The 53,210-nt window shown below is 73.2% G+C and carries 56 protein-coding genes (2 of these 56 running past the window's edge); 31 read left to right on the forward strand and 25 right to left on the reverse strand.

The annotated features are described in order from the left end of the window. Positions 1–411, reverse strand: partial view of an alpha/beta fold hydrolase gene (locus ACQP10_RS16930; RefSeq protein WP_346019784.1) — the 5' portion only. It extends 351 nt beyond the left edge of the window; the window shows 411 of its 762 coding nt (coding positions 1–411); its start codon is at positions 409–411; its stop codon lies off the left edge, out of view. Positions 412–489: 78 nt separating this feature from the next. Here ACQP10_RS16930 and ACQP10_RS16935 point away from each other — a divergent pair, with 78 nt between their 5' ends. From ACQP10_RS16935 to ACQP10_RS16945, 3 genes are all read left to right on the forward strand, one after another. Continuing rightward, positions 490–1,410, forward strand: coding sequence for a helix-turn-helix transcriptional regulator (locus ACQP10_RS16935; RefSeq protein WP_433541693.1), 921 nt, complete (start codon positions 490–492; stop codon positions 1,408–1,410). Continuing rightward, entirely contained in the window at positions 1,401–1,544 is a 144-nt protein-coding gene (locus ACQP10_RS16940) for a hypothetical protein (protein WP_433541694.1), read from the forward strand. The genes ACQP10_RS16935 and ACQP10_RS16940 overlap by 10 nt, the downstream gene beginning before the upstream one ends. 93 nt (positions 1,545–1,637) lie before the next feature. Beyond that, positions 1,638–1,904, forward strand: coding sequence for a DUF3040 domain-containing protein (locus tag ACQP10_RS16945; RefSeq protein ID WP_179823741.1), 267 nt, complete (start codon positions 1,638–1,640; stop codon positions 1,902–1,904). A gap of 153 nt (positions 1,905–2,057) precedes the next feature. Here ACQP10_RS16945 and ACQP10_RS16950 read toward each other — a convergent pair whose 3' ends face one another. Next, the gene (locus tag ACQP10_RS16950) at positions 2,058–3,269 is read right to left on the reverse strand and encodes a cytochrome P450 (protein ID WP_433541695.1); all 1,212 of its coding nucleotides are present in this window, start codon (positions 3,267–3,269) and stop codon (positions 2,058–2,060) included. Between the two features lie 103 nt (positions 3,270–3,372). On the opposite strand from ACQP10_RS16950, the gene ACQP10_RS16955 reads away from it, so the two are divergent. Next, positions 3,373–3,996 (forward strand): TetR/AcrR family transcriptional regulator, encoded by a 624-nt coding sequence (locus ACQP10_RS16955; RefSeq protein WP_346019915.1) that lies wholly within the window; start codon positions 3,373–3,375, stop codon positions 3,994–3,996. An 84-nt stretch (positions 3,997–4,080) separates the two neighbouring features. Here ACQP10_RS16955 and ACQP10_RS16960 read toward each other — a convergent pair whose 3' ends face one another. Further along, the gene (locus tag ACQP10_RS16960) at positions 4,081–4,683 is read right to left on the reverse strand and encodes a TetR/AcrR family transcriptional regulator (RefSeq protein WP_346019781.1); all 603 of its coding nucleotides are present in this window, start codon (positions 4,681–4,683) and stop codon (positions 4,081–4,083) included. 149 nt (positions 4,684–4,832) lie between these two features. Between ACQP10_RS16960 and ACQP10_RS16965 the strand changes: the two genes are divergently transcribed. Then, on the forward strand, positions 4,833–6,380 hold the full coding sequence (locus ACQP10_RS16965) for an MDR family MFS transporter (protein WP_399500817.1): 1,548 nt from the start codon (positions 4,833–4,835) through the stop codon (positions 6,378–6,380). Positions 6,381–6,800: 420 nt separating this feature from the next. Here ACQP10_RS16965 and ACQP10_RS16970 read toward each other — a convergent pair whose 3' ends face one another. Further along, positions 6,801–7,205 carry a MerR family transcriptional regulator gene (locus tag ACQP10_RS16970; protein WP_433541696.1) on the reverse strand — a complete coding sequence of 135 codons (405 nt, stop codon included), beginning with the start codon at positions 7,203–7,205 and terminating at the stop codon, positions 6,801–6,803. Between the two features lie 76 nt (positions 7,206–7,281). On the opposite strand from ACQP10_RS16970, the gene ACQP10_RS16975 reads away from it, so the two are divergent. Beyond that, positions 7,282–8,016, forward strand: coding sequence for a methyltransferase domain-containing protein (locus ACQP10_RS16975; RefSeq protein ID WP_346019779.1), 735 nt, complete (start codon positions 7,282–7,284; stop codon positions 8,014–8,016). A gap of 21 nt (positions 8,017–8,037) precedes the next feature. Here the strand turns inward: ACQP10_RS16975 and ACQP10_RS16980 are convergent, their stop codons facing one another. From ACQP10_RS16980 to ACQP10_RS16995, 4 genes are all read right to left on the reverse strand, one after another. After that, entirely contained in the window at positions 8,038–9,669 is a 1,632-nt protein-coding gene (locus tag ACQP10_RS16980) for a penicillin-binding transpeptidase domain-containing protein (protein WP_433541697.1), read from the reverse strand. A 171-nt stretch (positions 9,670–9,840) separates the two neighbouring features. Then, positions 9,841–10,488 carry a lysophospholipid acyltransferase family protein gene (locus tag ACQP10_RS16985; RefSeq protein ID WP_346019777.1) on the reverse strand — a complete coding sequence of 216 codons (648 nt, stop codon included), beginning with the start codon at positions 10,486–10,488 and terminating at the stop codon, positions 9,841–9,843. 273 nt (positions 10,489–10,761) lie between these two features. Beyond that, positions 10,762–11,286 carry a GNAT family N-acetyltransferase gene (locus tag ACQP10_RS16990; RefSeq protein ID WP_399500635.1) on the reverse strand — a complete coding sequence of 175 codons (525 nt, stop codon included), beginning with the start codon at positions 11,284–11,286 and terminating at the stop codon, positions 10,762–10,764. A 114-nt stretch (positions 11,287–11,400) separates the two neighbouring features. Continuing rightward, positions 11,401–11,982 (reverse strand): hypothetical protein, encoded by a 582-nt coding sequence (locus ACQP10_RS16995; protein ID WP_433541910.1) that lies wholly within the window; start codon positions 11,980–11,982, stop codon positions 11,401–11,403. Between the two features lie 511 nt (positions 11,983–12,493). On the opposite strand from ACQP10_RS16995, the gene ACQP10_RS17000 reads away from it, so the two are divergent. The 3 genes from ACQP10_RS17000 to ACQP10_RS17010 all read left to right on the forward strand — a co-directional run bounded on the left by ACQP10_RS17000 (position 12,494) and on the right by ACQP10_RS17010 (position 14,815). Next, positions 12,494–13,027: a GNAT family N-acetyltransferase gene (locus tag ACQP10_RS17000; RefSeq protein WP_433541698.1), complete on the forward strand. Its 534-nt coding sequence runs from the start codon at positions 12,494–12,496 to the stop codon at positions 13,025–13,027. Between the two features lie 76 nt (positions 13,028–13,103). Continuing rightward, positions 13,104–13,649, forward strand: a complete 546-nt coding sequence (locus tag ACQP10_RS17005; RefSeq protein WP_433541699.1) for an MOSC domain-containing protein — start codon at positions 13,104–13,106, stop codon at positions 13,647–13,649. A 71-nt stretch (positions 13,650–13,720) separates the two neighbouring features. Beyond that, complete coding sequence (locus tag ACQP10_RS17010; protein ID WP_433541700.1) at positions 13,721–14,815, forward strand: winged helix DNA-binding domain-containing protein; 1,095 nt, start codon at positions 13,721–13,723, stop codon at positions 14,813–14,815. 76 nt (positions 14,816–14,891) lie between these two features. On the opposite strand, the gene ACQP10_RS17015 is transcribed toward ACQP10_RS17010, so the two are convergent. Further along, positions 14,892–16,061 (reverse strand): NAD(P)/FAD-dependent oxidoreductase, encoded by a 1,170-nt coding sequence (locus ACQP10_RS17015; RefSeq protein WP_346019772.1) that lies wholly within the window; start codon positions 16,059–16,061, stop codon positions 14,892–14,894. Between the two features lie 123 nt (positions 16,062–16,184). On the opposite strand from ACQP10_RS17015, the gene ACQP10_RS17020 reads away from it, so the two are divergent. Next, positions 16,185–16,853 (forward strand): LysE family translocator, encoded by a 669-nt coding sequence (locus tag ACQP10_RS17020; RefSeq protein WP_433541701.1) that lies wholly within the window; start codon positions 16,185–16,187, stop codon positions 16,851–16,853. Positions 16,854–16,968: 115 nt separating this feature from the next. On the opposite strand, the gene ACQP10_RS17025 is transcribed toward ACQP10_RS17020, so the two are convergent. The 6 genes from ACQP10_RS17025 to ACQP10_RS17050 all read right to left on the reverse strand — a co-directional run bounded on the left by ACQP10_RS17025 (position 16,969) and on the right by ACQP10_RS17050 (position 21,597). Continuing rightward, entirely contained in the window at positions 16,969–17,442 is a 474-nt protein-coding gene (locus tag ACQP10_RS17025) for a MarR family winged helix-turn-helix transcriptional regulator (RefSeq protein WP_179823709.1), read from the reverse strand. Between the two features lie 197 nt (positions 17,443–17,639). After that, positions 17,640–18,074 carry a hypothetical protein gene (locus ACQP10_RS17030; RefSeq protein ID WP_433541702.1) on the reverse strand — a complete coding sequence of 145 codons (435 nt, stop codon included), beginning with the start codon at positions 18,072–18,074 and terminating at the stop codon, positions 17,640–17,642. Beyond that, positions 18,071–18,337, reverse strand: a complete 267-nt coding sequence (locus tag ACQP10_RS17035) for a hypothetical protein (RefSeq protein WP_390001598.1) — start codon at positions 18,335–18,337, stop codon at positions 18,071–18,073. The genes ACQP10_RS17030 and ACQP10_RS17035 overlap by 4 nt, the downstream gene beginning before the upstream one ends. Positions 18,338–18,634: 297 nt before the next feature. Further along, entirely contained in the window at positions 18,635–19,813 is a 1,179-nt protein-coding gene (locus ACQP10_RS17040; RefSeq protein WP_433541703.1) for a carboxylate-amine ligase, read from the reverse strand. A 460-nt stretch (positions 19,814–20,273) separates the two neighbouring features. Continuing rightward, the gene (locus ACQP10_RS17045) at positions 20,274–21,047 is read right to left on the reverse strand and encodes an SDR family NAD(P)-dependent oxidoreductase (protein ID WP_346019768.1); all 774 of its coding nucleotides are present in this window, start codon (positions 21,045–21,047) and stop codon (positions 20,274–20,276) included. A 91-nt stretch (positions 21,048–21,138) separates the two neighbouring features. After that, entirely contained in the window at positions 21,139–21,597 is a 459-nt protein-coding gene (locus ACQP10_RS17050) for a MarR family winged helix-turn-helix transcriptional regulator (RefSeq protein ID WP_433541704.1), read from the reverse strand. A gap of 114 nt (positions 21,598–21,711) precedes the next feature. On the opposite strand from ACQP10_RS17050, the gene ACQP10_RS17055 reads away from it, so the two are divergent. The 5 genes from ACQP10_RS17055 (at position 21,712) to ACQP10_RS17075 (ending at position 29,001) form a co-directional block, all read left to right on the forward strand. Next, positions 21,712–24,966, forward strand: a complete 3,255-nt coding sequence (locus tag ACQP10_RS17055) for an efflux RND transporter permease subunit (protein WP_433541705.1) — start codon at positions 21,712–21,714, stop codon at positions 24,964–24,966. A 179-nt stretch (positions 24,967–25,145) separates the two neighbouring features. Further along, a complete protein-coding gene (gene purB, locus ACQP10_RS17060; protein WP_433541706.1) occupies positions 25,146–26,576 on the forward strand; it encodes an adenylosuccinate lyase in 1,431 nt (476 codons plus the stop codon). Positions 26,577–26,703: 127 nt separating this feature from the next. Then, on the forward strand, positions 26,704–27,357 hold the full coding sequence (locus ACQP10_RS17065) for a GNAT family N-acetyltransferase (RefSeq protein WP_433541707.1): 654 nt from the start codon (positions 26,704–26,706) through the stop codon (positions 27,355–27,357). Between the two features lie 66 nt (positions 27,358–27,423). Then, on the forward strand, positions 27,424–28,449 hold the full coding sequence (locus ACQP10_RS17070) for a DUF4037 domain-containing protein (protein ID WP_433541708.1): 1,026 nt from the start codon (positions 27,424–27,426) through the stop codon (positions 28,447–28,449). A gap of 201 nt (positions 28,450–28,650) precedes the next feature. Further along, positions 28,651–29,001, forward strand: coding sequence for a hypothetical protein (locus tag ACQP10_RS17075; protein ID WP_346019763.1), 351 nt, complete (start codon positions 28,651–28,653; stop codon positions 28,999–29,001). On the opposite strand, the gene ACQP10_RS17080 is transcribed toward ACQP10_RS17075, so the two are convergent. After that, positions 28,966–30,096 (reverse strand): tyrosine-type recombinase/integrase, encoded by a 1,131-nt coding sequence (locus ACQP10_RS17080; RefSeq protein WP_433541911.1) that lies wholly within the window; start codon positions 30,094–30,096, stop codon positions 28,966–28,968. The genes ACQP10_RS17075 and ACQP10_RS17080 overlap by 36 nt on opposite strands. Before the next feature lie 288 nt (positions 30,097–30,384). Here ACQP10_RS17080 and ACQP10_RS17085 point away from each other — a divergent pair, with 288 nt between their 5' ends. Then, positions 30,385–30,852 (forward strand): hypothetical protein, encoded by a 468-nt coding sequence (locus tag ACQP10_RS17085; RefSeq protein WP_433541709.1) that lies wholly within the window; start codon positions 30,385–30,387, stop codon positions 30,850–30,852. Positions 30,853–30,924: 72 nt separating this feature from the next. Here ACQP10_RS17085 and ACQP10_RS17090 read toward each other — a convergent pair whose 3' ends face one another. Continuing rightward, entirely contained in the window at positions 30,925–31,413 is a 489-nt protein-coding gene (locus tag ACQP10_RS17090) for a hypothetical protein (RefSeq protein WP_433541710.1), read from the reverse strand. A gap of 364 nt (positions 31,414–31,777) precedes the next feature. On the opposite strand from ACQP10_RS17090, the gene ACQP10_RS17095 reads away from it, so the two are divergent. The 3 genes from ACQP10_RS17095 (at position 31,778) to ACQP10_RS17105 (ending at position 34,935) form a co-directional block, all read left to right on the forward strand. After that, on the forward strand, positions 31,778–32,734 hold the full coding sequence (locus ACQP10_RS17095) for a D-alanine--D-alanine ligase family protein (protein WP_433541711.1): 957 nt from the start codon (positions 31,778–31,780) through the stop codon (positions 32,732–32,734). Further along, a complete protein-coding gene (locus ACQP10_RS17100; protein WP_433541712.1) occupies positions 32,731–34,110 on the forward strand; it encodes a UDP-N-acetylmuramoyl-tripeptide--D-alanyl-D-alanine ligase in 1,380 nt (459 codons plus the stop codon). Before ACQP10_RS17095 ends, ACQP10_RS17100 begins: the two co-directional genes overlap by 4 nt. A 132-nt stretch (positions 34,111–34,242) precedes the next feature. Beyond that, positions 34,243–34,935, forward strand: a complete 693-nt coding sequence (locus ACQP10_RS17105) for an aspartate/glutamate racemase family protein (RefSeq protein ID WP_399500647.1) — start codon at positions 34,243–34,245, stop codon at positions 34,933–34,935. A gap of 94 nt (positions 34,936–35,029) precedes the next feature. Here ACQP10_RS17105 and ACQP10_RS17110 read toward each other — a convergent pair whose 3' ends face one another. From ACQP10_RS17110 to ACQP10_RS17120, 3 genes are read right to left on the reverse strand one after another with little or no spacing between them, the layout of a single operon-like run. Beyond that, positions 35,030–35,524, reverse strand: a complete 495-nt coding sequence (locus tag ACQP10_RS17110) for a hypothetical protein (protein WP_346019756.1) — start codon at positions 35,522–35,524, stop codon at positions 35,030–35,032. Then, positions 35,521–37,005 (reverse strand): ATP-binding protein, encoded by a 1,485-nt coding sequence (locus tag ACQP10_RS17115; RefSeq protein ID WP_433541713.1) that lies wholly within the window; start codon positions 37,003–37,005, stop codon positions 35,521–35,523. Before ACQP10_RS17115 ends, ACQP10_RS17110 begins: the two co-directional genes overlap by 4 nt. A 7-nt stretch (positions 37,006–37,012) precedes the next feature. Continuing rightward, complete coding sequence (locus ACQP10_RS17120) at positions 37,013–37,687, reverse strand: response regulator transcription factor (RefSeq protein ID WP_179823676.1); 675 nt, start codon at positions 37,685–37,687, stop codon at positions 37,013–37,015. 1,068 nt (positions 37,688–38,755) lie between these two features. On the opposite strand from ACQP10_RS17120, the gene ACQP10_RS17125 reads away from it, so the two are divergent. Then, the gene (locus tag ACQP10_RS17125) at positions 38,756–39,775 is read left to right on the forward strand and encodes a tyrosine-type recombinase/integrase (protein ID WP_346019754.1); all 1,020 of its coding nucleotides are present in this window, start codon (positions 38,756–38,758) and stop codon (positions 39,773–39,775) included. 155 nt (positions 39,776–39,930) lie between these two features. Here ACQP10_RS17125 and ACQP10_RS17130 read toward each other — a convergent pair whose 3' ends face one another. Next, positions 39,931–40,212, reverse strand: coding sequence for a hypothetical protein (locus ACQP10_RS17130; RefSeq protein WP_386148766.1), 282 nt, complete (start codon positions 40,210–40,212; stop codon positions 39,931–39,933). A gap of 146 nt (positions 40,213–40,358) precedes the next feature. Between ACQP10_RS17130 and ACQP10_RS17135 the strand changes: the two genes are divergently transcribed. From ACQP10_RS17135 to ACQP10_RS17145, 3 genes are read left to right on the forward strand one after another with little or no spacing between them, the layout of a single operon-like run. Then, complete coding sequence (locus tag ACQP10_RS17135; RefSeq protein ID WP_179826215.1) at positions 40,359–41,273, forward strand: ABC transporter ATP-binding protein; 915 nt, start codon at positions 40,359–40,361, stop codon at positions 41,271–41,273. Between the two features lie 6 nt (positions 41,274–41,279). Continuing rightward, positions 41,280–42,035, forward strand: coding sequence for an ABC transporter permease (locus ACQP10_RS17140; protein WP_346019753.1), 756 nt, complete (start codon positions 41,280–41,282; stop codon positions 42,033–42,035). Between the two features lie 21 nt (positions 42,036–42,056). Beyond that, positions 42,057–42,860: an ABC transporter permease gene (locus tag ACQP10_RS17145; RefSeq protein WP_346019752.1), complete on the forward strand. Its 804-nt coding sequence runs from the start codon at positions 42,057–42,059 to the stop codon at positions 42,858–42,860. A 7-nt stretch (positions 42,861–42,867) separates the two neighbouring features. On the opposite strand, the gene ACQP10_RS17150 is transcribed toward ACQP10_RS17145, so the two are convergent. Both ACQP10_RS17150 and ACQP10_RS17155 read right to left on the reverse strand, forming a co-directional pair. Continuing rightward, on the reverse strand, positions 42,868–43,185 hold the full coding sequence (locus ACQP10_RS17150) for a DUF952 domain-containing protein (RefSeq protein WP_433541714.1): 318 nt from the start codon (positions 43,183–43,185) through the stop codon (positions 42,868–42,870). Beyond that, on the reverse strand, positions 43,182–43,868 hold the full coding sequence (locus ACQP10_RS17155) for a GNAT family N-acetyltransferase (protein ID WP_433541715.1): 687 nt from the start codon (positions 43,866–43,868) through the stop codon (positions 43,182–43,184). The genes ACQP10_RS17150 and ACQP10_RS17155 overlap by 4 nt, the downstream gene beginning before the upstream one ends. Before the next feature lie 126 nt (positions 43,869–43,994). Here ACQP10_RS17155 and ACQP10_RS17160 point away from each other — a divergent pair, with 126 nt between their 5' ends. Together ACQP10_RS17160 and ACQP10_RS17165 are read left to right on the forward strand one after the other, a co-directional pair. Further along, positions 43,995–44,201 carry a hypothetical protein gene (locus ACQP10_RS17160; RefSeq protein ID WP_346019749.1) on the forward strand — a complete coding sequence of 69 codons (207 nt, stop codon included), beginning with the start codon at positions 43,995–43,997 and terminating at the stop codon, positions 44,199–44,201. A 120-nt stretch (positions 44,202–44,321) separates the two neighbouring features. Next, complete coding sequence (locus tag ACQP10_RS17165) at positions 44,322–45,284, forward strand: radical SAM protein (protein ID WP_346019748.1); 963 nt, start codon at positions 44,322–44,324, stop codon at positions 45,282–45,284. 162 nt (positions 45,285–45,446) lie between these two features. On the opposite strand, the gene ACQP10_RS17170 is transcribed toward ACQP10_RS17165, so the two are convergent. Then, on the reverse strand, positions 45,447–46,619 hold the full coding sequence (locus ACQP10_RS17170) for a L,D-transpeptidase (RefSeq protein WP_346019747.1): 1,173 nt from the start codon (positions 46,617–46,619) through the stop codon (positions 45,447–45,449). A gap of 308 nt (positions 46,620–46,927) precedes the next feature. Here ACQP10_RS17170 and ACQP10_RS17175 point away from each other — a divergent pair, with 308 nt between their 5' ends. From ACQP10_RS17175 to ACQP10_RS17185, 3 genes are read left to right on the forward strand one after another with little or no spacing between them, the layout of a single operon-like run. Beyond that, a complete protein-coding gene (locus tag ACQP10_RS17175; protein ID WP_346019746.1) occupies positions 46,928–48,667 on the forward strand; it encodes a PP2C family protein-serine/threonine phosphatase in 1,740 nt (579 codons plus the stop codon). Further along, positions 48,664–49,719, forward strand: coding sequence for a cobalamin B12-binding domain-containing protein (locus tag ACQP10_RS17180; RefSeq protein ID WP_346021725.1), 1,056 nt, complete (start codon positions 48,664–48,666; stop codon positions 49,717–49,719). Before ACQP10_RS17175 ends, ACQP10_RS17180 begins: the two co-directional genes overlap by 4 nt. 6 nt (positions 49,720–49,725) lie before the next feature. Further along, complete coding sequence (locus tag ACQP10_RS17185) at positions 49,726–50,052, forward strand: STAS domain-containing protein (RefSeq protein WP_346021724.1); 327 nt, start codon at positions 49,726–49,728, stop codon at positions 50,050–50,052. A 168-nt stretch (positions 50,053–50,220) separates the two neighbouring features. Here the strand turns inward: ACQP10_RS17185 and ACQP10_RS17190 are convergent, their stop codons facing one another. Continuing rightward, complete coding sequence (locus ACQP10_RS17190; RefSeq protein WP_346021723.1) at positions 50,221–50,976, reverse strand: MerR family transcriptional regulator; 756 nt, start codon at positions 50,974–50,976, stop codon at positions 50,221–50,223. 86 nt (positions 50,977–51,062) lie between these two features. Between ACQP10_RS17190 and ACQP10_RS17195 the strand changes: the two genes are divergently transcribed. The 3 genes from ACQP10_RS17195 to ACQP10_RS17205 all read left to right on the forward strand — a co-directional run. After that, positions 51,063–51,560 carry a DUF6194 family protein gene (locus tag ACQP10_RS17195; protein ID WP_346021722.1) on the forward strand — a complete coding sequence of 166 codons (498 nt, stop codon included), beginning with the start codon at positions 51,063–51,065 and terminating at the stop codon, positions 51,558–51,560. Between the two features lie 205 nt (positions 51,561–51,765). Next, entirely contained in the window at positions 51,766–52,482 is a 717-nt protein-coding gene (locus ACQP10_RS17200; RefSeq protein WP_399500655.1) for a GNAT family N-acetyltransferase, read from the forward strand. A gap of 207 nt (positions 52,483–52,689) precedes the next feature. Further along, positions 52,690–53,210, forward strand: partial view of an ArsR/SmtB family transcription factor gene (locus tag ACQP10_RS17205; RefSeq protein ID WP_433541716.1) — the 5' portion only. 217 nt of this gene lie beyond the right edge of the window; the window shows 521 of its 738 coding nt (coding positions 1–521); its start codon is at positions 52,690–52,692; its stop codon lies off the right edge, out of view.

Consider the following 53,210-nt stretch of genomic DNA (forward strand, 5'->3'; position numbering starts at 1 on the left):
CGGCGGGTAGGCGGTTCCCCCGCAGGCGGCGACGCTGTTTTCGACGAACTCCCGCTGGGCCGGGTCGTAGAGGTCGAGCTGGGTCAGGCCGTCGGCCATCGGCCCGCTGTCGAGGTAGACGACGCGGGAGATCCGCTCGGGGATCCGGTCGGCCGCGCCGGTGACGGGGGCGCCGGCGCCGCTGTGGGCAACCAGGATCACCTCCCGCAGGTCGGCGTAGACGATCGCCTGGACGATGTCGTCGATGTGGGTCTCCAGGTCCACGCCGGGTCCTGCCAGGTGGGAGCGGTCGCCCAGGCCGGTCAGGGTGAGGGGGTGGACGTCGTGGCCGGCCGCGCGCAGCGGCCCGGTGACCTCCTCCCAGGCCCACGCGCCGAGCCAGAATCCGGGTACCAGGACATAGGTGCTCATCGATCTCTCCTTCGTCGGAACGGCTCCACCGTAGGATCGAATCCGGACAGAATCGGTCCTGATCAGTGAGGAGTTTCGATGACGGTCACCCGGGTGCTCGCCCTGCTGGAGCTGCTGCAGGCCGCCCCCGGCCTGACCGGGCCCGAGCTCGCCGCGCGGCTGGAGGTGGACGAGCGGACGGTGCGCCGCTACGCGGTGCGGCTGTCGGAGCTGGGGGTGCCGGTCGAGGCCGCCCGGGGCCGTTACGGCGGCTACCGCCTGCTGCCCGGCTACCGGCTGCCGCCGCTGATGTTCACCGACGACGAGGCCGCCGCCGTGGTGCTGGGGCTGCTGGCCGGGCGGCGGACCGGGCTGTCGGTGGGGGAGACGGCGACCGAGAGCGCGCTCGCCAAGATCCAGCGGGTGCTGCCGCGGGCGCTGCGCGAGCGCGTCGAGGCGGTCCAGGCCACGCTCGGGCACACCCGGGACCCGGCCCCGGCGGAGGCCCGCCCGAAGGCCGGCCCGCTGCTGACCCTGGCCGAGGCGGCCCGGCGCGGGCACACGGTACGGCTGGCCTACCGCTCCTGGCGGCGGGAGTCCTCAGAACGCGACCTCGACCCCTACGGCCTGGTCTTCCACTCCGGCCGCTGGTACGTCACCGGGCTGGACCACGCCAGCGGGCAGGTGCGCACCTTCCGGGTGGACCGGGTCGAGCGCGTGGAGCCGGCCACCGGGCCCGGGGAGCCGGATGGGCGTCCGGGGCCGGTGGAGCGGCCGGGCCGGGCGCGGGGACCCGAGGCGGGGCGGCGGTCCTTCGAGGTGCCCGACGGCTTCGACCCGGTCGCGCACGTGGTCGCCTCGCTGGCGGCCGTGCCGTACCGGCACGAGGTGGAGGTGCTGCTGGAGATGCCGCCGGCGGAGGCGCGCGAGCGGGTGCCGGCGTCGGTGGCGACGCTGACGCCGACACCGCGGGGGTCCTGCTGCGCGCCAGGGCCGAGCGGCTGGACGGTATGGCGCTGATGCTGGCCGGGCTGGGCCGGCCGTTCACCGTCGTCGCCCCCGACGGGTTGCGCGAGGAGGTCCGGGCCCTGGCCGGGCGGCTGGCCCGCTGCGCCGACGCGGTCCCCGCGCCCGGGGACCGCCCGCCGGTGTAAAGAAGCCGTAAATCAACAGCCCCGGGAATGGATAACGATCATCATGATTGGGCAGGAAACCCGCACACGCCTTGCGTTCCGGGGAGGTGCGGCATGGCCTGGTCGCAGGAGGAAGAGCGGATTCTGCTGCGGATCGAACGCCACCTCATCGATGAGGACCCGAGGCTGGCGGCTCGGCTGGAGTCGTTCGACAGGCGGGTGCGGCGCCGCGAGGAGGACGGCCGCAGGCGCGAGCGCCCGTCGCGGCGGCCGGGCCGCTCGACGGTCGTCCTCATGACGAGCTGGCTGCTGATCGCCACGCTGATCGCCACACTGCTCATCCTCGTCCTGCGTCACGAGGCCGCCGCGCTGCCGCTCTGACCCTCCCCGCGCCGCCGTCCCCGGCCCTCTCGTGAGGGCGCGGGCACGCCATGAGGCCGCAGTGCTGCCGCTCTGACCCCCTCGCGCCGTCGTCCCCGGCCCTCTCGCGAGGGGTGCGGGCACGCCACGAGGCGCCGGGTACGGCGCCGCCGGTCACCAGCGGACCGGGACCGTGCGCAGGCCGCCGACGGCCAGCCCCTCCACCCGCTCCAGTTCCGCCGCGGGCACGGCCAGCTCCAGGGCCGGCAGCCTGCGCAGCAGCACCTCCAGCACGACCTGCAGCTCGGTGCGGGCCAGCGCCTGGCCCAGGCAGGAGTGGGAGCCGGAGCCGAAGGCCAGGTGCTGGTTGGGGCTGCGGGTCAGGTCCATCTCGGCGGCGTCGCCGAAGGCGTCCTCGTCGCGGTTGGCGGCGGCCATGCTGCACACCACGGTGGTGCCGCGGGGCAGGACCGCGCCGCCGACCTCGGCCTCCTCGTTCAGGTAGCGGGGCAGGCCGAAGCCGGAGTTGGCGTCCAGTCGCAGACTCTCCTCCACCGCGGTGCGGATCAGCGACGGGTCGGCCAGCAGCCGCTCCCACCGGGAGCGGTCGGCCAGCAGCATGGAGACCATCTTGCCGATCATGTTGGCGGTGGTCTCGTGCCCGGCGACCAGCAGCGCTATGCCGGTGACCACGATCTGGACGTCGGACAGCCCGCCGTCCTCGGGGCCGCCGGCCGCGATCAGCTCGCTCAGCAGGTCGTCGCCCGGCTCGGCGCGCTTGGCCGCGACGTGGTCGGACATGTACTGGAAGAACTCGCCCTGGGCGGCGGCGATCTCGGCCCCGTCGTAGCGGGTGAGGTTGAGCATGGTGTCGGACCAGTACGAGAACCGGTCCCGGTCGGCGGCGGGCACGCCGAGCATGTCGCAGATCACGTACACCGGCAGCGGGAAGCCCAGGGACGCCTTGAGGTCGGCCGGCGCGCCGCGCTTGATCATGTCGTCGACGAGGTCCTCGGCGATCTGCGTCATCGCGGGCCGCAGGGCGGCCATGCGCCTGGCGGTGAACCACTTGATGACCAGGCGGCGCCAGTGCAGGTGCTCCTCGCCGCCATCGGGGATGATCTGCGCCATCTCGCTGCTGAACACCCCGCCGCCCTCGGCGGACAGCCGGGCGGCGTCGGGCGCGGTGAGCCGGCGGGTGAAGCGCGGGTCGGCCAGCACCCGCTTGACGTCCTCGTAGCGGGTCAGCAGCGTCGCCCGGTCGCCGCTGGGCAGCCGGACGGGCGCCACCGGGCACCGGCCGCGCAGCTCGGCCCATTCGGCGGGCGGCTCCAGGGCCGCGTCGGTCGGGATCGGGTAGTTCAGGACCTGCTCCTCGGCGCTCATCCGGCGTCTCCTTCGAGAGATGGTCGGCTACCCCGCCACGTTATCTTACAACTGCAAGATAACTGACAGTTGTAAGCAAGGTTAGACTTACGGCGTGGCCACGATGAAAGACGGCGGCGTCCCCTCCGGTGACCGGCGCGTCCGCCGTACCCGCGCGGCCCTGGCGCGCGCGCTGCTGGAGCTCGCCGAGGAGCGGGACCTGTCGCGGATCAGCGTCTCCGACGTCGCCGAACGCGCCGGGGTGAGCCGCACCGCCTTCTACGACCACTACCGGGACGTCCACGAGCTGGCCGAGATCGCCTGCACCGCGATGATCGACGACCTGATCGGATTCCTGCCCGCCTCGGGGCCCGATCCGGAAGGGGAGGGGCCCGAGACTCTGGCGGCCTTCTTCGCCAGCCTGGCCGGGCACGCCGGGCTCTACCGCGGCCTGCTCGGGCCGCGGGGCAGCGCCCACGTCGCCGACCACGTCCGCCGCCGCCTCGCCGCGGCCGTCCGCGACCGCCTGCGCCGCGACGCCGCCGGCCGGCCGGCCGGGCCCGCCGGCCCGCCGGAGGCGTCGCACGACGTCCTGGCCGCGTTCGTCGCCGGCGCGCTCATCGGCGTGGCCGCCGACTGGCTCCAGCGCGAGTGCCCGCAGTCCCCCGGCCGGATGGCCGACCTGACGTGGCCGCTGCTGAGCGCGCTCGACCCCGGCGGTCGCGGCGACGCCGGCGTGCCCGCCTGAACCGGACCCGGTACGGCGACGCCGGCGTGCCCGCCTGAGCCGTGCCGGGTCCGGCTGAACGGCCTGCCGGGCCGTCCCGGCCGGTCAGCCGAACGGGCGGGACATCTGGTCCAGCGCCCTGCCCATCAGCTCACGCAGCGTCCGGCTCTCCTGCTCGGCGCACCACCACTGCATGGCGATGCGCAGCGCGGCCAGGAACGCGGCGGTGATCACCTCGGGGTCGACGCCGTCCGGCCGCGCCCTTCCGGCCACCGCCCGGCTCAGCTCGCTCTCCAGCCGGACCCTGCTGGCCAGCTGCCTGGCCAGCAGGGAGGGGTGGCGCATGGCCAGGCGGGTGCGCAGGTGCAGCTCCCGGTCGGAGCCGCCGGCCTCGTCGGTCTCGTCTGACTCGTCGTAGAGCTGTTCCAGCGCGTCGCGCAGCGCCTGCCAGGCGGAGCTGGCGGCCGGCTGCTCGTGGACGCGCCGTACCAGGGTGCCCAGGCGTTGCTCGTCGCCGTACAGCAGCGCGTCCTCCTTGCCGTCGAAGTAGTTGGAGAACGTCCGGCGGGAGATGTTGGCGGCGTCGGCGATGGCCTCGACGGTGACGTTGTCCAGGCCGTGCTCGATGGCGAGCCGCAGCGCGGCCTCGTGCACCGCCTGGCGGGTCTCGGCCTTCTTGCGCTCGCGCAGCCCCGGTGTGCTGTCCATGATGCGGACGAGCTTACCCAATGGGAATAAGTTCTCAGTGCGCAAAGTTTCCCATTGGGCATGTATGGTGTCCGGGTTGTATTCCCTTCTCCCTTGATCGGAGGTTGCGCGTGAGCGCACAGCCGGCAGCGCCGCCCGCGGCGGAGCCGATGACCCACCGCGAGGTCCTCGAAGCCCTCAGCGGCCTGTTGCTCGTCCTGTTCGTCGCCATGATCAGCGGCACCATCGTCTCGGTGGCGCTGCCGCAGATCATCGGCGCCCTGGAGGGCAGCCAGTCGCAGTACACCTGGGTCGTCACCGCCTCCCTGCTGGCCTCGACCGCCTCCACCCCCATCTGGGGCAAGCTCGCCGACCTGTTCAACAAGAAACTGCTGCTGCAGATCTCCATCGTGATCTTCATGGTGAGCTCGCTGGCCTGCGGTTTCGCGCAGAACACCGGACAGCTCATCGCCTTCCGCGCGCTGCAGGGCCTGGGCATGGGCGCCCTGCAGATCCTGGCGCAGGTCGTCATCGCCGCGATGATCTCCCCCAAGGAGCGCGGCCGCTACAACGGCTACCTCGGCGCGGTCATGGCCGTGGCCACGGTCGGCGGCCCCCTGCTCGGCGGCGTCATCGCCGACACCTCCTGGCTCGGCTGGCGCTGGTGCTTCTTCATCGCCGTGCCCTTCACCATCGCCGCGTTCGCGCTGCTGGCCAAGACCCTGCACCTGCCGACCGTGCGCCGCGCGGACGTCAGCATCGACTACTGGGGCGCCACCCTGATCGCCGTCGGCGTCAGCGTCCTGCTCATCTGGGTCACCTTCGTCGGCAACTCCTTCGACTGGCTGTCGTGGCAGACCGCGGCCATGGCCGGCGGCGGCGTGCTGGTGCTGATGGTGGCCACCTGGGTGGAGGCGAAGGTCCGCGAGCCGGTCGTGCCGCTGCACGTCCTGCGGCGCGCCACCCCCGCGCTGGCCATCCTGGCCAGCCTCGCGGTCGGCATGGCCATGTTCGGCGGCTCGGTCTTCCTCGGCCAGTACTTCCAGATCGGCCGCGGCTACGGTCCCACCGCCGCCGGCCTGCTGACCATCCCCATGATGCTCGGCGTGCTGCTGTCGTCGACGATCAGCGGCCGGATGGTCTCGGCCAGCGGCCGCACCAAGCCCTACATCCTCGTCGGCCTGGTCGTGCTGCTGGCGGGCTTCGCGGGCCTGGCCACCATCGACCACGAGACCCCGATCCCGCTGATCTCGGTGTACATGCTCGGCGTCGGCGTCGGCGTCGGCATGTCCATGCAGAACCTCGTGCTGGTCGTGCAGAACACCGTCCCGCTGCGGGAGATCGGCGCCGCCAGCGGCGCGATCACCTTCTTCCGCTCCCTCGGCGGCACCGTCGGCGTCTCGGTGCTCGGCGCCGTCCTGGCCAACCGCGTCGCCACCGGCATCACCGAGGGCCTTGCCAAGGCCCACATCCCGGTCAGCGGCGGATCGGCGGCCGGCGGCAGCCTCAACATCGCCGCGCTGCCCGAGCCGGTCAAGGCGATCGTCCGGGCCGCCTACGGCGACGCCACCGGCCACATCTTCCTGATCTCGGCGGGCATCGCCGTGGTCGGCCTCATCGCCGCGGCGTTCCTGCGGCCCGCCCAGCTGCGCGACAGCCTCGACCTGCCCGCGCAGGCGGCCGGGGAGACCGACGGACAGAAGGTCAGCGCCTCCTGACGGGTCACCGCCGTCCGGTCACCTGACCGGGACCGGAGAAGCCGGAAAGGCCGCGCCCCCGCATCGCCCGCGGGAGCGCGGCCTTTCCGCATGCCGGCGAGGACGCCGCCCGCCTGCCCGATCGTGACTCCGTTCAGAGGAGCCTCCGCTGGGCCTTCCGGAACGCCGATGAACGTGTGCAGGTCCTGGGTGGTCGAGATCATGTCACCGCCGGTGGAGACCCAGGAGGGGTTCTGGCGGGTGACGTCGATCGTCTTCCGCTCGCCGGCCTCCTCGTACCGGTAGTAGGCGCGGGCGTGCGGCGCGGCGATCTCCGGCGAGGCGTCCGGCGCCACGGTGCCCGACAGCCCGAGCGGCCCCAGGATCAGCCGCCGCATCTCCTCCGCAGCGTGCGGCCGGCACCGTGGCGGACCCGGGTCGTCACACGCGGACGTGCGTCGGGGGAGCGGGGGAGATGCGCTCGGCCAGGATGGCCTGGAAGTGCGGGCAACTGGACAGGTCTTCGTGATCGCAGTCCAGCGCGCAGTCGATGAGCTCAAGCGAGACTTGGGCCTCGGCGATGCGACGGGCGAGCTCGGCCCGCTGTCGCACCAGGACGGCGCGCCGTTCCGCGGGATCGGACGCGGTGATCATCTCGCGAACGTCGTCCAGGCTGAAGCCGGCCTCCTTGGCGCGCAGGATGGCCGCCACGCGATAGAGGTCTTCGGTGCCGTACCGGCGGCGGTCCCCGCCGATACGGGCCGGTGTCAGCAGGCCCATCGCCTCCCAGTGCCGCAGGACGTGCGTTGCCAGGCCGAACCGTGCCGCGATGTCCCCGATGCTCATCGTCGCACTTGACTTCATGTCGACATTAAGTCGCATGCTGGCTGCCATGTCCAGATCGACGACTACATCTGATCACATGGAATCGCTCATTCGCATGCTGGATGCGGCCGACGCCCTGCCGGGTGCCGCCGCGCTGCGTGCCCGGTCCTACGAGCTGCTCGACCACCCGGCCGGCGCGGGCGTGGTGGACGTGGGCTGTGGCGCCGGCCGGGCGGTGGCCGAGCTGACGGAACTGGGTGCGCGGGCGATCGGGGTGGACCTCAGCGAGCAGATGATCTCGGCGGCCCGCCGCCGCCGGCCGGACGCCGACTTCCGCGTCGGCGACGCCTGTGACCTGCCTCTCCAGGACGGCACGGTGGCCGGGTACCGGGCCGACAAGGTCTTCCACGACCTCGCCGACGCCGGGAAAGCGCTGGAGGAGGCCACGCGAGTGCTCGTGCCCGGCGGGCGGATCGTCCTGATCGGCCAGGACTGGGACGCATTCCTCATCGACTCCGACGATCCGGCGCTCACCCGCACCATCGTGCACGCCCGCGCCGACCAGACGGCCGACCCCCGCGCCGCCCGCCGCTACCGCAACCTGCTGCTCGACGCCGGGTTCGACGACGTCGCCGTGGAAGTCCATACCGGTGTCTTCACCGACGTGACCATGCTCCCCATGCTCACCGGGATCGCCGAGGCCGCCCGTGCCGGCGGAGCCATCACCGTCGAACAGGAGGCGGCCTGGGCTACTGAGCAGACCGAGCGCGCCCGGGCCGGCCGCATGTTCCTGGCTCTGCCGATCTTCGTCGCTTCCGCCCGGCGGCCCTGATCCCCCCGTCCGGCTCGCCTCTCAGGTCAGCGCGCGCAGGAAGCGGGCCGCCACCGGGGCGGCGACGGCTCCGCCGCCGCTGCCCTCCTCGACGATCACCGCGAAGGCGAGGTCACCCCGGAATCCCATGAACCAGGCGTGGGTCTTCAGGTCGTCCTGCGGGCCGTACTCGGCGGTGCCGGTCTTGCCGCGGGTGCCGGCGGGCAGCCCGGCGTCCTTGGCGGTGCCCTTGGTGACCACCGCCGACATCATCCGGTGCATGTCGGGGACGACCCCGTCGGGCAGCTCGCGCGGCGCGGCGTCCTGCTTGACGGACGGCACCAGCGTCGGCGGGCGCCAGGTCCCGTCGGCCAGGGCCGCGGCGACCGAGGCGACCACCAGCGGGCTGGCGATGATGCGGCCCTGACCGAAGGACTCGGCGGCCAGCTCGGCGTCGCCGGCCGCCGGGGGGAAGGAGCCCTTGGCGGCGGGGACGCCGATGTCGAGCGGGGTGTTGAAGCCGAACAGCTCGGCGGTCTTCAGCAGCTTGGCCGCGCCCAGCCGCTTGGCGGCCAGCGGGGCGAAGGTGGTGTTGCAGGAGTAGGCGAAGGCGTCCGACAGGGTCACCGAGCCGTAGCCGGCGTGATGGGAGTTGCGGATCGGCAGGCCGCCGACGTTGACGTCCTTGGGGCAGGTGGTGCGGTCGCCCGGCTTCATGCCCTCGGCCAGGAGAGCCACCGCGGTGACCGCCTTGAGGGTGGAGCCGGGCGGGTAGTTGCCCATCAGGGCGCGGTTGAAGCCGCCCTGGTTGTTGGCGACGGCGAGGATCTCCCCCGACGACGGCTTGACCGCCACCAGGGAGGCGGTCTTCTTCAGGTCGCGCACCGCGTCGGTCGCGGCGCGCTGCACGCGCAGGTCCAGGCTGGTTTGCAGCGGCTCGCCGTCGCGGCCGGCGATCTCACCGGCCTTCTTGACGGTCTTGCCGCCGGAGTCGACGATCCGGATCTCGGTGGCGGGTACGCCGGCCAGGCGCCGCTGGAAGGCCAGCTGCAGACCGTCCTTGCCGACCGTGTCTCCGGTGGCGTACGGCGCGCCGAGGGCCTTGGCATCCTTGGCGGTGGCCTTGTCGAGGTAGCCGACGAGCTGCTGCACCGAGCCGCCCGCCGAGCCGTCGTCGATGCGCTCGCCGCCGGCGGCGACGATTTCGGCCCGTTGCGGCCAGCGGGCCTTGAGCGCGAACGACCGGCCCGGGGCCAGGTCGGGGTGGACGGCGGCGGGGGACCAGACCACTCGCCAGTTGCGGTCGACGACCGCCAGCTCCAGGGCGCCGGAGTAGCTCCACCGGCCGCCGCTCTTCAGCGTGACGGTGGCGGTGTAGCCGGCCCGGCCGGTGTCGTCGCCGGTCCGGCTGACCTGGCCGAGCCGTACCTCGGTGCGTTCGGCGCCGAGCTTGTCGGCCATGACGCGGTAGGTCGCCTCGAAGGCGGGGTCGGCCTTGCCGAGCTCGGCGCGCATGGCGGCCAGGTCGCCGCTATGCCAGGCCCGGGTGAAGCGCTGGGCGGTCTCCTGCGGGGTGCCGCGGGTGTGCAGCAGCCACCAGGCGCCCGCGCCGCCGCCTGCGGCCACCAGCACCACCGCCGCGGATGTGATCGCGATCGTCCTGCCGCGTGGCACCTTCGGCCACCCCCCGTCGGTCGGATCCGGCTCCCCTGGGGGCGACAGCCTACCGTCCGGCGCGACCGGTCCCGCCGTGAACGGCCGCCCCGGGCACCGCCTGCGGTGACCGCCGCGGGCAGGACGGCGGTACGGCGGCGCGGCCGGATGGATGACGGTGGGCGGGCCAGGTCAGCCTGCGCTGCGGCTGGGCGCGTAGCCGCCGGCGTACTCCTGCCCGGACAGCTCCTGGACGGCCGTCATGATCTCGTCGGTCACCCGGCGCCGGTCGCGGGCGCTGGTGGCCGAGCCGGTGAACGTCAGCGGCTTGCCGATGCGGATCCCGATGCGGCCGAGCTTGGGCACCGAGGCGCCGATCGGCAGCACCTTGTCGGTGCCGATCATCCCCACCGGCACCACCGGCGCGCCGGTCTCCAGGGCGAGCCAGGCCACCCCGACCTTGCCGCGGTACAGGCGGCCGTCGGGCGAGCGGGTGCCCTCGGGGTAGATGCCGAACAGCTCGCCGCCGCGCAGCACCCGGGCGGCGGCGTCGAGCATGTCCTGGGCGGCGGTGGGGCTCTGGCGGTCGATGCTGATCTGCCCGGTGGCGCGCATCCACGCGGCGGTGACGGGGTTGCCGGTGAAGTATTCGGCCTTGGCGACGAAGCGGACCTGGCGGGGCAGCACCAGGGGCAGGAAGGTGGAGTCGAGGACCGACAGGTGGTTGGAGGCCAGGATGGCCGGGCCGGAGGCGGGTACGTGCTCGGCACCGGTGACCGTGGTCGGCCACAGCAGGTGCAGGAAGGGGGCGCTGACGATCTTGGTCAGGCGGTAGAGCACGGGCTCTCCTCTTGCAGGACGGGTTTCACCACCCTAGGCGGTGACCCGGGGGCCGGCGGCTGTGCGCACCCGCACAAGCGGGGTCCCCACGTTTGTAGCCCTTCTCCAAGCCCGCAGGCAAAGCCATCCGCCTTCCGCGCGCGTCGCGGCGGCCGCGACGCGCCCGCACGGGGCCTTGCACGGTCTCCCGGTGGCCCGCGCCGTCCGCCGGATGCCGCCGAGCACCACCGCCTCCGTTCCGCCGATGAGGACGCGGGAGACCTCCTCCGTTCGTCACAGGCCGGGGCCGGGCACGGTTCGCTCCAGTTCCACGAGGGCGAGCGGAGGGCCCTCGCCGAAGTCGTGGTCGTGTCGCCTGCCGGTCTCGCCGAAGCCGTTCTTGGCGTAGAAACGGCGCGCCTGGGCTGAATCCCGAAGCGTCCACAGATGCACGCGGTCATGGCCGGCCTCCCGCAGCCGGCCCAAAGCGGCGGCCAGCAGGGCCGCCGCCAGGCCGCTGCCCCAGACGTCCGGGTGGGCGAAGAAGGTGTGGATCTCCGCGAGGCCGGGGCGGGAGGAGGCCCCGAAGCGGGCGAAGGCTCCGGGGCGATCGTCCAGGAGCGCGAGCAGAATCGTGTCCTTGCCCTTGTCCTCGGCCAGGATGGCGTTCCACTTGGTGCGCCGTTCCTGGACACCGGCGGCGGCGACCTTCGGCGCGCACAACGGGCCGTGCGAGACGCCCCAGGAGATCGCGTGGATCTCGCCGAGGGCGTCCCCGTCGCCGGGCCCCGCCTCGCGGATCGTGACCATGCCCTGCATGGAGGAGACCCTACGCGGTGGCGCCGAGGGATGAGCCTCGCGGTCTCCCACCTCGCCCCCTGCCGGTGACGTCCATCCGCCGGTCCTCGGACGGCCGGCACGGGGCAGGAGCGGTCAGGGCAGACGGATGCCGGCGACGATCCTGTCGAGTCCGGCGACGAGCGGCGTGCTGGCCATCACGGTGACGACGACCCCCTTCCGCTCGACCCAGCCGACGTACCGCCCGTCGCCGAGCGCGCCGTCGCCCTCCTTCGTCAGCACCCGGCGACCGCCGATCGTCGCGGTCCTCACGTCTCCGGTGAAGGTTCCGTAGGTCACGGGGAGGCGCTTGAGGTTCGCGAGCCTCCTGGCGTCCGGCCAGCACAGTACGCGCACCCACAGGCTTCGCTGCCGGGGGTCGGCGTTCGCCCGGTCGTCCCCCCACTGGTAGCCGTACTCGGTGACGCCGTCGTGCTTGCCGGTCACCACCCCGCCGTAGGTGAAGCCCTTGGGGATGTGGCCGACGCGTACGCCTCTGATGGCGGTGGCGCCCCTCGCGGGCTCGTCGACCTTGGAGCCGTCGGAACGCTTGATCTCCGCCTTGCTCGGAGTGGGGCAGGCGGTCTTGCCTCCGGTGGTCGCGTGGGCGGCGGGCGCGGCGAACAGTGTCGCGGCGGAGGCCACGGACAGGGCGGCGGTCGTGAGCGTCTTCGTCATTGTGTTCACGTACGGATTGGATGCGGCGAATGGGACGGAAGTTCACCGGCTTTTTCCGCTGCGGGTGCGACGTCACTCACGGCCGCTTCGTGGCCGATGACACGAACCCGGATGAAAGGCATGGAGGGCCGCTCGGGCGAGTCCGGGGCGTGCCGAGGCGCGGGGCGAGCGGGGAACGGGCCGGGAAAAAGGACCGCCCCGCGGCGCCGGAGCGCTCGCGGGGCGGGACGTTTAGTGCCGATGTGGCGGTCGCCTCCTCGGCGAGAGGCACAACACGGCTCCAGCCGAACGGTATTCCGTGAAGGCGGTAATTTGCGGCCCGGGGGACACAAACCACATCGGCACGATTACTGTAACCGACGTCCGGCGGAGGTTATTCCGCCATGATGCGGTGGCGTGTCGGGGCCGGATCGCCGTCCGCCGTGTCCACGCAGGTCAGCGCACCACCGGCGGCCTGTCCGGTCACGGTGCGGCGCCCGGTGAAAAGCGCCGCAGAGCAGGGGAGGGGATCGTGGAGACGGAGCGGCTGGTCATGCGCAGATGGCGGGAGACGGACCTGGAGCCGTTCGCCGAGCTGAACGCCGACCCCGAGGTGATGCGGCACTTTCCCGCGCCGCTGACGCGTGAGGAGTCCGACGCGATGGTGGGCCGGATCGAGGTGGCGTTCGACGAGCACGGCTACGGCCTGTGGGCGCTGGAGGTCCGGGCGACGGGGGAGTTCATCGGGTTCACCGGGCTGGCGTGGCAGCGGTTCGAGGCGCACTTCACCCCGGCGCTGGAGGTGGGCTGGCGGCTGTCCCGCCGGGCCTGGGGGCAGGGCTACGCCACCGAGGCGGCGCGGGCGGCGCTGGAGTACGGGTTCGGCCCGGCGGGGCGGCGGGAGATCGTGTCGATGACGGCGGTGGGGAACCTGCGGTCGCGGGCGGTGATGGAGCGGCTGGGCATGAGGCGGGACCCGGCCGACGACTTCGACCACCCGAGGGTGCCCGCCGGCAGCCCGCTGCGCCGCCACGTGCTGTACCGGATCGGCCGCGATCCTTTATGATCTACATCGTAAAGGCGATCGCCGAGATACGAAAATGATCATGGAAGAAGAGAACCCAGCGAGGAGGGAGCGGCCGGTGGGCGGGGCGTATGTGACGGCGGTGAGCCGTAGCGCGGGACACACCTTCAGCAAGGGGTGCGAGCCGGTGATCCGGCTGCTCGCGGGCCTGGGGGTGGAGGGGGACGCGCACCTGGGGGTGACGGTCAGGCATCGTTCCCGGGTGGCGCGGGACCCTTCCCAGCCGAATCTGCGCCAGGTCCACCTGATCCACGCCGAGCTGCACGAGGAACTGCGGGCGGCGGGGTTCTCCGTGGGGCCGGGGGAGCTGGGGGAGAACGTCACCACGCGCGGGGTGGACCTGCTGGGGTTGCCGGCGGGGGCGTTGCTGCGGCTGGGTGGGGAGGCGGTGGTGCGGGTGACGGGATTGCGTAATCCGTGCGCGCAGATCGAGGCGTTCCGGTCGGGGTTGCTGGCGCGGGTGGTGGGGCGGGACGAGGAGGGCCGGGTGGTGCGCCGGGCGGGGGTGATGGGTGTGGTGGTGGCCGGTGGTGCGGTGCGGGCCGGTGACCGGGTGGAGGTGGAGTTGCCGCCGCCGCCGTACCGGGCGCTGGAGCGGGTGTGAGGGGTGGAGCGGGGTGGTCGCCGTCTCGATAGGGTGCGGATTCCGTGCCCCCCGACGGAAAGGGACTTCTCATGCCCGAGGTGCTCGGCCTCCGTGCTTTGAACCGGGCCACGCTGGAGCGGCAGTTGCTGCTGCGGCGTTCGCCGCTGACGGCGCTGGAGGCGGTGCGGCATCTGTACGGCATGCAGGCGCAGGCGCCGGACCCGCCGTACGTCGGGTTGTGGTCGCGTCTTGCGGGTTTCACCCATGAGGAGCTGTCGGATCTCCTGCGGGAGCGGCGGGTGGTGCGGTTGGCGTTGATGCGTTCGACCATCCATCTGGTCACCGCCGAGGACTGCCTGGTGTTGCGTCCGCTGTTGCGGCCGGTGCTGGATCGGGTGCTGCGTGGTCCGGTGGGCAGGAGGCTGGCCGGGGTGGATGTGGAGGCGGCGGAGGCCGCGGGGCGGGCTCTGGTGGAGGAGCGGCCGCTGACCTTCGCGGAGCTGGGCCGGCTGCTGGAGGAGCGGTGGCCGGAGGCGCCCGCGGCTGACCTGGTGCATCTGGTGCGGGCGAGGGTGGCGCTGGTGCAGGTGCCGCCGCGGGGGATCTGGGGGGTGGGCGGCAAGCCCGCGCACACCAGCGCCGAGGCGTGGCTGGGCCGTCCGCTGGACGGGCGGGGCGGGCCGGCGGAGATGGTGCGGCGTTATCTCGCCGCTTATGGTCCGGCCACGGTGATGGACCTGCAGCAGTGGTCGGGGTTGACCCGGCTGGGTGAGGTGGTGGAGGGGATGGGGTTGCGGTCGTTCGTGACCGAGGACGGGGCGCGGCTGGTGGACCTGCCGGAGGCGCCGCGGCCCGATCCCGATGTTCCGGCTCCGGTGCGTTACCTGGCGGAGTTCGACAACACGTTGCTGTCGTTCGCCGAGCGGACCCGCGTGCGGATGATGGCCGACGCCTACCGGGGGCGGGTGTTCACCGTCAACGGCATCATCAGGGCGACGGTGCTGGTGGACGGGTTCGTGCGGGGGTTGTGGGCGGTGCGGTCGGCGCGGGGGAAGGCGGTGCTGGAGGTGGATCTGTTCGAGTTGGTGGCGGCGGCGGAGCGGGCGGCGCTGGAGGAGGAGGGGATGCGGATGCTGGACTTCATGGCTCCGGCGGCGGCGGTGCGTGAGGTGCGCCTGCTCTGATGTCCGGTGCGGGGTCCGCGCGGTGAGGTGTGGGACGGCCCGGGGTGTGAGGTCCGTACCCGGGGGCGGGGCGGGTTCAGGGGGTGTGGTGGCGCCGTCCGGGCAGGGGGAGGGCGGCCGCCAGCCAGCGGCGGGCCACGGCCCAGGCCAGTGGCGGCGGTACGGTGCCGGAGCCCAGGCCGACCTCGACGAGGAGGTCGAAGACCTCGGGGCGGTGGGCGGCGGTGGTGACGGCGGCGTCGATGAAGGCGGGTGACTGGGCGGCCAGGTGGAGGGCGTCGGTGGTGCGCAGGTGGCGTCCGAGGGTGGCGCGCAGGGCGCGGCGGTAGGCGGTCAGGGGGTCGGTGCCGGCGTGGGCGGCGGCCTGGCCGGCCAGGCGGCCGGAGACGAGGGCGTAGTAGATGCCTTCGCCGGTGAGGGGGTTGATGAGGCCGGCGGCGTCGCCGGCGAGGAGTACGCGGCCGGCTCCGGGGCGGGGGCGGCCGGGGGACAGGGGCAGGTGGTGGGCGCGCAGGTCACGGGCGGGCAGGTGGGGCAGCAGTTCGGCCAGGCGGCCGTGGAGTACCTGGCGGCCGGGCAGGCCGGTGGCGCGCAGGCGGGGCAGCAGCATGCCGAAGCCGACGTTGGCGGTGCCGTCCCCGATGGGGAAGGACCAGGCGTAGGCGGGCCAGCCGTCTTTCTGCATGGCGATGAGCTGGGTGTCGTCGTCGGCGGGGACGTCGGCGTAGCCGCGTACGGCGATGGCGGTGTGCCGGTCGGGGGAGGGGGGCAGGCCGAGGAGGCGGCGGACGGTGGAGTTGGCGCCGTCGGCGGCGATGACGGTGCGGGCGGTGATGGTGTCGTCGATGAGGGGGAGTCCGCCGCGGGTGGTGAGGGTGCGGACGCGGTGGCGGCGGACTTCGATGTCGTGGGCGCGGGCGGCGTCGATGAGGCGGGCGTCGAAGACGGTGCGGGGGACGACGTGGTTGGGGCGGGCGACGGCGGCTTCGACGCGGGCGCCGCCGGGGGAGATGACGGCCAGCCGGGGGGTGGGGCGGTAGTCGTCGATGATGCCGTCGAGGCCGAGGTGGGCGAGTTCGTCGCGGGCGTGGGCGGCGATGCCATCGCCGCAGGCCTTGTCACGGGGGAAGTCCGCGCGGTCCAGCAGGAGGATGCGTGCGTCGGGGCGGATCCGCCTGGCTTGCAGGGCTGCGGCTGATCCGGCGGGGCCGCCTCCGATGACCACCAGGTCCCATTCCTCGTCCATGGTTGTGAGCCTGCCACTGTGGGGTGGGGGTGAAACCGCCGTGCCGGGTCTGTGCGGCGGGGGTGGGCCACTTGGCGGGATTGGCTGTTTCCCGGGGTGACGGGGTGGGGTGAGGATGCGGTCATGGTGTCCACGGGTGCGGTCGTCGGGGCCGCGGGGGTTGCGCTGGGTGTGGTTCTGACGCCGGGGCCGAACATGGTTCATCTGGTGTCGCGGTCGGTGGGGCAGGGCCGCCGGGCGGGTCTGATCGCGCTGGCGGGGGTGGCCGCGGGGTTCGCGGTGTATCTGCTGGCGGCGGTGGCGGGGCTGGCGGCGGTGTTCGCGGTGGTGCCGGGGCTGTACACGGCGGTGAAGTTCGCCGGGGCGGCCTATCTGCTGTGGCTGGCGTGGCAGGCGGTGCGGCCGGGTGCCGCGGTGGTTCCGGGCGGGTTCGCGGCGCGGGCCGAGGGTGTGGTGCGGGCCGAGGATGCGGGGCGGTTGTTCTCCGGAGGGTTGGTGACGAATCTCCTCAACCCGAAGATCGCGGTGCTGTACGTGTCGGTGCTGCCGCAGTTCGTGGATCCGGCGCGGGGTGGCGCGGCGGCGCAGAGCCTGGTGCTGGGGTTGGTGCAGATCACCGTGGCGGTGTCGGTGAACGCGTTGATCGTGGTGTCGGCCGGGTCGGTGGCGGGGTTTCTGGGCCGGCGGCCCGGGTGGGCGCGGGTGTGGCGTTATCTGACGGGGACGATGCTGGCGGCGGTGGCGGTCCGGGTGGCCGCCGACCGTTCCGGTGGGGTGGCCGTCGCGGGGTGAGCGGCCGTCTTGCGGTCTTGCGGGCTCGGCGGTGGCCTGGTGATCGGCGGTGGCCTGGCCGTCAGTGGTGGCCTGGTGGTCAGTGGTGGCCTGGTGGTCAGTGGTGGCCTGGTGGTCAGTGGTGGCCGCCGAACCAGCCTGGTACGTCGAGGCGGAAGAGGTCGCCGGGGGTGAGGGCGCGCAGGTCGGCCTCCAGGGCGCGTAGCCGTTCCGCTCCGATGACGGCGGCCCAGCGGGCGCGTAGTTCGTCGAAGATCTGTGCCGAGCGGATCAGGCTGTCGATGCCGCGTGGGGTGAGGCGGACGACTTTGCGGCGGGCGTCGCCGGGGTCGTGGCCGCGTTCGACGTAGCCGAGGTTCTGGAGGGTGTCGATGGTCTTGCCGGCGGCCTGCTTGGAGATGCCCAGTATGCGGCCGAGGTCGGCGGCGGTGGTGCCGCCGCGGCCGATGGCCTGCAGTACGAAGCCGTGCATGGGCCGCATGTCGGGGTGGCCCTGGCGGGCGAGTTCGGCGTGCAGGTCGTCGATGAGGACGCGGAAGCCGAGGAGGAGCCGCAGTGGCAGCTCGAACCCCGGGGGATCGGTGGGCACGGTGGGGGACCTGCGTGGATCGGAGGGGTGCTGACGCGCTCCACTTTAGGGGTGACTCGCGGGGCCTGTCATCCGCGGTTCTTTCCCGGGCGCGTCCGGTGGGCCGCCGGGTGGCCGTTCGGGGGCTTCGCGGGGGGCTCGCGGGGGTGGGTGGCCCGGCGGAGGAGGGGAGGGGGGCGCGGCTCTGCCGGGGGTGTTCAGGGGAGGATCTCCAGGCGGACGCCGGGTGCGCCGTCGTACAGGTGCGGGGTGGGGGTGACGATGCGCCATCCGCCGCGGGATTCGGCCAGCAGTACGGCGTGGGTGGCGGCGAGGGCGGCGACGAGTTCGCCGCCGGGCGGGCGTCTGCGGGAGGGGGCGGTCAGGGCGGGGCCGAGGCGGGTGGTGGCGGCGACGTCGGCGGCGGTGAGGGCGCCGATCGTGATCACCGGTACGGCCAGCAGCGCGTCGGTCTGGGCGGGGCGCAGCGCGGCGGCGCACTGGGCGGCCAGTGCGGGCAGCAGGAGGGTGGTGTTGCGCAGGACGGACTGGCGGACGATCTCCCGGCCGTAGTCGCTTTTGCCGTCGAGGAGGTGGCAGAGGGCGTCGTAGTCGAGGACGTGGCCGGTGAGTCCTTCGGGTCCGGTGTTCACGCCACGTCCTGGGAGGGGCGGCGGGTGTCGGCGGGGCGGGCCTGCTCGGGTGGGGTGTCGAACAGGCGGCTGGCGCGGGTGCGGTCGGCGTCGCTGATGCCGTCGGCCCAGCCGGGGCCCCAGAGGCGTTCCAGGGCGGCCATGCCGTCGCGGATGCGGCGCTGTTCGCGCAGGGCGCCGGCGATGTAGCCGGAGGCGTTGCCCGATCCCTGGGCCTCGTCGGCGAGGTCGTCGGGCAGGGAGATGGTGATCCGCTTCGTCATACCGGAAGAGTAGATCAGTCATACTCTCCTCGTCCACCGGGAGATCGTCCCGGCCGTACGGAGATCCTTGGCCAAAAGCCGCAAAAGGGACGGGGTGCGGGGGTGGCGCCGTCCGGGTCGCGGGTCAAGGGTGTCACCGTTCGGGTTCTGTGCCCGTGTCGTCCTGGGTGGCCGGTCGGTCGTTCTGGTGGGCGGGCCGGGGCGTGGTGCCCGGCGGACGGCTGCCGGCCTCGCCGGCCGGCCCCGGGGCGGCCTGGCCCGGCCGCCCCGGTGAGAGCCGCCGCGCCGGCAGGCGGGTCAGCCGGCCAGCGGCGCGGTCTGCCGGCTCAGCGCCGTCACGACGTCGGCGAAGCTGCCGCGCTCGGCGAAGGCGGCCCGCTGCCGGGCGGCCCCCGAGCCCGTCTCGTGCAGCCGCGACAGGTAGTCCACGACCATGTCGGTGTCGCCCGCGGCCGACAGGGCGGGGCGGACGCGTTCCAGGAGCTGTTCGGTCAGCCGCCAGGCCGGCACCAGGGTGGCCGAGGTCAGCTCCAGGCCCTGGCCCTCCAGGCCGTCGCGGGCGGCCCGCCAGTAGGCGGCGTGCAGGACCGGCTCGTGCGGCCGGGGCGCGGGCACTCCGGCGCGGACGTCGTCCAGCACGGTCGTCACCAGGGCTCGCACGAGGGCGGCGAAGGCGACCGACTCCTCCACCGTGGGGCACACGTCGCCCACCCGGACCTCGACGGTGGGCAGGTGGTGGGAGGGGCGGGCCAGCCAGTACACCATGCCCTCGTCCAGGATGGCGCCCGAGCCGATGAGGGCCTGCAGGGTGGCGGCGTAGTCGGCGGCCGACTCGAAGTAGGGCGGCAGCTCGGCGCTGGGCCAGCGGGAGAAGGCCATCGCCCGCCAGCTGCCGTAGCGGCTGTCGGCGCCGCCGGTGAAGGGGGAGTTGACGGTCAGCGTCAGCAGGGTGGGCAGCCAGGGCCGCAGGTGGTTGCAGACCTGGACGGCCTCCTCCCGGTCGGGCACCTCGACGTGGACGTGGCAGCCGCAGCAGTTCTCGCCGCGGGCCATGGCGCCGTACTCGTGGGCCATCCACTTGTAGCGGGGGTTGTCGGTGAGGCGGGCGCCGCTGGCGGAGTGCTCCAGCGGCGCCGAGCCGGAGGCGATCAGGCGGCATCCGGCGTCGCGGGCCGCGCGGGCCAGTTCGGTGCGCAGGTCGGTCAGTTCGGCGCGCAGCAGGCCGAGGTCGGTGTGGGGGTTGGAGGCGATCTCGACCTGGCAGGTGGTGAACTCCCGCTGGGTGAGCTCGCGCTGGCGCGGCCGTACGGTCGCCAGGACGGCCGAGGCGCGAGGGGCGGTCTGCCCGGTGTCGGGATCCATGAGGAAGAACTCCTCCTCCACGCCGACGGGCAGGACGGCGGGGGAGGAGGGAGATTGCGTCCGGGGCGCCGTGTCCGGGCCGGTGGGTGAGTCGATGCTTCCTTGCTGGGCCACCGTGTCTCTTTTCTGGTATCGGTTCCCCGGGCGGCCGGGTCGGGGGTCCCGGCCGCCCGGGGGATGGTTCGGTCCGTGGGCGGGCGCGGCGCCGTACGGTCCCGCGGGGCCCGGGGCCGCGCGGGGCGGTGGGGGCGGGCGGGGGCCGTATGGCGCTGAGCTGCGCGGAGACCGCTGCCCGCCAGCGGGCGTCTCACACCTCGCGGCGGCCGGGCGGCGCGTCCGCCCGGCCCGGAACATTTATTGATCTACTTCGTAAAGCCGATCGGACCGATGAAAATCCCAAAAAACACCAAGAACAGACAGCGACGAGGTAGGGCGCCCCAGGCGGGCTCATGGCGGCGCTGGCGCGTCGCGGCTCGGGGACTCAAGCCCGGTCTCAAGCCCGGTGTCTTCCCTCGTCGTTCACTCGCTGCGCTCGCTCACTCCTCGGTCCAGACACCGGCGCCCCCTCGCGGGCTCAGTGCGCGGAGAAGCCGCCGTCGACGCAGATGGCCTGGCCGGTGATGTGGGCGCCGGCGGGGGAGGCGAGGAGGACGGCGATGCCGGCGTAGTCGGCCGGGACGGCGTTGCGGCGGTTCATGGTGCGGGCGGCGAGGGCTTCGACGCGGCCGGGGATCGCCTGGGCGGGGCGGGTGAGGGGGGTCAGGGTGAAGCCGGGGATGAGGGTGTTGACGCAGACGCCGTGCGGGGACCATGCCTCGGCCTGGGAGCGGGTGAGGCCGGTGACGGCGGTTTTGGCGATGCCGTAGGCGCCGCTGTCGCCGAAGGCTCTGAGGGACTGCTGGGAGCCGAGGTTGATGATGCGGCCCCAGCCGCGGGCGGCCATGCGGGGGCCGAAGAAGCGGCCCAGGAGGTAGGGGGCGGTGAGGTTGACGGCGAGGGTGTGGTCGTAGTCGTGGGCGGTGAGGTCGTCGAGGGGGCGGCGGATGTTGTTGGCGGCGTTGTTGACGAGGATGTCGATGTCGCCGAGGGAGGCGGTGGCCTGCCGGCACAGGTCGTCGATGGCGGAGGGGTCGGCGAGGTCGGCGGGGATCGCGGTGGTGGGGATGCCGAGGGTGGTGAGGCGTTCGGCGGCCTGGGTGAGGGGGCCGGGGCGGCGGGCGGTGATGACGAGGGAGGCGCCGGCGCGGCCGAGGGCTTCGGCGATGGCGTGGCCTATGCCGGAGGAGGCGCCGGTGACGAGGGCGGTGCGGCCGGTGAGGGAGAAGAGGGTGTCCAGGTAGGCGGGCATGGTCGTCTTTCGGGTGGCGGTCTGGACGGGGCGGTGGCGGTGCGGCGGGGGCCGGGGGTGAGGCGGCGGAAGGGCCGGGCCGGGGCGGGGGTCAGTGGCCGGTGGCCAGGGCGCCGGCGGCGGTGTGGAGTTTGGCCAGGACGGCGGCCAGGTCGTGGAGGGTGGGGGTGTCCAGGCGTTGCAGGAGGCGGCGGAAGTCGGCGAGGCCCGCGTCGGAGATCTGCTCGGTGAGGGCGCGGCCGCGGGGGGTGAGCTGGATGCGGCGCACGCGGCGGTCGTGGGGGTCTTCGCGGCGGGTGACCAGGCCGTGGGCGACGAGGCGGTCGACGATGCCGGTGACGGTGGCCAGGCCGACGCCGAGGTGGTGGGCGAGGTCCTGGCCGGAGGCGGAGTCCTGGCAGGACAGGAGCAGGACGACCTTCAGCTGGCGCATCGTGAGGTTGGAGTCGAACAGGGGGGAGTGGTGGTGCCGGGTGATCAGGCGGCCCAGGTCGCGCTGGGTGGTGCTGATGCGGTCGATCAGCTGGTCGCGTTCGTCGTTCACGTGCACCTCTCGCTTCCTGAGAAGGTTATCAGGAACATCGGATGTGACTGAATATTCGCCTGAGGCTAAGTGTTAGTGTGGGGCGGAATTCCCTGTGACGTCCCCTAGGAGTCGGCCCCCATGACCGCCCTGGCCAGGTTGAGCCTCGCCAACCGCAGCCTCGTGATCCTGATCGCGGTCGTGTTGAGCGCGTTCGGCGCTTTCGCGATCCCGTCGTTGAAGCAGCAGTTGCTGCCGTCGTTGTCGTTTCCCGGGGCGTTCGTGTTCGCCTCCTATCCGGGGGCGTCCCCGGAGATCGTGGAGGAGCAGGTCACCGCGCCCATCGAGGACGCCTTCCAGGGCCTGGCCGGGGTGGAGGAGGTGACGTCGACCTCGCGGGAGGGGTCGGCGCAGGTGCAGGTGGCGTTCGCCTACGGCACCGACATCGACGACTCGGTCGCCAAGATGCAGCAGGCGCTGTCGCGGATCTCGGCGCGGCTGCCGGAGGGCGTCGATCCGCAGGTCCTTTCCGGCGGCACCGACGACATCCCGGTGATGACGCTGGCGGTGGGCACCGGCGGGGACGAGCAGGTGATGGCCGAGAGGCTGGAGCGGCTGGTGGTGCCGCAGCTGCAGGGCATCGCCGGGGTGCGGCAGGCGACGGTGACCGGCACGCGCAAGGAGACGGTGGTCATCACCCCCGATCCGGTGAAGCTGGCGGTGCGGGGGATCGCGGTGACCGCGATCGCCGACGCGCTGCGGGCCAACGGCCAGCCGATCCCGGCGGGCAGCCTGGTGGCCGACGGCAGGTCGCTGACGGTGCAGGTGGGCCGGCGGATCTCCTCGATCGAGGATCTGCGGAACCTGTATCTGGCGCCGGCCGCGGCGGCCGCGCCGCAGCAGGCGCAGTCGCAGGGCCGTACGGCCGTCCCCCCGGGCGCCCAGGGTGCTCAGAGCGGCGCGCAGGGGGCGCGGGGTGCGGTGGCGGCGCCGCCCCGGCCCCAGCCGGTCCGGCTGGGGGATGTGGCGACGGTGGAGACGGCGCTCGCGTCGGCGACGTCGCTGACGCGCACCGGCGGCGAGCCGAGCCTGGGGGTGTCGGTCACGATGACGCCCGACGGCAACGCGGTGGCGATCTCGCACGCGGTGCGGGAGAAGATCCCGGAGCTGGTCCGCGCGGTCGGTGACGCCTCGGCGATCACGGTGGTGTTCGACCAGGCCCCCTACGTGGAGCGCTCGATCGAGGACCTGACGACCGAGGGCCTTTTGGGCCTGGCGTTCGCCGTCGTGGTGATCCTGGTGTTCCTGCTGTCGGTGCGCTCGACGCTGGTGACGGCGGTGTCGATCCCGCTGTCGGTGGTGATCGCGCTGATCGCGCTGTGGCTGGGGGACTACTCGCTGAACCTGCTGACGCTGGGCGCGTTGACGATCGCGGTCGGCCGGGTGGTGGACGACTCGATCGTGGTGCTGGAGAACATCAAGCGGCACCTGGAGTACGGCGAGCCCAAGGGTGAGGCGGTGCTGGCCGCGGTGCGGGAGGTCAGCGGCGCGGTGACGGCCTCGACGCTGACGACGGTCGCGGTGTTCGTGCCGATCGCGGTGGTCGGCGGCATGGTGGGGCAGCTGTTCGCGCCGTTCGCGGTGACGGTCACGGTGGCGCTGCTGGCGTCGCTGCTGGTGTCGCTGACGGCGGTGCCGGTGCTGGCCTACTGGTTCCTCAAGACGCCGAAGGCCGATCCGCAGCGGATGCGGCAGCTGCGGGAGGAGGCCGAGGCCAAGGAGCTGCGCAGCCCGTTGCAGCGGGCCTACCTGCCGGTGCTGCGGTTCGCCACCCGGCACCGCCTCATCACCCTGGCGGTGGGTGTGGTGGTGTTCGCCCTCACGATGGGCCTCGCGGGGCGGCTGGAGACGAACTTCCTGAGCGCCTCGGGCGGCGACGCGGTGTCGGTGAGCCAGAAGATGCCGGCCGGTACCGACCTGGCCACCACCGACGCGGCGGCCAAGAAGGTGGAGAAGGTCATCACCTCCCTGCCGCAGGTGGCGTCGTACCAGGTGACGGTCGGCGCCGGCGGTGGTTTCCTGGGCGGTTCCGGCGGCTCGGGCGACAGCGCCTCCTACTCGGTGACGCTGCGCGAGGACGCCGACGCCGAGGCGGTGCAGGAGACGCTGCGGCGGCGGCTGGCCGGGCTCGGCGGCGTCGGGGACGTCACGGTCGGCGCCTCGCAGGGCGGCATGGGCGGCTCGGCGGACCAGCTGAAGGTGATCGTGCAGGCGCCCGACACCGAGACGCTGCGGGCCGCGGCCGAGCAGGTCCGCAAGGCCATGGCGGACCTGCCGCAGCTGCGGGACGTCTCCTCCAACCTGCAGGCCGGCGGTGAGCGCGTCGAGGTGCGGGTGGACCGCAAGAAGGCCGCGGCGCGCGGGCTGAGTGAGACGCAGATCGGCCAGCTGGTGGCGCAGCGGTTCCGCGGCGCGCCGATGGGCCAGGTCACGGTGGAGGGCCGCAGCGAGGATGTGATCCTGCGCTCCGGGGACGCCCCGGAGGACCTCAAGGAGATCGGTGCGCTGAAGCTGCCGTCGGCCGCGGGCGTGGTGAAGCTGTCGGACGTGGCCGAGGTGGTGCGGGCCGCCGGGCCGACGCAGGTCACCCGGATCGACTCCAGGCGCAGCGCCACGGTGTCGGGCACGGCTACCGGCCAGGACGTCGGCGCGGTGACGGCGGCGCTGAACGAGCGGCTGGAGAAGCTGACGCTGCCGGCGGGCGCGCAGTGGAGCCTGGGCGGCGTCAGCGCCGACCAGGAGGAGGCGTTCGGGCAGCTGGGCCTGGCGATGCTCGCGGCGATCGCGATCGTCTTCATGATCATGGTGGCGACGTTCCGGAGTTTCGCCCAGCCGCTGATCCTGCTGGTGTCGGTGCCGTTCGCCGCGACCGGCGCGATCGGGCTGCTGGTGGCCACCGGCACGCCGATGGGGGTGCCGGCGTTGATCGGCATGCTGATGCTGATCGGCATCGTGGTGACCAACGCGATCGTGCTGATCGACCTGATCAACCAGTACCGCGCCCAGGGCATGGGCGTCACGGAGGCGGTCGTCGAGGGCGGCCGGCGCAGGTTGCGGCCGATCCTGATGACGGCGGTGGCGACGGTGTTCGCGCTGGTGCCGATGGCGCTGGGCCTGACCGGGTCGGGCGGGTTCATCTCCCAGCCGCTGGCGATCGTCGTGATCGGCGGGCTGGTGTCGTCGACGATCCTGACGCTGGTCCTGGTGCCGACGCTGTACGTGATGCTGGAAGGGGCCAAGGAGCGGCTGCGCCGCCGCCGCGGCGGCGGTGACGGCGGCCGTGAGCTGAAGGTCTACGACGCCGCGGATCTGCAGCCGGCCACCCGGGAGGGCTGAGCTTTCCCAGGGCCCCCTCTCTGAGGCTCTCCTCGCCGCGCGCCGCCGCACCCCCTGTGAAAGGGGGGTGCGGCGGCGCGCGGTGTTTCACGCGGTGAGCGGGCGGCGCGGCGGCGGGCGGGCGTGAAGGGTGGGGGAGCCGCCGGGCGGTGTGGCGGGGGCCAATACACTGAGGCATCGTGACTGCGAAGCCGCCCATTCCCGATGTCCTGGCCGCCCGTTACGCCTCGCCGCAGTTGGTGCGGCTGTGGTCTCCCGAGTACAAGGTGGTGGCCGAACGGCGCCTGTGGCTGGCGGTGCTGTCGGCGCAGGCCCGCCTCGGCGTCGCGGTGCCGCCCGGTGTCGTGGCCGACTACGAGAAGGTCGCCGAGCGGGTGGACCTGGACTCCATCGCCGCCCGTGAGCGGCTGACCCGCCACGACGTCAAGGCCCGTATCGAGGAGTTCAACGCCCTGGCCGGGCACGAGCACGTCCACAAGGGCATGACCTCCCGTGACCTGACCGAGAACGTCGAGCAGCTGCAGATCCGCGACAGCCTGCTCCTGGTGCGTGACCGCTGTGTGGCGCTGCTGGCGGCGCTGGCGGCGCGGGCCGCCGAGCACGCGGAGACGGTGATGGCGGGCCGCTCCCACAACGTCGCCGCGCAGGCCACCACGCTGGGCAAGCGGTTCGCCTCGGCGGCCGAGGAGCTGCTGGTGGCGTTCGACCGGCTGGAGGAGCTGATCGGCCGCTACCCGCTGCGGGGCGTCAAGGGCCCGGTCGGCACCGCCCAGGACATGCTGGACCTTCTGGGCGGCGACCGGGAGAAGCTGGCGCTGCTGGAGGAGGCCGTCGCCTCCCATCTGGGGTTCTCGCGCCGCTTCGCGAGCGTGGGGCAGGTGTATCCGCGTTCCCTGGACTACGAGGTGCTCACCGCGCTGGTGCAGCTGGCCGCCGCGCCGTCCTCACTGGCCAGGACGATCCGGCTGATGGCCGGGCACGAGCTGGTCACCGAGGGTTTCGTGCCGGGGCAGGTGGGCTCCTCGGCGATGCCGCACAAGATGAACACCCGTTCCTGCGAACGCGTCAACGGCCTGACCGTCGTTCTGCGGGGATACGCCTCCATGGCCGCCGAGCTGGCCGGCGACCAGTGGAACGAGGGGGACGTGTCCTGCTCGGTGGTGCGGCGGGTGGCGCTGCCGGACGCGTTCTTCGCGTTCGACGGCCTGGCCGAGACGATGCTGACGGTGCTGGGGGAGTTCGGCGCGTTCGAGGCGGTCATCGCCGCCGAGCTCGACCGCTACCTGCCGTTCCTGGCGACGACCAGGATGCTGATGGCGGCGGTGCGGGCCGGGATGGGCCGTGAGAGCGCCCATGAGGTGATCAAGGAGCACGCGGTGGCGTCGGCGCTGGCCATGCGTGAGCAGGGCGGCGCCAACGAGCTGCTGGAGCGCCTGGGCGCCGATGAGCGTTTCCCGCTGGACGCGCCGCGGCTGCGGGAGCTGCTGGCCGAGCGGATCGCGTTCACCGGCGCCGCCGCCGAGCAGGTCGGCTCGGTCGTCGGCCGGATCGAGGAGATCGTCGCGCGTCACCCGCAGGCCGCCGCCTACCGGCCCGGCGCGATCCTGTGACCGCGGCCGGTGAGGCGACCGGTGAGACGATCGGCGCCGTCACCGAGCTGACCCGCGCCGCCGACGTCGTCGGCGCCTGCGGTTCCGACGCGCTGCTGCTGTGGGCGGCCCAGGGTGCGCGGCCGGGGTGCGGGCCTGGACGTGCGGCCAGGCGCTGGCGGTGGCCTGCCCGGACCTCAACCGGCGCGACCGGATGGCGGTGCGGGGCCCCGCGCCGCAGGTCGCTGCCCTGGTGCGGTCGCTGGCCCCGTGGCTGGGGCCGCAGTGGCGGCTGCTGGGCGAGTGGCCGCTGATGGAGGAGCTGGCGCGCCTTCTGGGGGTGGAGCCGGTGGGTTTCGAGTGGATGGACACCGACCGGCCGCCCCCGCCCGCCACCGGCGACGGTGACGGTGACGGTGGGGTGCGGTGGCTGGACGACGCCGACGCCGAGGTCGCCGCGCTGCTTCAGGAGGCCTCACCGTCGGCGTGGGCCAGGCCCGGCGTCGCCGGGGTCCGCCGCTGGGCGGGCCTGCGGGACGGCTCGGGCCGCCTGATCGCCACCGCCGCCGACGCCTGGTCCTGCCCGCAGGTGGGATTCGTCGCCGGTGTGGCCACCGCCCCGGCGCACCGCGGCCGCGGCCACGCCGAACGGGTGTGCCGGTTCGTCCTGGCGGAACTGGTCGCCGCCTGCGGCCGAGGCGCGCTGATGGTCGACAGCGACAACCCGACCGCCATCGGCGTCTACGAGCGGCTCGGCCTGCGACGCCGTACGGTGGCCGCCTCGCCCCTGACCGGCGGCTGACCCGGCCGCGGAGCCGCGGGGGAAAACCCGGTGCGGACGGCACCGCGAAACGGCAGAGTAGACGAAATGATGTTCGATTTCGTTCCCGGGTTACCGCTTTCCCGTGGCTTCTACGAGCAGGTCGCCGGCCCCGCGCTGGCGGGCGTGCCGCACGCCGCGGCCCTGCTGGGGGAGGGTTCGGAGGTCCTGTCCTTCGACACCCCCGCCTCGGCCGGCCCGCGGCACGGAGTCCGGCTGGTGGTGCTCACCGGCCCCGGCCGGAGCGAAGCGGTGCGCGCCACGCTGCGCCGCGCCCTGCCGCCCTCCTACGGCGGCCGCCCCGTCATCCTCGGCGCCGGCGGTGTGGAGGTCGCCGAGACGGGGGCCTGGCTCGTGGCGCGGCTCGGCTTCGATCCGCTGCGGCCGATCGGGCTGCTGGACTGGCTGGCCGTTCCCTGGCAGCGGCTGGCCGGCACCTGCGGCGGGGAGGTCTTCCACGACGACGCCGGCCTGCTGGGCCGCGCCCGCCAGGCGCTGCGCCGGTACCCGCCCGACGTGGAGCGTTACGTGCTGGCCGCCCAGTGGCGGCGCCTGGCCGCGGGGTACGGCCACGCCGCCCGCTGCTCGGAGGTCGGCGACGAGCTGGGAGCGGCGGCGCTCACCGCGGGCCTGGCCCGCGACCTGATGCGCCTGGCACTGCTGACGCGGCGGCGCTGGCCCCCGTACGACAGGTGGCTGGGCAGCGCGTTCGCCCGGCTGCCGGGCGCGGCCGAGACCGCCGACGCGCTGGCGGCGGCACTGGCCGCCGGAGACCGGTCCCTGCGCCAGGACCACCTGCGGCGGGCCTGGCGTCAGGTGGCGGCCCTGCGCGAACGCTCACCAGCCGCGCCGCCCGGCACCGCGACGACCACCGGCACCGCGACGACGGCCGGGCGGCGCTCACCGGCGGAGGAGGCCGAAGGGCTCGCTGAGACGTTCACCGCAGCGATCACCGACCCGCGGGTACGGGCACTGCCGCCCGGCGGGTCGATCGACCAGCTCACCGCCTCGGCCGAGGTGCTCACCGACCCGGCCCGGTGCCGGGCGCTGACCCGGGCCGCCCTGGGACTGTGACCCGGCGAACCCCCCTTGCGGCTTTTCGCCCCGGCACCCGCGGCGGCCTCCCCCGCGAGGCACGGCCGCACCGGACCGCCCCCGGGTGACGCCCGGTGACATCGGCGGGCTCGTCACACGGCCGCCCCCGGCGACGAAAACGGGGGAGAACAGTAAAATCATGGGCCTATACCGCTGGGCACGCCCCAGAGGGGAGAAGCGATGAACGACCACACCGCCACATCCCTTCCACCACCCGGCCCCGGCCGCCCTGGCCCCGGGCCCGCCGCCCCGGCCGCCGGACCCGCCGAACGCATCGCCGCCCTGCTGCTGGACCGCGCCCACCCGCGCCCCCACCACCCCGGACCACCCGGGAATCCGCGCCGCCCCGCCGGGCTCACCCACCAGACGCTGCACCACCTCACCGGCCTCGTCGCCCAGGCCCGCCCCGGAACCGACGCCGCCTTCATCGTCCACACCCTCATCGCCCTGCTGGAAAGCGACGCCGCCGGCGCCCTGACCGGCGCCCGCGACCGCTCACTGCGCGACCTCGTCGGGGAACTGCTGGCCTGACCCACCTACCTCCGGGGGGAGCGGAACAGCGGACGGCGGGACTTCCGGCGCGCCGCGGCGCGCCGGGCGCAGCAGTGGATGGGACCGCATCGCCACCTCCAGCTCCCCGGGCAGCTCATCGCGGTAGCGGCCCAGCGTCGCCAGGTCACTGTGCCCCAGCACCCGCCGCACCGCGTCCATGTCCACCGCGTCGGCCAGAAGATGCGTGGCGGTGGTGTGGCGCAGCCCGTGCGGCGTCACCGACCGGCGCCGGTCGGCCTCCACCCACCGCTGCACCCGGTCGATCACCGCCTGCACGTCCCCCCGCGCCAGCCGCCGCCCCCGCCACGACAGCAGCAGCGCCTTCTCCGGCGTCGCGGGACGACCCCGCGTCAGATACCCGTCCAGCACCTCCGCCACATCGGCCGGCAGCGGCACATCCCGCGTCCTGCCGCCCTTGCCGAAGATCCGCCAGTACCGCACGCCGTCGTTGGTGTAGAAGTCCTCCACGTTGGCGCGCACCAGCTCCGACACCCGCGGCCCCACCGCGGTCAGAAGCAGCACGATCAGCGCGTCACGCATCTCGGTGCGCTGGTCGCGCCGCACCCGCCGCACTCCCTGGCCGGTGGCCGGCTCGGCCGTCTCCTGTCCGGGCGTCCCCAGCCGGCGGGCCGCGCCGACCAGCCCCTGGGCCTGCTCACGCGTCAGGGCCCGCCGCTGCGCCGAAAGCCCCCCGCGTTCCCTGGCCGTCACCGTCGACGACGTCATCGGGTCGACCTGCACCCAGCCCGCCAGCGCCGCGTGCTTGAAGAACGCCGACACCGACCGGCGGAAACGCGCCTGGGAGGAGGCCGACTGCAGGCGGCCGTCCGGCTCGGCGCGCCGCCCGTCGGGTTTGCGGGCGAAGGCCAGAAGCACCGCGTCGACGTCCTCACCCGTCAGGTCGTCCAGCACCGCCTCCTCACCGGCCAGGCGCACGAACGTGACGACGTCGCGCGCGTACACCTCCGCCGTCGACGGTGACAGCGCACCCGTCGACGTCTTGGCCCGGATCAGCTCCACATACCGATCGGCCGACTCTTGCACGGTGAGACGATTCAGCTCCGCTGGCCGCATGGTCTTCGCAGGCACCCTTCCTCGATCACCACTGACCGTACCGGCCGGCGCCGACAACCGCCTCCGCCTTCGCCCACCGGCGGCCGCACCCCGGCAAAGGCCCGCCGGAGAAGGCCCCGGCGGGCAGGAGAACCCGCCTTCCCCTGCGGCCCCCGGCCACAGTCTCTTCCTCGCCCCCGCCGGGAGGAAGCGGGGGAGGGGGACCGCGGGCCGGGGGGATCGGAGCGGCGCACCCCGGTGTCCGCGGTGTCCGCCGCGCCGTCCCGGCGCCGGGCGTACGATCACGCCATGGCGAACCTCGGGCCCACCGAACTGATCATCTTGGTCGCGCTGCTCGCGATACCGGCCGCGCTCCTCATCGGGGTGATCCGCCGGGCCAACCGCGGCTCCGTCACATCGGCCCCCCGGCCGCGGCTCGACCCCGCCGAACTGCACCGCCAGGCCACCAGCCTGATCACCGCGGGCAAGACCATCCAGGCCGTCAAACTCGTCCGCGAGCAGACCGGTCTCGGCCTGGCCGACGCCAAACGCTACACCGACGACCTCGCCGCGGGGCGCCCGCCGTACCGCGCCCCCCTCCACCCCGGCCCCGCCGCGCCCGGCCCGATCGCCGCTCCGCAGCCCGCGGCCGACCTGGCCACCCGCGTCCGCCACCTCAAGGCCGCCGGCCGCGCCGAGCAGGCGGTGTTCCTCGTCAGGGGAGAGACCGGCATGGACGAGGCCGACGCCGAGCGCTTCGTCGACTCCCTCGACTGACTCGGCCCCGCACCGTCCTGACCGCCTCGGGTGCTTTCCCGCACGGCCCGGCCACCCGGACTCCGGGAGGCGTCAGGCGTAGGCCCGAACGGCCACGGCCGGTTCGGTCACGGCCGGTTCGGCCGCCGCGCCGCCCGTGGCGACCACGACCGCCGACGGGGGAGTGCGCTCACCCACATCCTCGGCGCGGATCGCCAGCACCGCCGCCGGACTGCCCAGGTCACCGTAACGCGCCGCCACCGCCCGCGTGATCACCTTCCGGGCGCGGGCGGCCACCTCCCGCGCCGTCGCCCGCATCCCCGGCACCGACAGATGACCGATCAGCGCCGCGAACCGCAGCTCACCGGCCGCGACCGGCGCCGCACCCGGGCCGCCAGGACGCGGCGGATCCAGCCAGAACACCCCACCCCGCAGGAACCCCTCATGTGAGACCCCCTCCTCGCAGGTGAGGGTGCGCACCGCGTCGGCCACGACGCGGCCGAACTCCGCCAGGTCGGTATCCGGCGGCAGATCGGTGGTGACCAGCAACGGCACTGTCGGCGAATTCAGCGGCTCCGGCATCGATGCAGCGTCCCTTCCCGTGAGACGGCTCATGGTAGGACGCGGCACCGACAATCTCGCCGAGCCACGCCCGCCCCGCCACCGGAGAACCCGGAGAACCCGGGGCCGGGGGAGCCGGCACCCCGGCCCCGGGAGCGGACGCGCTTGCCCGCCGAGGACCTCACCGGGCTCACCGACCGCACCCTGAAGATCACCAGGCTCATCGAGTCGAGATGACGACGGCCGCCGCGACCGTGACACGACCATGACACGGCGCGGACGAGGCGGGGACACGGTCGGCCGACAGTGAATGGGGTCGACCGGCGCCTGTTCCCCAGCGGCGGGTCCGGCCGTCTCCGTACCACCGAAGAAAGGCTGATCGACCGTGACCGAACGCATCCGCGTGGCAGTGCTGGCGGGTGGACCGTCCGCCGAGCATGAGGTGTCGCTGCAGTCGGCGCGGGCCGTGCTCGATGCTCTGCCGAGGGATCTGTACGAGCCCTTCGCCGTCATCATCGACCGGCAGGGCAGGTGGCCGATGCAGCTGCGACGCGACCTGGCGGACGTGGTCTTCCCCGTGCTGCACGGGCCGTTCGGCGAGGACGGCGTCCTCCAGGGGCACCTGGAGACGCTGGGCATCCCGTACGTGGGCTGCGGCGTCCTGGCATCGGCCGTGGCCATGAACAAGGTCGCGATGCGGCGCGCATTCATGGCAGAGGACATTCCGATCACCCCACATGTGTGGTTCACCGGCCACGAATGGCGCACCACCACCGACCACCGGGGACTGGTGAAGCCGCTCGACTGGCCGATGTACGTCAAACCAGCCAGTATGGGCTCCTCCATCGGCATCTCACGTGTCACCTCCATGGATGAGCTGCGCGCGGGCGTGGAACTGGCCCTGGCCTACGACCGGGTGGTCATCGTCGAGCAGGGCGTGACCGCGCGCGAGCTCATCTGCGGCGTGCTCGGCGGCCATGACACGCCCGATGCCTCGGTGCCCGGCGAGCTCACCGCGCCCGGTGACTGGCTCGACTACGAGGCCAAGTACCTCAGCCCGGCCGAGATCGCCGTCATCCCCGCCGCGCTGCCCGAACGGGTGACCGGAAACGTGCGGGAGCTGGCCCTGCGCGCCTTCCGGACGATCGGCGGCTACGGCCTGGCCCGCGTCGACTTCCTCTACGAGGAGGACACGGGACGCCTGTACGTGCTGGAGATCAACACCATGCCCGGCTTCACCTCCCGTTCCGTCTACGCCAAGGCCTGGGCCGCCAGCGGTGTCCCGTACCCGGACCTGCTGCGCCGCCTCATCGACCTCGCGTTCGCCAGGAGCGACTCATGATCCCCATGACGCTGAACAAGATCGCGCAGGTCGTCGGCGCGAACATGTACGACGTGCGCGACCAGCGGGCGCTGGTGACGGCGCCCGCAGCGGTCGACTCCCGCGAGGTGGTGCCCGGCGGCCTGTTCGCCGCGACGGTCGGCGCCCGCGTTGACGGCCACGACCACGCGGCCGGCGCCATCGCAGCCGGCGCCGTCGCCGCGCTGACCCTGAGGCCCGCCGGTGCGCCCGCCCTCGTGGTCCAGGACGTCCAGCTCGCGCTCGGCCTGCTGGCCAGGCACCTGCTCGAACACATCAGCCCGACCGTGATCGGCCTGACCGGCTCCGTGGGCAAGACAACGACCAAGGACCTGCTGGCCCAGATACTCGAAAGACACGCCGCGACGGTCGCCACCGACAGATCGTTCAACAACGAGCTCGGCCTGCCACTCACCGTGCTGCGCGCCGATGCCGCCACCCGATACCTGGTGCTGGAAATGGGCGCAGGCCGAAAGGGCGACCTGACATATCTGACCGGGATCGCACCGCCCCAGGTCGGGCTGGTGCTCAACGTCGGCACCGCACACCTGGAGCGCATGGGAACCGGGCCGGCCGACGTGGCCGAGGCCAAGGGCGAGCTGGTCGAGGCACTTCCGGCGGACGGGCTCGCCCTGCTCAACGCCGACGACCCGTACGTCCTGGGCATGGCCGGTCGCACCAGAGCCCAGATCCTGTTGTACGGCAGGTCACCGCAGGCGCGGGTGCGAGCCGAAGACGTGCGGATGGGCGACCGGGCGCGAACGGCATTCGACCTGGTGACGCCCTCCGGCCGCGCCCCGGTCGAACTCGACCTCATAGGCGAGCACCAGGTGAGCAACGCCCTGGCCGCCGCCGCCGTCGCCACCGCACTCGGCCTGGACGCCACCGAGATCGCCGACGGGCTGAACGCCGCACGGCGGCGCTCCGCGGGCCGGCTGGAGATCGCCGAACGCCCTGACGGCATCACCATCGTCAACGACGCCTACAACGCCAGCCCCGAATCCATGCGGGCCGGACTACGGGCGGCGAAGGCCCTGGCCGGCACCCGCCGTACCATCGCCGTACTCGGCGCGATGGGGCAGCAGGCGGACACCTCCCGCGCCCGGCACGCCGAGATCGGCTGGCTCGTCGCCGACCTTCGCTTCGACGTGCTGATCACGGTCGGAACAGGAGACCCGCTCGCGATGGCGGAAGCCGCGAAGTTCCCGAACCTGGGTGTGGCCGTCCACACCGCCGAAGACGCGGCCCAGGCCCTCAAACTGGCCACCGCGCTTCTCGAACCGGGAGACGTGGTGTTCGTCAAAGCCTCCAGCGAGATCGGGCTCGGTGCCTGCGCCCGCGCGCTGGCCGGCGCCTGACCGCCGGCGCGCCGCCCAAGGACCGAGCGGGTCGGGAAAGTCCCTGCCGACGCACCGCCGGGCCGGTGGCGGCACCGTCATCACGGCCGGCACCGATCGGTGTGCCGGCGCAGACCACAGAAACGGAGTTCCATGCGCGCCATCGGTCTCATCGGCGGACTGAGCTGGGAATCAACGGTGATCTACTACCAGGTCATCAACCGGCGGGTACGCGAACGACTCGGCGGCAGCCATTCCGCCAACAGCCTCATCTGGTCGGTCGACTACACGACCGTCGAGGACCTCGTCTTCGCCGGCCGCTGGGACGAGGTGAGCACCCTGCTGACCGACGCCGGCCGGAAACTGGAGGATCTCGGCGCCGAGGTCCTGCTCGTCTGCAGCAACACCTTCAGCCGGGTGAGCGACGACGTGGCGCGGGCCGCGAGCGTGCCCGTGCTGCATATCGCCGACGCCGTGGGCACGGAGGTCCGCGCCAGGGGGATGCGCAAGGTCGGTCTGCTGGGCACCCGCTTCACCATGGAGCAGCCCTTCTACCGGGACCGGCTGGCCGCCCACGGCTTCGACGTGGTCGTCCCGCGGCGTGAGCAGCGGGAACTGGTCCATCGCGTGATCTTCGACGAGCTGGTGCGCGGGGTGCTCCGGGAACCGTCCAGGGACGCGTACGCCCAGGTCGTCGCCGATCTCGCAGCCGACGGGGCCGAAGGCGTCATCCTCGGCTGCACGGAGATCGAGCTCCTGATCACCGAGAAGGACGCCGCCGTCCCGCTGCTGCCGAGCGCCCGGCTGCACGCGGAGGCGGCGGCCGGTTTCGCGCTGGCCGACTGACGCGCCCTCGTCGCGGTCGCCGCCGGCCGCACGTTCCGCTCGATCTTTCCGGCACCACGGCGATCCACCCGGAGCGGAGGCCGGGTCGCCGCCGTCACCCCGGGCAGCCGCGGGGGTCGGCGCCCCGCCCGGCGCCGACGACGGTGACCCGGCCGGGGCCTTCCGGCATCGTGGCGGCGGCCGTGCACACGATCTGCGCGATGGCCAGTGCGGACAGCTCACGGGCCGGGATGGACGGGTTCACCGCCACGACGCCGGAAGGCCCGACGGTCACCGAGAAGGGGACGGCTCCGGGCGGGACGTCGGTGGTGAACCCGCGCGTCTGTTCCGTCGGGGTGGGTCCGGCGGCCAGCAACGCGAGCGTGTCCGCCTGGGGCAGCCGGAGACCGGTCCGCGTCACCGCGCGGAGCCGGCCGTTCTTCACCAGGTAGATGGTGAACTTCATGGCCTGTGCGATGGTCGGTGCGACGGGCCCGCTCGGCGGGTCACCGGCGGGGATGGCGTCGCTGGGCTGCACGCCGCAGCCGGTCACGGCGACCAGCGACACGAGGCCCGCGGCGAGCACGCGGCGGGCGGGTCCGGTCCTCACTCGGAGCCTCCGTCCGGTTCGTGTGCCCGGCGCGGCAGATACAGCGTGAAGACGGCGCCGCCGTCCGGGGCGTTGGCGACGGTGAGGTCGCCTCGGTGCAGGCGCGCGTTCTCCCGCGCTATGGCCAGGCCCAGGCCGCTGCCCTCGGACCTGGCCCTTGCCGCGCTGGCCTTGTAGAACCGGTCGAACACATGCGGCAGCACCGCCTCGTCCAGCCCCGGCCCGTGGTCACGGACCTCCAGGGAGATCCGGTGCGGGTCGGCGCGCAGCCGTATCGACACCGGTGGCTCGCCGTGCCGCAGAGCGTTGCCGACGAGGTTGGCGAGGACGACGTCCACCCGGCGCGGGTCCAGCCGCGCCGTCACCGCGGCGGGAAGGTCGGCGCTCACCTGCTGCGACCAGCCCCGGACGCGCAGGGTCGCGCGTACCAGCTCGGCCACGTCGACCTCGTTCAGCGCGAGGGCCGCGACACCGGAGTCGAACCTGCTGATCTCGATGAGGTCGTTCACCAGAACGGTGAGGTTGAGCGTCTCCTGGCTGACCAGCCTGGCTGCCCGGCCGGCGGGCTCGGGCAGCCGGGCCGCCTCCTCGTCCAGGACGTCGGCGACCGCGGTGAGCGCGGCCAGCGGGGTGCGCAGCTCGTGGGACACGTCGGCCACGAACCGGCGGGCCTCGGCCTCCATCTCGCGCAGCTGCCTGACGTGCCGTTCCAGCTCCGCGGCGGTGTCGTTGAACGTGCGCGCCACCTCCGCCAGCTCATCGGAGCCGCGGACCGCGACCCTGGCCCGCAGCTCGCCCTCGCCCAGCAGACGCGCCGCCCGGCCGAGCTCACGCACCGGACGCAGCACGCCACGGGCGGCCAGCGACGCCAGGATGACCGCGAACGCCAGAGCCGCCCCGCCGATGAGCCAGGCACGTGTGGCGAGCTCGTCGATGCTCTGCTGCTCGGGAAGCAGATTGCGCGCGACGTAGACCTCGATGCCGGACATCCGCGTCGTCCGGCCCCTCTCGGTGATCAGCAGCGGCATGCCGATGAGCAGGAAGGGGGTGTCCTGCCACACCACGCGTTGCCACGCGGTGTCGCCGCCGGCCACCACCCGCCGCAACTGCTCGGGAATCACCTCAAGGTTCAGGACCGCCGTGTTCAGGCCCGGACCCTCCCGTCTCGGAGGCGGGGGAGGGCCCGGCGGGAACGGCGAGTGCGTCCCGCGGTAGACGGCGACCGCGAGCATGCCCTGGTCGGCCGCGGCCGCGGCGATCCCACCGAGCTCCTCCGGTCCCGGCGTCGCGCTCCGCAGCGGGTAGAGCGCCTGCAGGCGGCTGGTCGTCGCCTTCACCGCGGCGTCCTGGGTCCGCTGCAGGATGGCGCTGCGGGCCTGGACGTAGATGCCGCCGGCCACCGCCGCCGCGGTGACCACACACAGCAGCGCGAAGGCGGACAGCAGCCGGGCACGCAGCCCCAGGCTCGGCTGAGGCGTCACCGGCGGTTCACACCGGCCCGAACCGGTACCCGAACCCACGCACCGTCTGCACGTAGACGGGCGCCGCCGAGTCGTCCTCGATCTTCGCGCGCAACCGTTGCACGCACGCGTCCACCAGACGCGAGTCGCCGAAGTAGTCGTGCTCCCACACCGACTCCAGCAGCTGCTGGCGGCTGTGCACCCGGCCCGGCGTGCCGGACAGCTCGAGCAGCAGGCGCAGCTCGGTCGGGGCGAGGCCCACCGGCACGCCGCGGCGGGAGACCGTCAGCGCGGCCCGGTCGATGGTCAGGTCCCCGTGCCGCTCCAGCTCGGCCTGGTCCCGGCCGATCCGCCGGAGCACCGCGCGGATGCGCGCCTCGAGCACCCTGGGCTGCACCGGCTTGACCACGTAGTCGTCGGCGCCCGCTTCCAACCCGGCCACCACGTCCATGTCGTCGCCGCGCGCGGTCAGCATGATGATCGGTACCTCACCGGCGGCCCGGATACGGCGGCAGACCTCGAACCCGTCCATGCCAGGCAACATCAGATCGAGCACGACGACATCGGGGAGGTCCGCACGCAGCCGCTCCAGCCCCTGCTCACCGGACTCCACCGCGCGCACCCGGTGCCCATGCCGACTCAGGGCCAGCTCAAGGCCCTCACGCACGGCCGGGTCATCCTCGATCAACAACACTCGCGACACGCCGCCGAGTTTCACAGCACGCCCCCCGTAACTCGCTCGCCGGTCGAACCCATCCACTGTCGGCCGGCCGTGTCCCCGCCTCGTCCGCGCCGTGTCATGGTCGTGTCACGGTCGCGCTGACGGTGGCCGCCGTCGATAAACCGTGACATACGGCCGACAAGGCGCGCACATCCGGCACCGTCCGACAGGATGCCTCATGATCGATGAGGCTGCCTCGGATTCAGCGGGACGGGACATCACGCAAAGATCGGCAGGGGAGAACCACCGGTCTTGTGTCAGGCCTGCTGGGAAAACCGCAGGTCTGGCGCCAGGTCTGCTGGGACCGTGTCGGCGCGATGGGGACGGGGGGCCAATGGCAGTGATCACGGACATGGGCAGAACGGTGGATCTTATACCAGACAGAATTCAGCTTCTGTCCGGTATAAGATCTTATGTCCGTTTTAATGGTGTGTCGGGCGCCGGAAGGCCGGCCGCGGTGGCGAGGGGACCGGAGGGTGCGGCCCGGCGGCGGCCGGCGGGGCGGGAACGGGCTCGTGACGGGAGGCGCTCGCCCCGCGTCCGATGATCGTTTCGCGCCTGACGGTCAGGCCGGGCGCCTGAGGCCGGGCGCCTGAGGTCGGGCGCACCCGATCCCGACACCGGTGGGATCAGCGGCTGGGCGAATGGCGACGCGGGGTCGGCGGCGGGTGCGGTCCGCGCGGTGGCCGGTACGGGGCCCGTCCGGGGCCGGGTGCCGGCGCGCCCGGCCGTTCCCGGCGCCCGGCGGCGTTCGGTCCCGCCCGGTGCGGCGGTGCGGGAGGCGCGGGACGGGTCTTCCGTGCGATGCGTCTTTTGTACGGTCGCCGCTCCGGTCGTCGTGCCTCGGCCTCGCGTGTTGTGTTCTTCTCGGTCTCGGTCTCGGTCTCGGTCTCGGTCTCGACGTCGGCGTGGATGGTGCGTGGTGCGCCGGCGGGTGTTCGTGGTGGGCCTGTTCCGGGGTGTCGGCTGTGGTTGCCGGTGTATTTGATGCATAATCGCACTTATGCATCATTTGCGGGTGGTCCCCTGTCATGGGGCGGGAGGTGTGTGATGGGCGCCGGTGAGGCGGGCGGGCCGATGAGCGTGCGTGAGGCGGCCGAGGAGTTCTTGTTCGCGTTGCGGGTCAAGAAGCTGTCGGCGCACACGGTCGCCGGGTACGCCCGGGATCTGCGTGCGGTGGCGGAGCTGGCGGCCGCTCAGGCGGGGTGCGCGCCGGGCGAGCTCGAGGTGGGTGGTCTGTCGGGGCGGCTGGTGCGGACGGCGTTCGCCGAGTTCGCCGGGCCGCGGTCGGCGGCGAGTGTGAACCGGGCCTGGAGTGCCTGGAACCAGTTTCTGACGTTCTGCGTGGCCGAGGGGCTGGTGGAGGGCAATCCGATGGCGGCGGTCCCCCGGCCGCGGCAGCCGGCCAAGGCGCCCAAGCCGTTGCTGGGTGATGGGGATGCGTCGGGGATGCTGCTGGAGCGGATCGCGGCGGGGGCGCGTAAGGCTCGGGATCCGTGGGTGGAGCGGGATCTGGTGGTGCTGGCGCTGGCGCTGGTGACGGGGATGCGGTCGGCGGAGCTTTTGGGGTTGACGCTGGGGTCGGTGGGTGGTTCGGCCGGGGATCGGCGGGTGCAGGTGGTGGGCAAGGGCGGGCGGACGCGTTCGCTGCCGATCGAGGCGCCGGTGGAGTTGCTGATCGAGCGGTACCTGGACAGCCGGATGCGGCGTTTCGGGCTGGCCGCGCTCCCCCGGTCGGCGCCGTTGCTGGTGGACAATCGCAATGAGGCGTTGCGGCGGGGTGGGCTGCAGTATCTGGTGCGGCAGTGCTACCGGTATGCGGGGGTGCATGATCGGGTGCAGCGGGGGACGCTGGTGCATGCGTTGCGGCATGAGTTCGCCACGCGGCTGGCCGAGCGGGGGGCTTCGGCGCATGAGTTGATGGAGTTGCTGGGGCATGCCTCGATCGTGACGGGTCAGGCGTATGTGGCTTCCACGGCGCGTGAGGTGCGGCGGGCGGCGCGGGGTAATCCGGCGTACGGGGTGCTGGAGCGGCTGGTCGATGCCGATGGGGAGCGGCGGGAGTCGTAGGGCGGCCGGGGCGGCGGTGGAGGGGTGCGGGCCTGTCCCCTCCCCCGCGTCCTGCCTTGTGGGGCGGGCGGCGGGGGGTGAGCCGGGCCGGGGTGCGGTGTTCCGCTCCCCCGCCCCTGGCCTGTGTCCTGTCCTGCCGGGGTGTGGCGGGTGCGTCAGAGGGTGGGGGGTGCGGGGGGTGCGGGGCGGAGTTTCCTGACCAGGCGGGTGGCGGCGCGGTGGCTGAGGCCGGTTTCGCCGCGGACGAGGAAGACGGCCTGGTCGAACTGGTCGGTGGCTTTGAGTTCGAGGGCTCGGGTGAGGAGTTCGGGGCTGAGTCCGCCGTGCAGCAGGGCGTTGCGGGGGCGCTGGGCGATGCGGACGGCCCAGATGATGAGGGCGATGGCGATGATGGCGGCCAGGATCGTCACGGCCAGGATGAGCAGCGGATCCGACATGGGTGTCCTTTGCGGGTGGGTCGGTTGGGGGCGGGGGTTTTCAAGGGGGTGGGGGTGGGGGCCGGTTTTGCAGGTGGGTGGCCGGGGTGGGGGTTTAATCCTTTCGGTTTTGTCGTGGGGCTCTGTTACGGTCCGGGTTTGTGGCTGTGCAGTCTCTTATTCACGCGCGCGGGCTGGTCAAACGTTTCGGGGATTTCACCGCGGTCGATGGGATCGATCTGGATGTGGCGCCGGGTGAGGCGTTCGGTTTCCTGGGTCCCAACGGGGCGGGGAAGTCGTCGACGATGCGGATGATCGGGTGTGTGTCGATGCCGTCGTCGGGTGAGCTGCGGATTTTCGGGATGGATCCGGTGCGGGACGGGGTGCGGATCCGGGGGCGGTTGGGGGTGTGTCCTCAGCTGGACAATTTGGATCCGGATTTGACGGTGCGTGAGAACTTGACGACTTATGCCCGTTATTTCGGTTTGTCGCGGGCGGAGGCGCGTCTCCGCGCCGATGAGCTGCTGGACTTCGCCCAGTTGCGGGACCGGGCCGCAAGCCAGGTCGAGCCGTTGTCGGGCGGTATGAAGCGGCGCCTGACGATCGCGCGGGCGATGGTGGGCGACCCCGCGCTGGTGCTGCTGGACGAGCCGACGACCGGGCTGGACCCGCAGGCGCGTCACCTGCTGTGGGAGCGGCTGTTCCAGCTGCGGCGGCGCGGGGTGACGCTGGTGCTGACGACGCACTACATGGACGAGGCCGAGCAGTTGTGCGACCGGCTGGTGGTGATGGACGGCGGGCGGATCGTCGCCGAGGGTTCGCCCCGGTCGCTGATCGCGGCGCACTGCACGCCGGAGGTGGTGGAGCTGCGCTTCGCCGAGGAGGGCGACCACGCCGGGAAGCTGGCCGGGGTGGGCCGCGCTGAGGCGCTGCCCGATCGGGTGCTTCTGTACGTCGACGACGGGGACGACGCGGTGGCGGAGGTGCACCGGCGGGGCCTTGCGCCGTCGGGGGTGCTGGTGCGGCGCTCGACGCTGGAGGATGTGTTCCTGCAGCTGACCGGCCGGACGCTGGTGGAGTGAGGGGCGATGGGTGCGACGGCGGCGGTGCTGGAGCGGCACCTGGTGATGTACCGGCGGCTGTGGCGGGGGTCGGTGTTCTCCTCCTTCGTGCTGCCGGTGCTGTTTCTGGCCGGTATCGGGCTGGGCGTGGGCGGATACGTCGGTGAGATCGGCGGGGTGGGGTATCTGGCGTGGATCACGCCGGGGGTGCTGGCCTCGACGGCGTTCCAGACGGCGATCGGTGAGTCGACGTACGCGGTGATGGGCGACTTCAAGTGGGTGCGTTCCTACCACGCGATGTACGCCGCGCCGGTGCGGGTCGGTGAGATGGTGGCCGGGCGTCTTGTGTACATCCTGCTGCGGGTGGTGGTCGCGGCGGCGGTGTTCCTGGGGGTGACGGCGCTGTTCGGCGCGTTGCGCTCGCCGTGGGCGGTGCTGAGCCTGGCGGTGGTGGCGCTGGTGGGGCTGGCGGCTGCGGCGCCGGTGACGGCGTTCGCCGCGACGGTGGAGCACGACAGCTACTTCGCGCTGCTGTTCCGGTTCGTGATGATCCCCTCGGCGTTGTTCTCGGGGGTGTTCTTCCCCGTGGAGCAGCTGCCGGGGCCGGCGCGGGTCCTGGCGTGTCTTTCGCCGCTGTGGCACGGGGTGGAGCTGAGCCGGGCGGCGACGCTGGGGGTCTTTCCGGCGTGGCCGGTGTGGGCGCATGTGGCGTGTCTGCTGGTGTGGGCCGCGGCGGGTACGGCGTGGGCGGTGTCGGCGTTCGGCCGGCGGCTGCGGGACTGACGAGGGGCCTGGAAGGACGTCATGGTTTCTGCGATGGTGGCGGCGCGGCTCTCCCCGGTCCGTGTCGGGGCGGTGATGGGCCGCAACGTCGGGGCGCTGCGCTCGGGTCCGGCGTACTGGCTGGTCGTGGTCTCCGGGTTCTTCGAGCCGGTGCTGTATCTGCTGTCGATCGGCGTGGGGGTGGGCGCCCTGGTGGGGCGGCTGGAGGTGGGCGGCGGGCGCGTGGTGGACTACGCGGCGTTCGTCGCCCCGGCGATGCTGGCGGTCTCGGCGATGTCGGGGGCGCTGGCGGAGACCACGTTCAACTTCTTCTTCAAGATGAGGTACGCCAAGACGTTCGAGGCGATCCTGGCGACGCCGGTGCGGCCGGTGGAGATCGCGGTGGGTGAGCTGGCGTGGGCGCTGGTGCGCAGCGGCGTCTACACGGGGGCGTTCTTGGTGGTGATGGTGGCGATGGGGCTGACCGGCGGGTGGTGGGCGCTGGCGGCGTTCCCGGCGGCGATGCTGGTGGCCTTGGCGTTCGGCGGGGTCGGGATGGCGCTCAGCACGCTGATGCGGGGCTGGCAGGATTTCGATCTGCTCGGCACGGGGCAGTTCGCGCTGTTCTTGTTCTCCGGGACGTTCTCCCCGGTGTCGGACTATCCGGCGGTGATGGAGGCCGTGGTGGTGGCGACGCCGCTGTTCCACGCGGTGGAGCTGGTGCGGGGCCTGGCGATCGGGCAGGTCGGCTGGGGCCTTGTGGGGCATGCGGGGTATCTGGTGGTGATGGCGGTGGCGGGTCTGGCGTTCGCGGCGCGGCGCATCCAGCGGACGCTGTGCGCGTGAGGCGGGGTCAGGGCCGGGTGTAGGGGGTGGCGGAGACGACCGCGGTGAGCGGCAGCGGCCCGTACAGGTGGGGGAAGGCCTCCTGCGTGCCGTCGGGGACCTCCAGGCGGACGTCCAGGCCGGTGGGGTCGATGGTCAGCAGCACCAGGGGGTAGGTGACGTCACCGTAGTAGCGGCGGGCGACGGCGTGCAGCTGGGCGTGGTCGGCGCAGGCGTGGATGAAGCCTTCCTCCTCCAGGGTGCGGCCGAGGGTGGAGACGCGGTACTCCCCCGCTTCGCGGGCGGCGTCCCAGTCGGCGGCCAGGGCCAGGTGCAGGATGGTCATCGTGATCCCTTCGTCAGGGGGTGGGCGTCCCACTCGCGGCGCAGCATCGCGTAGATCACCTCGTCGGTCCATTCGCCTTTGACGAACTCGTTTTCCACCAGGTGGGCTTCGCGGCGCATGCCCAGGCGTTCCAGGACGCGGGCCGAGGCGTGGTTGCGGCCGTCGAGGCGGCCGGTGATGCGGTGCAGGCCCAGCTCTTCGAAGCCCAGGCGCAGGAGCACGCGGGCGGTTTCGGTGGCGTAGCCGTTGCCGTGGTGGCCGGGGTGGAAGACGTAACCGATCTCGCCGCTCCGGTGGGTGCGGCTGTGCCAGAACAGGGTGGCGTCGCCGACGAGTTCGCCGGTGGTGGTCAGCTGCACCGCCAGGGAGAGGGCCTGGCCTTCGTCGGTCAGTGCGGCGGAGGTGATCTTCTTGGCCAGGGCGGCGCGGGTCTGTTCCAGGTCGTGGGCCTCCCCGTACAGGTAGCGGGCGACTTCGGGCAGGCGGTGGATGGCGTGCAGGGGGTGCAGGTCGTCTTCGGTGAAGGGGCGCAGGGTGAGGCGGTCGGTGCGCAGGGGGTAGGAGGGGTTGAGCATCCGCTCAGCGTAGGGGGCGGCCGGTGGGGTGGGCCAGCCGATTACCGTCCCGGCGGCGAGGGCGGTGTCGGTGATCGGTTCCGGGGGCGTGGTCCCGGGGGCGGGCATGTCTGTCTTGAAAGCCGTCCATGGGCGCTGGAGCGGCGTCACCGGCGTGCTTCAGCGCGGGCCGGCTGGTGGGGTGTGTTTCGTGGGGCCGGGTGGCGACCACGCCGCCGTGGCGGGCGGGTCGGCATGGGCAGTCTGTTCCGTCCCAACCTGCGCCTGGCCGGCGGTCCCGCGCCGGTTCGCGCCTACATCGAGGAGTTGATGCCCGACATCCTCGACGGCGTCATCGAACCGGGGAAGGTCTTCGACGCCGTCACCGGCCTCGGCGGTGTCCCGGCCGGCTACCGGGACATGGCCGATCGCAGGAGCCTCAAGGTCCTCGTCAGGCCCTGATCCTCCCGGGCACGATCCGATCCCTCCCCGGAGACCCGCCCGCGCCCCTGCGGGGTGGGCGCGGGCGGGCGGTCCGGGGGTGACTTGCGGGTGGCGTCGAATGCGTGTTCCACTGATCGGATGCGATGGGAGGCGCCCGCGTTGCTGGAGGAGCCGCCGCGGGGCGGGCCGCGGATCGAGCGCACCGCCGTCCGGCGTGTCCTTGGGGATCTGACGTGTTATGAGGCTCCGGCGCGCAGCGCGCTGGAGCGTTCGGGCGGCGCGTGGTCGCTGAGCCCGTATCGGGGGTGTGAGCTGGGGTGCCGGTACTGCGCGGCGCGGGGCGCGCATCGGCGGCTGGGGCTGGACGCGGGGGCGGGGTTCGACTCGGCGGTGGTGGTGCGGCCGGACATCGGGCGGCGGCTGCGGGCGGAGCTGGCGTCGCGGTGGGACGGCGAGCATGTGAGTGTGGGGCTGGGCGGTGACTGCTACCAGCGGGCCGAGGAGGTCTACCGGCTGATGCCGCAGGTGGTGGCGGCGTTGCGGGAGGCGGGGGCGCCGTTCACGGTGTTCACCAAGAGCCCGTTGGTGCTGCGGGACGCCGATCTCCTGGCGGGGGCGCCGGGGGCGGGGGTGGTGGTGTCGATCGCGTTCGTCGATGAGCAGGTGCGGCGGTGGGCGGAGCCGGGGGCGCCCAGTGCGCAGAAGCGGCTGGAGCTGGTGGCGGAGTTGGGTGAGCGGGGGGTGGCGTGCGGGGTGGCGATGGCGCCGGTGCTGCCGCTGGTGACCGATTCGGCGGATCAGCTGGCGGCGACGGTGCGGCGGGTGGCGGGGGCGGGGGCGGTGAGTGTGGAGCCGCGGGTGCTGCGGCTGCCGCGGGGGGCGCGGGAGTGGTATCTGGCGTGGCTGGGTGAGCGTCATCCGCGGCTGGTGGAGCGGTACGGCGAGCTGTACGCCCAGGGCGCGGACGCCGAGGAGGGGTATGTGCGGGCGGTGACGGCTCAGGTGCTGCAGTTGGCGGCCCGGTACGGGCTGGGGGCCGAGCGGCCGGAGCAGCCGTTGCCGCTGGCGCTGCCCGGGCATCGGCAGTTGCCGCTGCTGTGAGGCGCGGGGCCTCGGGGCCGGGGTGGTCTTTCCGGTGGCTCGCCGGGGGTCGGCAGGAAAGGGCCGGGGCCCCGGGCGCCGGTGCGGCGGCGTGGGGCCCCGATGGGCGGTCCTTCTCCCCCGCTTCCGGCGTGCGGGGTGCTTCGGCGGGAGGGGCGGGGGTCAGCTGTCGGTGCCGGTCAGGGCGCTGCCCTTCTTCCACTGGCTGAACGGCATCTGCCAGAAGCCCCAGCCGTTGTTCCATTCGAGTGCGCGGTTGGTGCCGGTGATGGTGATGACGTCTCCGCGCTGGACCTGGTCGTAGAACCACTTGGCCTGGTCGGGGCGGGCGTTGATGCAGCCGTGGCTGACGTTCTGGCGGCCCTGGGCCCAGACGTTGTTGAGGGCGTGGACGTATTCGCCGCTGTTGGAGAACCGCACCGCGTGGTTGATCATGAGGTCGTAGTAGCCGGGGTCGCCTTTCTTGCGGCCCGGGGAGATCATGCGCTCGGGGTTGGCCTTGCCCATGGTCAGGTGGACGCCGCTGGTGGTGGTGTATTCGCGGGTGCTGGCGTTGCCGGCGCTGATGAGCATGGTCTTGACGACCTTGCCGTCGCGCTTGACGACCATCTTGTGGGTGCGGGTGTTGACGACGGAGGTCTGGGCCGCGCCGATCCGGATGGTCTTGGTCAGGTCTTCGACGCCGTAGGCGTCCTTGCCGCTCTGGACGCCGGTGAGGTTGGCGGTGAAGGTGACCTTCTGGTGCGGTTGCCAGAATTTCGCGGTGCGGTAGATGACGGTGGTGTCGCTGGTCCAGCGCCAGGCGCCCAGGGAGGGTTTCTCGGATTCGACGTGCAGGGCTTTTTCCACCGCGGCCTTGTTGGTGACCGGGTTGTTGAAGGTCACGATGATGGGGGCGCCGATGCCGACCTTTTCGCCCTTGACGGCGGGGGTGACGTCGGCGACCTTCAGTTCGACCTTGGGCTTGCGGGTGGTGAAGCTGCTTTGCGCGGTGGTGCCGCCGGCGGCGCGGGCCGAGACGGTGTAGGCGGTGGACGGCTTCAGTGCCCGCTTCGACACCCATTTGGTGCGTCCGGCGTCGAAGGCGCCTTCGATGGGTTCGCCGTCGCTTTCGGCGGTGACCTGTTCGAGGGGGCCGCCGGCGGCGGTGACAACGATCTTCTTGTTCGGGGCGACGGTGTCGCTGCCCTGTTGCGGGCTGATCTTTATGGTGGCTCCGGAGGGCGCGTCCTTGGCGGGTGCCTTCTGCCCTTCGGCGGCGGGGTCGCTCGCCGCCGGTCCGCCGGAGCAGGAGGTCGCCAGCAGGGCGGCGGTCGTCACGGCCAGGGCGGCCAATGGTGTCCGGAGGCTACGGCGTTCCACGTCTAGCACAACTTTCTCCCCCATAGCAGCAAGGTGCGTTCAAAACTTTAATAGGTGATGCGCGGTCCGGCCGCCTGGTTCAACCGAGTTCGGTCACGTTTACGTCACTTTGTGGAGTCAATGTCGTGCCGACAGGAGGTCAGGAGATCCATGGAGGTCGGCGGGCCGCCGGTGGCGGTGACGGAAAGTGACCGGCGGCGGTGACGGACGGTGGCCGCAGGGCCCGCCGGTCCGGTGCGGAGGATAGGGTGGTTTGACCGATCGATTCGGAGGTCTGGGTGATGACCACAGCTCGGTCCGCCGGCCAGGGCACCCGCTCCGGAGGTGGTGCGGCCCCCGCCGGCCTGCCCGGTGATGTCCGGAGCGGCTCCCACGGCGGCCTGCGCGCCGGCCTGTTCGATGATCCGCCGGGCGGTTTCCAGGACGACGCGGCGCGGGTGCCGGATGAGGCGCTGCTGCGCGCCGTCGTGGACGCCTGCGCCGAGGGGGTGGTGTTGTGCGACGCCCGGCAGGTGGTGGTGGCGCGCAACGCCGCGGCGGCGCGGATGCTGCCGGCCGCGCGGCCGGGCACGGACGTCGCCTCCGCCGGGGAGGGGTTGCTCGATCCCGGCCATCCCGAGGGTGAGAGCCGTGAGGTCGCCTTCGCCGGGCGGCGGCTGCTGGTGCGGCGCGAGTCGTTCGGGACCCGCCACCGCGCCTGGTACCTGAGGGACATCACCGCCGAGCACGCCCGCACCGAGGCGCTGCTGGCCGAGCGGCGGCGCACCGACTTCCTGCTGGAGGCCGGGCGGCGTCTGGCCTCCTCGCTCAACCCGCGCCGCTGCGCCCGCGCCGCGGTGGAGCTGTCCTCCACGTTCCTGGCCGATGCCGCCATGGTGGTGCTTCCTCCCGCCGCGCGGCGCCAGGCGCCCTGGCTGCGGTCGGTGCCGGACCGGCCGGTCCTGCAGGAGGGCGTCATCGGCCCGGCCGAGGTCGCCCAGGTGCCGGGCCTGACCGAGGCGCTGGCCGGTTTCCCGCCGGTGCCCAGCCGCTGGCTGGACCCGGCGCAGGTGCCGGAGTGGCTGCTGCCGGAGGGGTTCGGCGTCGCCGCCCACCTGCTGGTCACCCCGCTGCCGGGCAACGGCGTCCCGGCCGGGGCGCTGGTCCTGGCCCGCGGCCCCGGCGGTGAGCCGTTCGATGAGGAGGCCGAGACGCTGGTGCGGGTCTTCGCCTCCCGGGCGGGCGCGGCGATCTCGGCGGCGGCGCTGTACCAGGAGCAGGGTGAGACGAACGCGATCCTGACCGGCGGGCTGCTGCCGCCGCGGCTGCCGCAGCCGGCGGGGGCGGAGCTGGCCGGGTCGCTGCGCGCGGCCCAGCAGACCAGCCTGGTCGGCGGTGACTTCTACGACGTCTGCCTGCCCGCGGGCGAGGCCGCCGCGGGTGCGGCGGACGGTGAGGCGCTGCTGGTGCTGGGGGACGTGTGCGGCAAGGGGGCGAGGGCGGCGGTGCTGGCCGGGCAGGTGCGCCAGTCGCTGCGGGCGCTGCTGCTGCTGGAGCGCCGGCCGGAGCGGCTGGTGGAGTTGCTGAACCGCTGCCTGCTGGCCTCCGCGGTGCCCAACTCCTTCGCCACGCTGGTGCTGGGCTCCCTTACGGCCGCCGGCGGCGGGGTGCGGCTGGAGCTGGCGGTGGCCGGGCATCCGCCGCCGCTGGTGCTGCGCGCCGACGGCACGGTCGAGGAGGTCGCCTCCCGCGGTTCGATGCTGGGGGCGATGAAGGAGGTGGCGCTGGAGCCGGTCACCGTCGAGCTGGCTCCGGGAGAGGTGTGCCTGTTCTACAGCGACGGCATCACCGAGGCCTTCGGCGGCCCGTCGGGCCGGGAGATGTACGGCGGAGCCCGGCTGAAGACGGCGCTGGCCGGATGCGCGGGCATGCCCGCCTCCGCCGTGGTGGAGCGGCTGGAGCAGCTGAGCACCGAATGGCTGGCCGGGCGGGTCCAGGACGACCGGGCCCTGCTGGCCGTACGAGCGAAAGGGGTCCGATGAGCGTCGCCGCCCTCTCCCCCGGTCTGCGGGCCGCGGGTGAGCGTTATTTCGACCGCATCGGTCACGCCGATGAGTTCGGCGCGGTGGATGTGGTGCTGGAGCTGCTGGAGGCCGGGGTGCCGGCCGAGCGGGTGCTGCTGGACCTCATCGCCCCGGCCCAGCGGCGGGTGGGTGAGCTGTGGGCGGCCAACGACTGGTCGGTGGCGCGTGAGCACGCCGCCACGGCCGTCAGCGAGCGGGCCGTGGCGGCCGTGGTCGCGCGGGTGCGGCCCCGCCCCCACCTGGGGCGCGTCACGGTGGCCTGCACCGACGGGGAGTACCACGCGTTGCCGACCCGGCTGCTGGCGGAGGTGCTGCGGCTGCGCGGCTGGCACGTCGACTTCCTGGGCGCCTCGGTGCCGGGCCCGCACCTGATCACCCATCTGCACCAGACGGGGCCGGACGCGGTGGCGCTGGGGTGCGCGCTGGCGTTGCGGCTGCCGCGGGCGCACGCCATGATCAGCGCCTGTCAGGCGGTGGGGGTGCCGGTGCTGGCCGGTGGGGCGGGGTTCGGCGGTGACGGCCGGTTCGCGCGGCTGCTGGGTGCCGACGCCTGGGCTCCCGGCGCCGACGCCGCCGCCGATCTGCTGGCCGAGGGGGGTCTGCCGTCCTTCCCCTCCCCCGCCGTGGCGCCGGCCCACCTGGATGACGAGGAGTACACGCATCTGACGCGGCGGCGGGCGCAGCTGCTGCAGACGGCGATGGGCGCGCTCGGCGCCGCGTTCCCTCCGATGGCGTCCTACAGCCCGGCGCAGCTGGAGGCCACCGCCGACGACCTGGGGCATATCCTGGACTTCCTGGGTGCGGCCCTGTACGTCGACGACGATGAGCTGTTCTCGGAGTTCGTGTCCTGGACGGCCGGGGTGCTGCGGGCGCGGGGGGTGCCGCAGCGGGCGCTGAGCGGCGGATTGCGGCTCTTCCATGGTGAGCTGCGAGACTTTCCCCGGGCCCGCCGCATCCTGCAGTGCGGTATCGCCGCCGCGGGCGGCGGCCACAGCGAGTTGGAGAACTGACGCCAGATGCTCGAGAAGACCCCGCTGCGTACCGAGGTGCGAAGCTGCGAGCCGGGCACCGTGTTGCTGGTGCTCACCGGTGACCTGGACTACGACACCGCGGCCGAGCTGGTCGCCGCGGCGCAGGAGGTGCTGGGCGGCGGGGTGAGCCGGCTCGATGTGGATCTGTCGGGGCTGGACTTCGTCGACTCCTCCGGCCTGGCCGCTTTGATCAACGTCTACAACATTGCCCGCGAGCAGGAGGCGGGCCTGCGGATCGTCGCGCTGACGTCGTATTTGCAGCATCTGTTCCAGGTGACGGCGCTGGACCACATCTTCGAGCTGCCCGCCTGACGCTCTCCCCTTCTCCTGAGGGGTTCCGCCCAGGCCGCGGGGGGCCGGGCGCGGTGGCTGGCGGGCCGGGCGGCCGGTGGGCCGCTGCGGCGGGCCCGGCCCCCCGCCCGCCGGGCCTGTTCCGTGGATTTTCGCTGCGGCCTCGCCGTGAACCTCGCCATGGCCTGGCTACGGCGCGGGTCGGCGAAGCAGGTCCTGGGCGGGGCCGGTGCCGGCCGGGTCGCGCGGGGACGGGGCGGCCGGTGGGAGCAGGGCGCTGAGGGCGGCTGCGCCGTCCAGGAGGGCTCGGGAGCGGGCGGTGATGGCGGCGTCCCTGGCGGCCAGCGCGGCGGCGACATCGTGCCGGCGGCGGGCGTGCCGCAGGTGCGGCATGAGGTCCCGGAGGGGTGCGACGCGGTGGCCGGCGGCGCGCAGCTGGTGGACGATCCTGGCGTCGCGCACCTGGGCGGGGGTGTATCGCCGGGTCCCGCGGACGCCGTCGCGGTCGGGCACGACGAGGCCTTCGGCGTCCCAGTGCCGCAGCGTCGAGGGGCGCACGCCGAGGGCGGCGGCCAGTTCGGAGACGCTCATCGCGTCGGAGGGGCGCACGTCGCCGATCGGCTCGCCGTGGATCGCCCGGGCGGCCTCCTCGGCCTGCCGCAGCCGGGTGCGTTCGGCGTCGAGCCGGGCGTGGGCGGCGTCCAGCAGAGCCAGTACGTGCGAGGCGGGCAGGCGGTGGGCGGCCCGGAGGATCTCTTTGGCCTCGCCGGGGCCCACGCCCGCGGCCAGGGCCCGGTAGGCCAGCGCGCAGTGCAGGTGGGCGTCGGTGTAGCGGCGGTGGCCGGTGGCCGAGCGCTGCGCCGGCGGCAGCACGCCGTCGCGTTCGAGGTTGCGCACCTGCTGGACGGAGTAGCCGGATCGCCGCGCGACGTCGACGGTGCGCATGCCCGGTGATTTGCGACCTGGCACCCTGAATCCCCTGATGGTTCGCTGGAAGGTCTCCACAAGCACTTTAATGTGACGCTTGAGGCATGACCATGGATGAGATCATCGGTTTCGCGGGCGGCCTCGACGGCGTGCTGACCCTGCGGCCGGCGCCCGGTGACGGCACGCCGGAGCTCGCCTGGGGGGATGCGTTCTTCTACTACTCCCCCGGCGGTGTCGTGCCGGCGACGACCCAGCCGTTCGCGACGATCGTGACGAAGAACTATCCCGGTGACGAGACCTCCCGCCTGGAGAGGCCGGGCGCCTTCCGGGTGAACGTCGCCGCCGGCCGGGAGGCGTTCACCCGCTGGACCGGGCACGCGCCCCGCGAGACGGCCACCGCCGGGGACGGGGACCGGGCCGGGGCGGCCTCCGGCGGGGGCGACGCCGACGACACCGTGATCGCCCATCCCGTCTACGGCCCCCAGGGCTGGCTGGCGGTGGTCAACCCGGGCCCGCGTACCGGGGAGGCGGTCCGCGAGCTGCTGACGGCTGCCCACCGGCTGGCCCGCGCGCGGTATGAGCGGCGCGCCGAGACGGGGTGAGGCGACATGGCCGGCCACGCCCCGGGCATGACGTGCCCGGGGCGTGGCGGTGCCCGAGATCGCCCGGTCCCCGTCTCCGGCGCCCGATGGGTGCTCTGCCCGCCTGGTCGATGACCAGCCCCGCGCCCGTAGGATGGCCGGCTGGACCTGATCGCCGTCCGGCAGGCCGGCGTCGACCCCGTACGACACGGAGAGGCACAGCACCATGGCGAGCCGGGACGTCACCGTACTCGACGACCCTGTGGGCGCATCACTGCGCGGTCACCACGCTCACCTTGCCCGCCGGCTCGGTAAGGCCGTCACCTACCAGCCGGAGGTCGCGACCTTCTCCGCGGTGACCGCCGATCCGGATCCGCAGGAGTGGGCCGACCTCGCCCGGCTGCTCGGCCGGGGCGGGCTCGCCGACATGTTCAGCGGTGCGGCGGCGCCGCCGCCGGACTGGGAGCCGGTCTTCGCCCTCGAAGGCCGCCAGATGACCTGGTCCGGCGGCGGCCGGCCCGGTCGCCTTCCTGCCGGGGCCGGTGCCGGTGCGGCGGGGGGTGTGGTGGAGCTGGGTGCCGACAGTGTGCCCGAGATGCTGGACCTCGTCGCGCGGACCCGGCCGGGGCCGTTCTGGCCGCGCACCCGCGAACTGGGCACCTATCTCGGTGTCCGCGACAACGGCACTCTGGTGGCGATGGCGGGTGAGCGCCTGCGGCCACCGGGATGGACCGAGATCAGCGCCGTCTGCACCGCCCCCGAGGCGCGCGGGCGAGGACACGCCGCCCGCCTGGTCGGTGCGCTCGTCACGCGGATCCTGGCGCGCGGTGAACGTCCCTTTCTGCACGTGGCCGAGGCGAACACCGGCGCGATCGCCCTGTACGAGCGGCTTGGCTTCGAGGCCCGCAGGCCCGTGACCTTCCGGGGGTTCCGCACTCCGTGACGGCCTTCGGCGCCCGGATGCCGTGGGCGGCGGGTGGGTCGTGACCTGATGGCCGCCGGGGCCGCTGTGACGGAGGGCGGGGTGATCTCGGAGGCCCCGGCGCCGGCCGGGGCGCTGGTGCCGGTACGGGCGTCTGGGTGTTCCGCGGCTGCGGTGGAGGGGATCCTTCGGTGACGGCCGAAGCGTCGTGGGGCCATGATGGAGGCCATGACCGTCACCGATTCCGTTCCGCTGGCCACGCTGGCCACTCTGCTCGCCGATCCCACCCGGGCGAGGTTCTGCCTGGCATTGCTGGACGGGCGGGCCTGGACCGCCGGGGAGCTGGCCCGAAGCGCCGGGGTGGCCGCCTCCACCGCCAGTGAGCACCTGTCGCGGCTGGTGGCCGGGGGGCTGCTGACCGAGGAGCGCCAGGGCCGTCACCGCTACCTGCGGCTGGCCGATGCCCGGGTGGCCCAGCTGGTGGAGGACCTGGCCGCCCACGCCGGCGGTGAGCCGCGGCCGACGACGTTGCGGGCCTCGGCGGCGGCGCGGGCGATGGCCGAGGCGCGCACCTGTTATGACCACCTGGCCGGGCGGCTGGGGGTGGCGGTCACCGACGCGCTGACCGCGCGGGGCCTGCTGCGCCAGGACGCCGGGTTCGCCCTCAGTGAGGAGGGGCTGGAGTGGTTCGCGACCCGTCTGGCGGTGCCGCTGCCCGCTCCCGGGCGGCGGCCGCTGGCCCGGCCGTG

The organism is Streptosporangium sandarakinum, from assembly GCF_050942225.1.
Classification (GTDB): domain Bacteria; phylum Actinomycetota; class Actinomycetes; order Streptosporangiales; family Streptosporangiaceae; genus Streptosporangium; species Streptosporangium nondiastaticum.

Excerpts from the sequence above, each read along its gene's own strand:
- ACQP10_RS16935 (WP_433541693.1), top strand. The coding sequence starts at position 490 with ATGACGGTCACCCGGGTGCTCGCCCTGCTGGAGCTGCTGCAGGCCGCC.
- ACQP10_RS16940 (WP_433541694.1), top strand. The coding sequence starts at position 1,401 with ATGGCGCTGATGCTGGCCGGGCTGGGCCGGCCGTTCACCGTCGTCGCC.
- ACQP10_RS16945 (WP_179823741.1), top strand. The coding sequence starts at position 1,638 with ATGGCCTGGTCGCAGGAGGAAGAGCGGATTCTGCTGCGGATCGAACGC.
- ACQP10_RS16950 (WP_433541695.1), bottom strand. The coding sequence starts at position 3,269 with ATGAGCGCCGAGGAGCAGGTCCTGAACTACCCGATCCCGACCGACGCG.
- ACQP10_RS16955 (WP_346019915.1), top strand. The coding sequence starts at position 3,373 with ATGAAAGACGGCGGCGTCCCCTCCGGTGACCGGCGCGTCCGCCGTACC.
- ACQP10_RS16960 (WP_346019781.1), bottom strand. The coding sequence starts at position 4,683 with ATGGACAGCACACCGGGGCTGCGCGAGCGCAAGAAGGCCGAGACCCGC.
- ACQP10_RS16965 (WP_399500817.1), top strand. The coding sequence starts at position 4,833 with ATGACCCACCGCGAGGTCCTCGAAGCCCTCAGCGGCCTGTTGCTCGTC.
- ACQP10_RS16970 (WP_433541696.1), bottom strand. The coding sequence starts at position 7,205 with ATGAGCATCGGGGACATCGCGGCACGGTTCGGCCTGGCAACGCACGTC.
- ACQP10_RS16975 (WP_346019779.1), top strand. The coding sequence starts at position 7,282 with ATGGAATCGCTCATTCGCATGCTGGATGCGGCCGACGCCCTGCCGGGT.
- ACQP10_RS16990 (WP_399500635.1), bottom strand. The coding sequence starts at position 11,286 with ATGCAGGGCATGGTCACGATCCGCGAGGCGGGGCCCGGCGACGGGGAC.
- ACQP10_RS16995 (WP_433541910.1), bottom strand. The coding sequence starts at position 11,982 with ATGACGAAGACGCTCACGACCGCCGCCCTGTCCGTGGCCTCCGCCGCG.
- ACQP10_RS17010 (WP_433541700.1), top strand. The coding sequence starts at position 13,721 with ATGCCCGAGGTGCTCGGCCTCCGTGCTTTGAACCGGGCCACGCTGGAG.
- ACQP10_RS17015 (WP_346019772.1), bottom strand. The coding sequence starts at position 16,061 with ATGGACGAGGAATGGGACCTGGTGGTCATCGGAGGCGGCCCCGCCGGA.
- ACQP10_RS17020 (WP_433541701.1), top strand. The coding sequence starts at position 16,185 with ATGGTGTCCACGGGTGCGGTCGTCGGGGCCGCGGGGGTTGCGCTGGGT.
- ACQP10_RS17035 (WP_390001598.1), bottom strand. The coding sequence starts at position 18,337 with ATGACGAAGCGGATCACCATCTCCCTGCCCGACGACCTCGCCGACGAG.
- ACQP10_RS17045 (WP_346019768.1), bottom strand. The coding sequence starts at position 21,047 with ATGCCCGCCTACCTGGACACCCTCTTCTCCCTCACCGGCCGCACCGCC.
- ACQP10_RS17055 (WP_433541705.1), top strand. The coding sequence starts at position 21,712 with ATGACCGCCCTGGCCAGGTTGAGCCTCGCCAACCGCAGCCTCGTGATC.
- ACQP10_RS17070 (WP_433541708.1), top strand. The coding sequence starts at position 27,424 with ATGATGTTCGATTTCGTTCCCGGGTTACCGCTTTCCCGTGGCTTCTAC.
- ACQP10_RS17075 (WP_346019763.1), top strand. The coding sequence starts at position 28,651 with ATGAACGACCACACCGCCACATCCCTTCCACCACCCGGCCCCGGCCGC.
- ACQP10_RS17080 (WP_433541911.1), bottom strand. The coding sequence starts at position 30,096 with ATGCGGCCAGCGGAGCTGAATCGTCTCACCGTGCAAGAGTCGGCCGAT.
- ACQP10_RS17085 (WP_433541709.1), top strand. The coding sequence starts at position 30,385 with ATGGCGAACCTCGGGCCCACCGAACTGATCATCTTGGTCGCGCTGCTC.
- ACQP10_RS17090 (WP_433541710.1), bottom strand. The coding sequence starts at position 31,413 with ATGCCGGAGCCGCTGAATTCGCCGACAGTGCCGTTGCTGGTCACCACC.
- ACQP10_RS17100 (WP_433541712.1), top strand. The coding sequence starts at position 32,731 with ATGATCCCCATGACGCTGAACAAGATCGCGCAGGTCGTCGGCGCGAAC.
- ACQP10_RS17105 (WP_399500647.1), top strand. The coding sequence starts at position 34,243 with ATGCGCGCCATCGGTCTCATCGGCGGACTGAGCTGGGAATCAACGGTG.
- ACQP10_RS17125 (WP_346019754.1), top strand. The coding sequence starts at position 38,756 with ATGGGCGCCGGTGAGGCGGGCGGGCCGATGAGCGTGCGTGAGGCGGCC.
- ACQP10_RS17130 (WP_386148766.1), bottom strand. The coding sequence starts at position 40,212 with ATGTCGGATCCGCTGCTCATCCTGGCCGTGACGATCCTGGCCGCCATC.
- ACQP10_RS17140 (WP_346019753.1), top strand. The coding sequence starts at position 41,280 with ATGGGTGCGACGGCGGCGGTGCTGGAGCGGCACCTGGTGATGTACCGG.
- ACQP10_RS17145 (WP_346019752.1), top strand. The coding sequence starts at position 42,057 with ATGGTTTCTGCGATGGTGGCGGCGCGGCTCTCCCCGGTCCGTGTCGGG.
- ACQP10_RS17150 (WP_433541714.1), bottom strand. The coding sequence starts at position 43,185 with ATGACCATCCTGCACCTGGCCCTGGCCGCCGACTGGGACGCCGCCCGC.
- ACQP10_RS17155 (WP_433541715.1), bottom strand. The coding sequence starts at position 43,868 with ATGCCCGCCCCCGGGACCACGCCCCCGGAACCGATCACCGACACCGCC.
- ACQP10_RS17160 (WP_346019749.1), top strand. The coding sequence starts at position 43,995 with ATGGGCAGTCTGTTCCGTCCCAACCTGCGCCTGGCCGGCGGTCCCGCG.
- ACQP10_RS17165 (WP_346019748.1), top strand. The coding sequence starts at position 44,322 with ATGCGATGGGAGGCGCCCGCGTTGCTGGAGGAGCCGCCGCGGGGCGGG.
- ACQP10_RS17175 (WP_346019746.1), top strand. The coding sequence starts at position 46,928 with ATGACCACAGCTCGGTCCGCCGGCCAGGGCACCCGCTCCGGAGGTGGT.
- ACQP10_RS17180 (WP_346021725.1), top strand. The coding sequence starts at position 48,664 with ATGAGCGTCGCCGCCCTCTCCCCCGGTCTGCGGGCCGCGGGTGAGCGT.
- ACQP10_RS17185 (WP_346021724.1), top strand. The coding sequence starts at position 49,726 with ATGCTCGAGAAGACCCCGCTGCGTACCGAGGTGCGAAGCTGCGAGCCG.
- ACQP10_RS17190 (WP_346021723.1), bottom strand. The coding sequence starts at position 50,976 with ATGCGCACCGTCGACGTCGCGCGGCGATCCGGCTACTCCGTCCAGCAG.
- ACQP10_RS17195 (WP_346021722.1), top strand. The coding sequence starts at position 51,063 with ATGACCATGGATGAGATCATCGGTTTCGCGGGCGGCCTCGACGGCGTG.
- ACQP10_RS17200 (WP_399500655.1), top strand. The coding sequence starts at position 51,766 with ATGGCGAGCCGGGACGTCACCGTACTCGACGACCCTGTGGGCGCATCA.